Genomic DNA, 56,481 nt, shown 5'->3' on the forward strand with positions numbered 1-56,481 from the left:
TGACGGCCAGGCCGATCTCGTTGGTGCCGTCGAACGACGCCTGGCGGTGGTCCTTGCCCATGGCCACATGGCGCACGATGTTCTCGCGCACGACGATGGCGTCGTCGATCAGCAGGCCGATGCACAGGCTCAAGGCCATCATCGTCATGAAGTTCAGCGTGAAGCCGAAGGCCTGCACGGCGATGAAGCTGGAGATGACGGCGATGGGCAGCGTCAGGCCGGTGATGATGGTCGAGCGCCAGCTGTGCAGGAACAGGAAGACGATGGCCACCGTCAGCAGAGCGCCTTCAATCAGCGTGTGCTGCAGGCCGGTCAGCGAGCCCTTGACGAAGTCGCTGGCGGCGTAGATGAGGCGCAGCTCGACGTCCTTGGGCAGCGTCTTGCGCAGCTCGGCCATTGCTTCCTTCACGGACTCGCCGGTCTTGACGATGTTGGCGTCCTGCTGCTTGAAGATGTTGAAGCTGACGGCCGGCTGGCCGTTGATGCGGGCGATGCTGTCCTGCTCGCGCTCGCGCTCGACCAGGGTGCCGAGGTCGTTCAGCGTCAGCGCCAGGTTGCCGCGGCGGGCGACGATCATGTTGCCGAAAGCCTTGGGGTCCTTCACGCGACCTTCCACGCGCAGGATGGCGTCGGAGGTGGAGTCGGACAGCAGGCCCACCGGCTGATCGGCGTTGGCCTCAGCCAGCGCCTTGGCAATCTCGGCCGGCGTCACGCTGTAGGCGCGCAGCCGCATCGGGTCGAGGTCGATACGCACCTCGCGGGTGGTCAGGCCGCCCACGTCCACCTTGGCCACGCCTTCCACACGACCCAGGCGCTTGGAGACGATCAGGTCGGCCATCATGGACAGCTCGCGCGAGCCGCGTGTGGGGCTCAGCAGCGCCATGACGACGACGGGCTGCGAGTTGTCGTTCTCGAAGCGCTGCACCGTCGGCGGCTTGGCGTCACGCGGGAATCGGGCCTGCGCGGCGGCGACGCGGTCGCGCAGGTCCTGCATCGCGCGGCCCATGTCGGCGTTCAGCGAGAACTCGACGCTGGCCTGCACACGGCCCTCGAAGCTGCGCGACTGGATGCGTTCCACGCCGGCAATCGTGTTCAGCGCCTCTTCCAGGGGTTTGGCGATCTCGCGCTCGACGGCCTCGGGCGAGGCGCCGGGGTAGCGCACGTCCACCTGCGCGCCGGGGAAGGAAATGTCGGGCATCTGCTCGACGCCCAGCTTGGAGTAGGAAAACAGGCCCAGCACGCACAGGGCCACCATCACCATGGTCGCAAAGACCGGGTTCTGGATGGAAACGCGGGTCATCCACATGGCACGCCCCTTACTGAACCGTGGCGGCCGACGCGGCCGAGCTGGCCACCTTGGCCTTGGCGGCGACGATGTTCGCCTTGTCACCTTCGCGCAGGTTGTCGAAGCGCGCCGCCAGCACCTGGGCTTCGGGCTTGAGGCCGTTCAACACCTCCACGCGGCCTTCGCGGGCGTCGCTGCGGCCGGTCGTCACGATCCGGCGCACCAGGGCGCCGCTCTCGATCATCCAGATCTGTTCCTGGCCGGCATTGCGGCTGATGGCGGCGATGGGCACGGTCAGGCGCTGGGTGTCGTCCTGCAGCACCACCTTGGCGACGGCGTACTGGCCGGCGCGGTAGGCCTCCTTGGGGTTGGCCAGCACCAGGGTCACGCCGATGGAACGCGTGCCCGGCTCGGCGCTCGGCGCGATGCGGTCGATCTTGGCCTCGACCGGCTCTTCCACGCCCTCGACCTTCACCTGCACCGTCATGCCCGGCTTCAGGCGGCTGACTTCATGCGTGCCGACCAGGCCGGCCAGTTCGAGCTTGGACAGGTCGACGATGGTCAGGATCTGCTGTTCGGCCGCCACTTTCTCGCCGGGCACCACATGGCGCTTGGAGACGACGCCGTTGATGGGGGCGACCAGCGCGGCCTGGCGCATCGTCACCTGGCTGGTGTCGAGCTGGGCCTTGGCGGCGTTCCAGTTGGCGCGGGCCGACTCGTAGGCGGCGCGCGAGTTGTCGAGTGCCGTCTGGGCAATGAAATTCTTGGCAGCCAGGCCTTCGTTGGCCTTGAAGCTGCGCTCGGCCTGCTCCATCTGGGCCCGCATGGCTTCGACGCTGGCGCCGCGCTCGGCGATGCGATAGCGAAGCTCTTCCAGGTCGACCTGGCCGAGAGCCTGGCCCGCCTTCACGCGGCTGCCTTCGCCGACAGCGAGGTTGAGCAGCGTGCCGTTGGACTTGGCGCGAACCATGGCCGTGCCCGGCGCCACCAGCGGGCCGCTGAATTCGATCTGGGCCGGCATGGCGGTCAGCGTCGGCTTGACGACTTCGCTGGGCACGAACTCCAGCACGGCCTTGGCCTTCTCGTCACCCGGCTTGTTGGGGCCATCCCCCTTGCTCGCCATGACGGCCACCCCGGCACCGCCCACCAACAACACGGCTGCGACGACGCTACCGATCTTCCAAGACTTGCGCATGGCTCCCCCAATCACTCTCTGATTTCACGACCTTTACAGTCTAGAAACCGGCGGCAAGCCGCGCAGCGGGCTTGTGACGAAACGCGGTTTGCGAGGGCTGAGCTGCACCGGCCGGCGATCAGGCTGGAATCCCGGCGGACGAGTTGCGGATCACGAGAGGCGGCCTGCATCAAATCCGCTGCGCAGCGTCATGACGAGGTCATAGCGACACCAATTGCCGGCGAGCGGCCATCGCCGCTGCTGCTGCCAGCGCCGACCAGTCCAATGCGCTGCCACCTCTCGACATCAATTCGAATGAAAACGTTCCCCGCGTTCTGGGGATCAGCGCAGCAGGCCCCGACATCACGAAGCCTACAGTGCAGTTCGCTCGCATCTTGGCTCGGTCGATTTCACTTTGAGCTTCACCTCGGTGAGTGCCCCGAGTTTGAACAGCCGACACAGTGGGTGTTGGATGTATTCGGGTTCAAATCAATAGGGGTGAGAACGATGTCCCAACTTCAGATGTTCCGCACAAGGTCTACGTTAAGCCCGGGCGCCACGTGGATTTTCAATGCCGTGATTTGCCTGGCTGCGATGGGGCCGGCGATTTCCGCAAGTGCTTCGGAAGTCAAGGTCACTGTTTTTGCAAACTACACGGCCGAAGATGGCAGCAATGGCGGCGTCGGCCCCGTCACTCATTCTTCAGTGAATGGCTCGGTGTCTGAAAAGATCAGCAGCGTATGGTCAGGCTCGGGCGGCTCGAGCGGCGCTACCGCAGACTACGGTGTACTCAAATCTTCAGCCATTGCCAGCGCGAGCCGTGGCAACATTTTCAATGGATTCGCGTCGGTGGGAAAGGCATATGCCGCCGCACACTGGAGTGACTCCGTCACAGTGGCTGGCGCAGGCTTGTCCGGCACCGGCTGGGCCAATATTCGTTTCTTCGTCGATCCCGCCTCAGGCAGCCTTCTCAACAGCGGCACGGCTGGTTTGGGGGGAAGCTTTGCTGGAACGGCTGCGGCTGACTTCGTTTTCAGCGCGGGTGGCGCCACTGTATTCAGCTTCAATGTTCAGGCGGCATTGACTCATCTGGGCACCGATCCAACATATACATTCACCCGCGTCAATGGCCTCGACTACACCGGGGATCTACGCGGATTCTGGGAGCTGAGCATTCCCGTTACGTTTGGTCAGGCGTTCGCCCTGGACGCCGGCATCGACACGACGGCTTATACGCTGGCGGGATCAAACTCCTCGGTCGATTCGTTCGCCAATTTCGGAAATTCAATCTATTGGGCCGGCATTACGTCCATTACTTTGGCGAATGGATCGACAACGACGGCGTTTTCGGCGCTGGGAAATACTGCTCACGACTGGAAGGTGTCAGCAGTTCCAGTCCCTGAGCCCAGCAGCGGATGGCTGCTGTGTTTCGGTCTGGGGACGCTCGCGGTGTTTCTTGCTTTCCGCAAGAAGGTTGTCCAGCCGCACAGCCCAAACCCGAACGCTGTCGGGCTTGAATCGCTGACCTGATTTAGCAACTCAGTTCAGCTGTAGTCCACGGCATTGCTCGCCCGTTGCGGGCTTTGCCCGTCGTCAGCCCGACGCGCTCGCCTCAACCTATCGTTGTGCCGGGATGGCATCGACCGGCAGCACGACATCTCCACACTGCGCCCTGTGACGAAGGGCATGGTCCATCAGCACCAGGGCCAGCATGGCTTCGGCGATGGGCGTGGCCCGGATGCCCACGCAAGGGTCGTGGCGGCCAAAGGTTTCCACCACGGAAGGATTGCCCGCGCGGTCGATGCTCGCTTTGGGGCTGCGAATCGAACTGGTCGGCTTGATCGCGATACTGGCGACGATGTCCTGGCCGGTGGAGATGCCGCCCAGCATGCCGCCCGAGTTGTTGCTGGCGAAGCCCAGCGGTGTCAGCTCGTCGCCATGCTCAGTGCCCTTCTGCGCGACAACGCCGAAGCCAGCGCCGATCTCGACGCCCTTGACGGCGTTGATGCCCATCAGCGCGTAGGCGATGTCGGCGTCGAGCTTGTCGAACAGCGGCTCGCCCAGGCCGACCGGCACGCCGGTGGCCTCGACGCGGATGCGTGCGCCGACCGAGTCACCAGCCTTGCGCAAGGCGTCCATATAGTCCTCCAGCGCGGCGATCTTGCTGGCGTTGGCGGCAAAGAAGGGGTTCTGGCCGACGTGCTGCCAGCCTTCGAAAGGAATCTCGATCTCGCCGAGCTGGGTCATGCAGCCGCGGAATTCGGTGCCATAAGCCTCCCGCAGCCATTTGCGGGCCACCGCGCCGGCGCCGACCATGGGCGCCGTCAACCGCGCCGACGCGCGGCCGCCGCCGCGCGGGTCGCGCACACCGTATTTGCGCCAATAGGTGTAGTCAGCGTGGCCGGGGCGGAAGGTGTCGAGGATGTTGCCGTAATCCTTGCTGCGCTGGTCGGTGTTCTCGATCAGCAGGCAGATTGGCGTGCCGGTCGTCACGCCCTCATAGACGCCGGACAGGATCTTGACCGCGTCGGGCTCGTTGCGCTGGGTCACGTGGCGGCTGGTGCCGGGGCGGCGGCGGTCCAGCTCGGGCTGGATGTCGGCCTCGCTGAGCGTCATGCCCGGCGGGCAGCCGTCGATGACGCAGCCGATGGCCGGACCGTGGCTTTCGCCGAAATTGGTGACGCGAAAGAGTTCGCCGAGGGTGCTACCGGACATGCCGCCATTCTAGGAGCCGTCCAAATGAAAAGCGGCCTGCAAAGGCCGCCTTCATGGACAACGAACCAAGTCGGCTCAGCCGGCCTTGGCAGGGTCCTCGATGGGCTCCTCGACCGGCCAGTCGCGGATATAGGCCTTGAGCATGCGGTTCTCGAAGTCCTGGCTGTCCACCACCGCCTTGGCCACGTCGTAGAACGAGATGACGCCCATCAGCGTCTTGCCGTTCATCACCGGCATGTAGCGCGCGTGGCGGCCCAGCATCATGCGGCGCACCTCGTCGATCTCTGTCTCGGGCGTGCAGGTCAGCGGCGCGTCGTCCATCACCGTGCGGACGATGGTCGTGCCCACCGTGCCCTGGTTCTTCACGATGGCCTGGATGACCTCGCGGAAGGTCAGCATGCCGACCAGGTCGCCATGCTCCATGACGACCAGCGAACCGATGTCGCGCTCTGCCATGACGGCCAGCGAATCCTTCAGCGGCTCGTCGGGCGTGACAGTGAACAAGGTGCCACCTTTGACACGCAGGATATCGACGACTTTCATAGGGGCCTCCATGCGAAAACTGCCAGTCAACATAGCACACAATGCCCGCGACTCCACCCCATAGAAAACACCATGCCGGGCTTCGACACCCTAGCTTTGCATGCCGGCGCCACGCCCGATCCGGGCACCGGCGCGCGGGCGACGCCGCTGCACCTGAGCACCTCCTTCGTCTTCGAGAACAGCGAGCACGCGGCGTCGCTGTTCAACATGGAGCGTTCGGGGCACGTCTACAGCCGGCTCTCCAACCCGACCACGGCGGTTTTCGAGGAGCGCATGGCGGCGCTGGACGGCGGCATCGGCGCGATCGCCACGGCCAGCGGCCAGGCGGCCCTTCACCTGGCCATCTGCACGCTGATGGGCGCAGGCAGCCACATCGTCGCCAGCACGGCGCTGTATGGCGGCAGCCACAACCTGCTGCACTACACGCTGCGCCGTTTCGGCATCGAGACGACCTTCGTCAACCCGCGCGACCTGGACGCCTGGCGCGCCGCCATCCGGCCCGAGACGCGACTGTTGTTTGGCGAGAGCCTGGGCAACCCGGGGCTGGACGTGCTGAACATCCCGGCCGTGTCGGCACTGGCGCACGAGGCCGGCCTGCCTCTGCTGGTGGACGCCACCTTCACGACGCCCTATCTGCAACGCCCGGCCGAGCTGGGCGCCGATCTCGTCTACCACTCGGCCACCAAATTCCTCTGCGGCCACGGCACGGTGGTTGGCGGCGTGCTGGTGGACGCTGGCTCCTTCGACTGGCAGGCCGCGCACGACCGCCATGGCCGATTCGAGACCTTGTGTGAACCGTATGACGGCTTCCACGGCATGGTGTTCGCTGAGGAAAGCACGGTCGGCGCCTTCCTGCTGCGCGCCCGCCGGGAGGGGCTGCGCGACTTCGGCGCCTGCATGAGCCCGCACACGGCCTGGCTGATGCTGCAAGGACTGGAGACGTTGCCGCTGCGCATGGCCCGGCATGTGGCCAATGCGCAGGCGGTGGCCGAGTTCCTGCAGGCACACGACCTCGTCGAGAAGGTGGCCTACCCCGGCCTGGCCTCCCACCCCGACCATGCGCTGGCGCGAAAGCTCATGCCACGCGGCGCTGGCGCGGTGTTCTCCTTCGACTTGAAGGGAACGCGGGAACAGGGCCGCGCCTTCATCGAGGCGCTCAAGCTCTTCTCCCACCTGGCCAACGTTGGCGACGCCAAGTCCCTGGTCATCCACCCGGCCAGCACGACCCACTTCCGCATGGATGACGCGGCGCTCAGGAGTGCCGGCATAGGCCCGGGCACCATCCGCCTGTCCGTCGGGCTGGAAGACCCGGCCGACCTCATCGACGACCTGAAGCGCGCGCTCAAGATGGCAGGCAAGGCATGAAGTTCATCGTCGACAACCAAGAGGCCTATGCGTACACGGGCGGCAAGGCGTTAGACCCCGCCCTGCCCTGCGTCGTCTTCATCCATGGCGCACAGAACGACCACAGCGTCTGGACCCTGCTGGCGCGCTGGTGTGCCCACCACGGCTACGGCGTGCTCGCCGTCGACCTGCCGGGCCATGGCCGCAGCGCTGGCACGCCTTTGAAGAGCGTCGAGGACATCGCCTCCTGGCTGCACCGTCTGCTCGACGCGGCCGGCGTGCAAAAGGCCACCCTCGTCGGCCACAGCATGGGCTCGCTGATCGCACTCGAAGCGGCCGAACGAGCGTCCACTCTCGTCATGGTCGGCACGGCCTACCCGATGAAGGTCTCGGAGGCTCTTTTGACGACGGCGCGCGACAAGCCCGAGGCCGCGATGGCCATGGTCACGGCCTTTTCGCATTCGCTGGCCAGCGCCAAGCCGGGCTACCCGGGCCCGGGCGCCTGGCTGCGCGGCGGCTCGATGGCGCTGATGCGCCGGCTGCAGGGGCGCCAGACGGAAGTCAATCTGTTCGAGAACGACTTCCAGGTCTGCGACCGCTATGCCGGCGGCGAGGCCGCGGCCGCTCGCGTGGCCTGCCCGGTGCATTTCATCCTCGGCACGCTGGACCAGATGACGTTGCCCAAGCAGAACGCCGTGCTCGGCGGCCTGCTCAAGCCGCGCATCCATACCGTGCCCGCCGGCCACGCGCTGATGGCCGAAGCACCGGACGCCGTGCTGGCCGCGCTGAGGGCGGCGCTTCAGCCCAGCTCGTAGGCTGCTTCGTCGGGCCGCCGCACGGCCCGGGCGTATTCGCCGGTGAAGCCCGGCCAGATCGCGATGATGCGGCCGCTGTCGTTGCGGTACCAGGAACTGCACCGGCTCCAGACCGAGTCGGCGAGCCTTTGCTGGACGTTGGCGTCCTGGGCTGCAAACGCTTCAGGGCGCACGTCTATCCATCGCTTGCCTGACTGCTTGACTCTGCGCATGCAGGCCAGCGCGTGCTGGACCTGCGGCTCGATGAAAAGCAGCGTCGAGGTATGGCCTGTGCCGGTGTTGGGGCCGAGTGTCAGGAAGAGGTTGGGAAAGCCCGGGACCGTCAGGCCGAAGTAGGCGCTGGGATTGACGCGCCAGGTCTCTTCCAGCGTGCGCCCGTCGAGACCTGTGATGGGCAGCTCCGCCAGGAGTTGCGTCGTGTCGAAGCCGGTGGCGCAGACCAGTGCGTCCAACTGGTGCTCCCGGCCGTCCAGGGTCAGCACGCCTCTTTCCGTCACGCCGGTGATGGCCTCCGTGACCAGCTCCGACTGCGGCAGCGCCAGCGCATGGAAGTAATCGTTGGAGTAGATGATGCGCTTGCATCCCAACGGATAGCGGGGTGTCAGTCGTTCGCGCAACCCAGCGTCGGGCACCTGGCGCCGCAGATGGCCGCGGGCCGTGGCCACCATGGCGCGCCGGGCCAGCGTGCCCTCGTCGAAGCCGCGCCGCCCCAGCTCCAGGAACTGCACCCAGGCATGGCGGGCCAGCGCGGCATAGGGCGGGAAGCGGGCCAGCCAGCGGTCGAGTGCGCCATAGCGCCGGTCCAGCCGCGGCATCACCCAGTTGGGCGTGCGCTGGAACAGCGTGAGCCGTGCCGCCGTGGGTGCCAGCGCCGGCACGAGCTGAGACGCCGTGGAGCCCGTGCCGATGACGCCGATGCGCTTGCCGCCCAAGTCCGCGTCGGCCGGCCAACGCGCCGAGTGCAGCAACTGCCCCTTGAAGGACGCCAGATCGGGGATGTCGGGCCAGCGCGGCCGGCTCAGCGGGCCGGTGCTGCAGACGAAGAAGCGCGCGCTCAAGGCGCTGCCATCGTCCAGGCTCAGCTGCCAGCGGCCGGCCTGTGCGTCGAAGCGCGCCTCGGTGATGGCCACGCCCAGACGCATGCGTGCCGCCAGGCCGTGCTGCTCGGCCAGGCGCTGCTGGTAGCGGTGAATCTCGGGCGCGTCGGCGAAGCGGTGCGTCCAATGAGGGTTGGGCGCAAAGCTGAAGCTGTAGGCCGGTGCCGGCACATCGACCTGGGCGCCGGGGTAGCGGTTGCTCCACCAGGTGCCGCCCAGCCCATGAGACTTCTCGACGATGAGGTAGTCATCGACGCCCGCGCGCTGCAGCTGGATGGCCATGCACAGCCCGGACATGCCCGCACCGAGGATGACAACCTCCAACTCGGTGGGCATGGCGCGCATCGGCGCATTATTGCGAGGGCATCCCCGCTTGCCGCTCGGGCGCAACCCGCGCTTGAATCAGCGCATGAGCACCGAACGCTTTTCTCGCTTCGCCGACTTCTACCCCTTCTACCTCAGCGAGCACGGCAACACCATCTGCCGCCGGCTGCACTTCGTCGGTTCGACCCTGGTGCTGGTCTGTCTGTGGCAGCTGTTCAGGACGGGCGCGCTGGTGTGGCTGCTTTACGGCCTGCTGTGCGGCTATGGCTTCGCCTGGGTCGGGCATTTCTTCTTCGAGAAGAACCGGCCGGCGACCTTCAAATATCCGCTTTACAGCTTCATCGGCGACTGGGTCATGTACGCCGACATCTGGCGCGGTCGCGTGAAGCTTTAGTTGCGCCAGGCCAGGCCGATGCCCACCGACGAGCCGGTGCGTTTCTCGACCAGCGGGCTGTCGGCGACGGGACCGAGGAGGCGGCTCGCGCCGGCATTGCCGTAGACGAGCCAATGCTTGGTCAGCGGCCGGATGAAGCCGACACCCACGTGCACATCGCGCAGGCCGGCACCGGGTTCGTAGGCGGGTTTGCCACTGGCCGCGACGGCCGACTCGGGCACGCCGAAATAGCTGCGCAGGTTTCGAGCGCTGGCGGCCGAGATGCCGAAGCCGCTGGTCCACTCCAGCGTCGGGCTGCGGTAGAACCGCCAGCCCAGGTCCGCGCCCAGCGTCGTGCCGCCTTGCCGGCCGAGCAGGTCCTGCGACAGCGTCGCGCCAATGGTCAGATCCTTGGTCAGGCTGTAGTTGGTATAGAAGCGCGCCCTCAGCGTGCGCCGGACGTCGGGCAGGCCCCGCGTGGTGCTGGCGTCGCCGCTGCTGCGGCCGCTGTCCATGCGCAGTGACACACCCACGCGCAGCTTGTCTGTGTCAATGAACTGGGTACTGGCACCGCCGGCCGCCTCCTCACGCCCGAAGCCCATCAGGCTGCCCGCGCCGGAAGTGCTGATGCGCACTCGGCCGAGCTTGAATGCCCACAAGGGCTTGATCTTGATGTCACGGCTGCTCGCGCCGTCGTACTCCGGCTGCGAGGCCACCGCGGCCCCCAGCAGATAGCGAGCTGACGGACTTTCCACCTCGGGCTGCTCGGCCTGCGCCAACGTCGCCACGGACAGAGCCAGGAGGGTAGTCAACGCGACTCTCATAGAGGCTAGCGTACCAGCCAGACCTGGCACCGCCTGTCAGCCAACGTGTAGTTCGCGTGTCAGCTCAGTCAGCATGTCGTCAACCATGGCATCCAGGTCGTACTGCAGCTTCCAGCCCCAATCGGCCTGGGCGGCTGCGTCGTCAATGCGTTGTGGCCAACTGGCTGCAATGGCCTGGCGGAAGTCGGGCACGCAGTCCATCGTGAACTCGGGCAGGCGGCGGCGGATGGAGGCGGCGATGCCTGCCGGCGTGAAGCTGACGCCGGCGAGGTTGTAGCTGCCGCGCTGCCTGACCTGGTCGGCCGGCGCGTTCATCAGCTCGATGGTGGCGCGCAGCGCATCGGGCATGTACATCATCGGCAGGGCCTGGTCTTCCTTCAGGAAGCAGGTGTAGCGGCCTTCCTTGATCGCCGAATGGAAGATCTCCACCGCGTAGTCCGTCGTGCCGCCGCCCGGGGGCGTCTTCCAGCTGATGAGGCCGGGGTAGCGCAGGCTGCGCACGTCCACGCCGTGCTTGGCGTGGTACCAGTCGCACCAGCGTTCGCCGGCGAGCTTGCTGATGCCATAGACCGTCGTCGGGTCCATCACCGTCGTCTGGGGCGTGTCCACCGCCGGCGTGTTGGGGCCGAAGGCCGCGATCGAACTGGGCCAGAAGATCTTGTCCAGCTTCTCGTGCCGGGCCAGCTCCAGCACATTGAGCAGGCCCTTCATGTTCAGGTCCCAGGCCCACATCGGGTGCTTCTCGCCGTTGGCCGACAGCGCCGCGGCCAGGTGGTAGATCTGCGTGATGTGGTGGCGCTTGACGACGGTGGCCAGGCCCCCCGCGTCGGTCACATCCAGCGCCTCGTGCTGGAGGCTGGGCACGCGGCCTTTGGGGCTGAGGTCGCTGGTGACGACGGCCTCATTGCCATGCAGCCTGGCCAGCTCCGTCGCCAGCTCGGTGCCGATCTGGCCATTCGCGCCAATGATGAGGATCTTCATTTGACGATCCCCAGCTCACGGCCAGCCTGCGTGAACGCAGCGACGGCCTTTTCCAGATGCTCGCGCTCATGCACGGCCGAGACCTGCACGCGGATGCGCGCCTGGCCCTTGGGCACGACGGGGAAGAAGAAGCCGACGGCATAGATGCCCAGCTCCAGGATGCGCTTGGAGAGCTCCTGGGCCTTCACCGCTTCGTAGACCATGATGGGCACGATGGGGTGGGTACCCGGCTTGATCTCGAAGCCCGCGGCCTGGATGGCCTCGCGGAAATAGGCGGTGTTGGCTTCCAGCTTGTCGCGCAGGGCCGTCGAGCCTTCCAGCAGGTCCAGCACGGCGAGAGACGCGCCGGCGATGCTCGGCGCCAGGGTGTTGCTGAACAGATAGGGGCGCGAGCGCTGGCGCAGCAGCTCGACGACTTCCTTGCGCGCGGCCGTGAAGCCGCCGGAAGCGCCACCCAGGGCCTTGCCGAAGGTGCCGGTGATGATGTCGATCTTGCCGAACACGCCGCGGTGTTCGGCCGTGCCGCGGCCGGTCTTGCCCATGAAGCCGCTGGCATGGCATTCATCGATGCCGAGCAGCGCGTCGTACTGGTCGCAAAGCGCGCGGATCTTGTCGAGCTGGGCGATGGTGCCGTCCATGGAGAAGACGCCGTCGGTGAAGACCAGCGTGAAGCGGGCGCCCTTCTCCTTGGCTTCCTTCAGGCAGCGCTCGAGGTCGTCGAGGTTGTTGTGCTCATAGCGGTAGCGCTGGGCCTTGCACAGGCGGATGCCGTCGATGATGGAGGCGTGGTTCAGCGCGTCGCTGATGATGGCGTCCTGCTCGCCCAGCAGGGGCTCGAAGAGGCCGCCGTTGGCGTCGAAGGCCGCGGCGTAGAGGATGGCGTCCTCACAGCCGACGAAGCGGGCGATGCGGCCCTCCAATTCCTTGTGCAGGTCCTGCGTGCCGCAGATGAAGCGCACCGAAGACAGCCCGAAGCCATGCGTGCGCAGGGCTTCATGCGCGGCCTCGATGACCTTGGGATGCGACGACAAGCCCAGGTAGTTGTTGGCGCAAAGGTTGATGACTTCGCGGCCGTCGGCCGTCTTCACGACGGCGCCCTGGGGCGTCGTGATGATGCGCTCGGACTTGAACAGCCCGGCGGCGCGGATGCTGTCCAACTCGGTCTGCAGGTGTTGATAGAAGGCCTGGCTCATGGCGCTGCTCCTGATGCACAATCCGGTTTAGTGAACTTGTTCGATATATCGAACTTTTGTGCAGTATCTGAAAATCATCTATCCAGGTCAAGCATGAACATGGACAACACCGAACCGCCCCGCGTCGGCGCCGCCCTGCAGGCGCTGCGCAGCAGCCGTGGCCTGTCGTTGGATGATCTCTCCAAGCGGGCCGGCGTGAGTAAGTCGATGTTGTCGCAGATCGAGCGCAACCAGGCCAATCCCACGGTGGCCGTGGTGTGGCGGCTGGCCAATGCGCTGGGCGTGGACATGGGTGAGTTGCTGGGCGGCGAGCGCGCAGCGACGCCTGCCATCGAGACCGTGCCGGCCCACGCGACGCCGGGCCTGACCAGCCCGGACGGGCTTTGCAAGCTGCGCATCCTCGGCCCCATCGAGCTGGCGGGCCAGTTCGAGTGGTACGAGCTGAATATCCAACCCGGCGGCGTGCTGGACAGCCAGGCCCACGAGCCGGGTTCGCGCGAGCACCTGAGCGTGCTGACGGGCAGCCTGGAGGTCAGCGCCCAGGGCATGACCAACAGGCTCAAGGCCGGCGAGACGGCGCGTTATGCGGTGGACGGCCCGCATGCCATCCGCAACGTGGGCAAGTCGGCGGCGACCGCACTTTTGGTGGTGCTCCACCCGTAGACTCCGGCGGGTTCAACCAAGGAGCCCGCCGATGCTGCAACGTCGTTCCGCCCTGGCCGCGCTGGCCGCCCTGCCCTTTGCCGCCCGCGCCGATGACAAGCCCATTCGCCTCCTCGTCGGCTTTCCGGCCGGCGGCGGCACCGACGCGATTGCGCGATTGCTGGGTGAGGCCTTGCAGGCGTCATTGGGCACGCCGGTCATCGTCGAGAACAAGCCCGGCGCCGGCGGCCAGATCGCGGCCCAGGCGCTGAAGGCCGCGGCACCCGACGGTACGACCTTCTTCGTCAGYCACGACCACACCATCTCCATCCTGCCGCTGGTGCTGAAGAACCCGGGTTTCGACCCGGCCAAGGACTTCGTGCCGGTGGCGGGCTTTGCGACCTTTGCCAACGCGCTGGCGCTGTCAGGCGGCACGCCGGCTTCAAGCCTGCCTGAATACCTGGCCTGGGTGAAGAAGCAAGGTGGCCAGGGCAGCGTGGGCGTGCCGGCCCCGGCCTCGGTGCCGGAATTCCTCGTCAAGCTGCTCGGCGAGAAGAATGGCCTGAACCTGCTGGCCGTGCCCTACCGCGGCAGCGCGCCGATGATTGCCGACATGCTGGGCAACCAGATCAGCGCCGGCGTCGGCTCGGTACCCGACCTCATCACCAACCACCAGCAGAAGAAGCTGCGCATCGTCGCCGTCATGGGCCAGCAGCGCCAGGGCGTGTTGCCGGAGGTGCCGACCTTTGCGGAACTGGGCGTCGCGGGCTTCGAGGATCTGCCCTATTACGGCCTGTTCGCACCGGCGGGCACCGCGCCGGCCGTCGTCGAGCGCTTCTCGAATGCGCTGGCCGGCGTCATCAATCAGCCGGTCGTGAAGGCGCGATTGACCGAGCTCGGCCTGTCGGTGGCCATGATGAGCTCGGCCCAGCTCGCCACCCGCGAGCGCGCCTACTCGGCGGCCTGGGCCAAGATCATCAAGGTCGGGGGCTTCCAGCCTCAGTGAGCAGCAGGCGGTCGAGGGTCAATTTCGACCATTCACCCTGCGCCCACAGATTGGCCAGCAGCCCCTGGCGCTCGGCCAGGAAGGCGCTCAGCAGAGGTTCGGCCAGCGCCTTCTCGGGCGTGCACAGCAGCACCAGGCGCTGGGCGCCCTCTTCTTCCAGCCGGCCGATCCAGTCCAGGGCCAGCAGCTTGTCGATGACGGGGCTGAGCTGCAACGGGTCGACGCGCAGCGCGCTGGCCAGGGCCAGATAGGACAGGCCCTGCTGGCCGGCCTCGCGCACGCGCCAGAGTTCGCGCAGCACCTCCAGCGCCAGCGCCATGGGCTGGCCGGGCGAGTCGGGGCGCAGATGCAGCCGACCCGTCAGGCTGGGCGTGTTGGCCGCCAGGATGGCGCCCAGCAGCACGATGACCCAGCCCAGGTAGATCCAGATCAGGAAGATGGGCACGGTCGCGAAAGCACCATACAGCGTCGAATAGGTCGGCACCTGCTTCACATACCAGGCCAGCAGACCCTTGGCCAGCGAGAAGCCCAGCGACACGAAGGCGCCGCCGATCAGGGCATGGCGCCAGCGCACATGGGTGTTGGGCACGTAATGGAAGAGCCCGGCCATCGCCAGGCCGAACAGCACCACGTCGGCGCTGCCCAGGACCGTGGACATGCTCGCCGGCATGGCCGTGAGATAACCCTGGCCGACGCTGATGGCATAGCTGGTCAGCGTCAGGCTGCCGCCGAGCAGCAGCGGGCCCAGCGTCAACGCGGCCCAGTAGACCAGCACGCGCTGGGCCATGGGCCGCGGGCGCTTCACGCGCCAGATCGCATTCAGCGTGCGGTCGATGGTCAGCATCAGGGCCAGCGCCGTGATGCCCAGAAAGATCAGGCCCACGACACCCAGCTTGTTGGCCTTGGCGGCGAACTGCGTCAGCGAGGCCAGCACCGGCTTGGCGATGTTGGGCGGGATCAAGCTCTTCAGGAAGTACTGCTCCAGCGCGGACTGGAAGCTGGAGAACATCGGGAAGGCCGTGAAGATGGCCAGCATCACGGTCAGCAGCGGCACCAGCGAGATCAGCGTCGTGAAGGTCAGGCTGCCTGCGGTGAGACCAAGCTTTTCCTCGCGGAAGCGCTGGCGGAAGGTGTGCAGGGTCTGCAGCCAGGGCCAGGCCAGCAGCTCGGTGATGAAGTCGCTGGCGAAGGCGATGGGGTTGTGGGCCAGCGGTGCGTCCGGGTTGTCGGCATTGGCGGGCGCGGCGGGCGGAACGGGCGGAATCGGCGGAATCGGCGTCATGGACATGGCTTCTATGATGCCGCAGCTATGTCCCCTGCCCTTGAAAGAACCGAACCCACAGCCGTCGAACGGCTGACGCGCAATCTGGCGCTGGCTGCCACCGTCGCGCTGATCCTGCTGTGCCTGGCCTGGGAACTGTGGCTCGCGCCGACCGGCCGCGGCACGCTGGCCGTGAAGGCGCTGCCGCTGCTGGCGGCACCCGTCGGCCTGTGGCGCTACCGCATGTACACCTACCGCTGGCTGGCCCTGGCCATCTGGCTCTATGTGATGGAGGGCCTGGTGCGCTCGACCAGCGAAGGCGGCCTCGGGCAATGGCTGGCGCTGGGTGAAGTGCTGCTGGGCGTCGTCATCTTCACGGCCTGCACGGCCCAGATCCGCCAGCGACTGGCGGCGGCCAAAACCACATGAACGCCTTTCTCGCTGCGCTGCGTGAACAGCTTGGCGAGGCGGGCCTGCTGGTGGGTGGCGACCTGGCGGCCTATGAGAACGACTGGCGCAAGCGCTATGCCGGCAAGGCCCTGGCCGTCGCGCGGCCGGCATCGACCGAGGAAGTCGCGGCAGTGATGCGCCTATGCCACGAGCACCGCGTGCCGGTCGTGCCGCAGGGCGGCAATACCGGTCTGGTGGGCGGCTCGACGCCGGACGACAGCGGCCAACAACTCCTGCTGAGCCTGACGCGCATGAAGCGCGTTCGCGGCATCGACCTCGCCAACGCCAGCCTGACGGTGGAGGCCGGCTGCGTGCTGGCCGAGATCCAAACCGCCGCGGCTGGAGCCGGAATGCTCTTTCCGCTCAGCCTCGCGGCCGAGGGTTCGTGCACGCTCGGCGGCAACCTGGCGACGAATGCCGGAGGCACGCAGGTGCTGCGTTATGGCAATGCGCGCGAACTCTGCCTCGGCCTCGAGGTTGTCACCGTGGCCGGCGAGATCTGGCATGGGCTGTCGGGGCTGCGCAAGGACAACACCGGCTACGACCTGCGCGACCTTTTCATCGGCAGCGAGGGCACGCTGGGCGTCATCACCGCGGCGACGATGAAGCTGTATCCGCAGCCGAAGGAGCGCCTGACCGCGCTGGCGGCCTGTGCCTCGCTGGACGATGCCGTCGCCTTGCTCGGCCTGGCGCGCGAGCGCGCCGGCGATGCGCTGACCGGCTTCGAAGTGATGAACCGCGCCTCGCTCGCCCTTGTTGCGCGCGAGCTGCCGCAATTGCCCCAGCCCTTGCCGGCCGCGGCATGGACCGTGCTGCTGGAGTTGTCCGACGCCGAAAGCGCCGAGCATGCACGCAGCGTCTTCGAAGGTCTGCTTGAAACCGCGCTCGAAGGCGGCTGCGCGCAGGACGCGGCCATTGCCCAGAACATCCAGCAGGCCAAGGCCTTCTGGCATCTACGCGAATCCATTCCGCTGGCCCAGGCCCAGGCGGGGCTGAACATCAAGCATGACATCTCGTTGCCGGTGTCCGCCATTCCCGGCTTCGTCGCCGAGATGGATGCGGTGCTGGCGGCTTATCTGCCCGGCATCGAGGTCATCGACTTCGGCCATCTGGGCGATGGCAATCTGCACTACAACGTGCAGGCGCCGGCCGGCGTGTCGCCGGTGGAGTTCCTGGCCGCGCATGAGGCGGCCATCAACGAGTTGGTCTATGACGCCGTTCAGCAGCGCGGCGGCTCGATCTCGGCCGAGCATGGCATTGGCCGGCTCAAGCGCGACGAGCTGGCTCAGCGCAAGGATCCGACAGCCCTGGCGCTGATGCGGGCGATCAAGCGGGCTCTCGACCCGCTTGACCTCCTCAACCCTGGGCGGCTGGTGTAACGGCCACGCGGCGGCCGGTCACGAAACGGCCGGCCTTGACGATCAGGCGGAACACGAACCGCACCATCACCAGCGCCAGCACCGCTTCGATCAGCGTCAGCACGAAGGCGCCGACCAGCGTGAACCGCGGCACGCGGCGATGGAACTTGGCCAGCGCATGGTCACGGGCCAGCTCGATGCTGTCGTAGAAGGTCGGCACGATGAGCAGCGTCAGCAGCGTCGACGTGATGGTGCCACCGATGATGGCCACGGCCATCGGGCGGTAGAACTCGCCGCCTTCGCCGATGCCGATGGCGACCGGCATCATGCCGGCGATCAGCGCCAGCGTCGTCATCAGGATGGGACGGAAGCGCTTGCGGCCTGCGTGCATCAGCGCTTCTTCGCGATCGATGCCAGCCTTCTCCTCCTGGCGCGTCGCGTCCAGCAGCAGGATGGCGTTCTTGGCCACCAGGCCCATCAGCATGATGACGCCGATCAGGCTCATCAGGTTCAGCGTGCCGCGCGTCAGGATCAGCGCCAGCACGACGCCGATCAGGCTCAGCGGCAGCGACAGCATCACGGCGAACGGCGCCGTGAAGCTGTTGAACTGGATGACGAGCACGAAATACATCAGCGCGATACCGGACAGCAGCGCCGTGATCATGGCCGTGAAAACAACCTGCTGGTCACGTGCCGCACCGGCCAGCTCGATGCCGAAGCCGGGCGGGAAGTCGATCTTCTCGGCCAGCTTCTTGGCTTCGGCGGTGATCTCGCCGGACGAGCGGCCCTGGGCATTGGCGCTGACCGTGATGGTGCGCTTGCCGTCGCCGTRCTGGATCTGGCCCGGGCCCTTGCCCATGGTGACGGTGGCGATCTGGTCCAGCGGCACCATGCGGTTGGTGCCGGTCACCGCGATCGGCAGGCGCTCGATGTTGGCGGCGTCGACGCGGTCGCTCGGGTGCAGGCGGATGGACACGTCGCGGGCCTCGCCGGTCGGGTCGATCCAGTCACCGGCCTCGACACCGGCGAAGGCGACGCGCAGCGCCTGGGCGGCGTCGTTGACCGAGATGCCCATCTGGTTGGCCAGGCTGCGGTCGAGCTCGATCTGCAGCTCGTTCTGCGGGTCCTGCTCGGAGTAGCCGATGTCGACCGCACCCTTGATGCCCGCCATGGTCTTCTGGAAGTCCTGCGTGATCTGCTGCAGTCGGCGCGTGTCGGTGCCGTAGAAGCGGATCTGCACGGGCTTCTGGGCGCCGTTGTTCAGGTCGTCGAGCACGACGTACTCGGCGCCAACCAGGCGGGCGACCTTCTCGCGCAGCTCCTTGGCGACGTCGGCGGCCGAGCGCTGGCGCTCGGTGCTCTTGCCAATGTCGACGTAGATGCGCCCGCCGCTGGCGTTGGGATAGGAGGTCGTCGCCTTGGTTTCCTTCATCGTCGAGGCCAGGGCAGCGGCCGCGTCGAGCTTGAGCTTGGAATAGTCGAGGCTGCTGGAGGCGGGGCTGCGCACCTCGATGGCCAGGAAGCCGGCATCGGCCTGCGGCAGGAAGCTGGAGCCGCCGAACGTCATCTGCAGGAAGATGGCGCCGACGAGGCTGAGGACCGCGAAGGCCGTCATCCAGCGGCGGTGGTGCAACGCCCAGGCGATGACATGGCCATAGCCGTTGGCCACGCCGTCGAACCAGTGATTGAAGCGCTCCAGCAGCCGGCCGAACCCCTTCTTGGGCTGCTCGTGGTAGCCCACGGGGTCGCCCCAATAGGCCGACAGCATCGGGTCGAGCGTGAAGCTGATGATGAGCGATACGACGACCGAGGCCACGACGGTCAGCGCGAAGGGCTTGAACCACTGGCCGGGGCCGTTGCCCATGAAGGCGACCGGCACGAAGACCGCGACGATGGCGAAGGTGGTGGCGGCGACGGCCAGGCCGATCTCGGCGGTGCCCTCGCGCGCCGCGGTGACGCGGTCGCTGCCGCGCTCCATATGGCGGACGATGTTCTCCCGCACGACGATGGCGTCGTCGATGAGCACGCCGATGGCCAGTGACAGGCCCAGCAGGCTCATGAAGTTCAGCGAGAAGCCCATCAGCCAGACGGCGATGAAGGCGGCCAGCACGGACGTGGGCAGCGACAGCGCGGTGATCAGCGTCGAGCGCCAGCTGTTCAGGAAGGCGTAGACGACGAAGATGGTCAGTGCGGCGCCAAACACCAGCGCATCGGTGACGTTGTGCAGGCTGTTCTCGGCATCCTTGCCGCCGTCCTGGGTGATCTCGAGCGTCGTGCCCTTGGGCAGTTCCTTCTCGATTTCCTTCAGCAGCGTGCGCGCGCCGTTGGCCACGCTGACGGTGGAGGCATCGCGTGAGCGCGTGATGGAGATGCCGACGTTGGGTCGGCCGTTGCGCAGCGAGTAGCCGGTCATCTCGGCGAAGCCGTCCTGCACCTCGGCCACCTGGCCCAGGCGCACGACGGTGCCACCGCCGGTGCCACCTGTGCGCTTGATGATCATCTGCTCGAACTCGGCCGGCGACTCGAGGCGACCGAGCAGGCGGATGCTCTGGTCTTCCAGCGCGCCACGCACCTTGCCGACTGGGGCGGTGGTGTTCTGCGCGCGCACGGCATTCAGCACCTCGGTGACGGAGACGCCGAACTCGCGCAGCTTCTCGGCGTGCAGCAGGATGGACAACTCGCGCTTGAGCGAGCCGTTGACACCCACCGTCGACACGCCCGAGATGCCGCGAAAGCGCTCGGCGAGCTTGTCCTCGGCCAGGCGGCTGAGCTGGGCGTGCGTCAGCGTCGTGCTGGACAGCGACAGCTGCAGGATGGGCTGAGCGCCGGGGTCGGCCCGCGTGATGATGGGTTCGCGGATTTCAGTGGGCAGCTTGTAGCGCACCGAGGCGATGGCGTTGCGAACCTCATCGGCGGCCTCGATCATGTTCTTCGAGAAGTCGAAGACCAGCACGAGGGTGGCGCTGCCCTCGCGCGACGTGGAGTTGGAGCGGTCCACGCCGGAGATGCTCTGCAGCGCTTTCTCGATACGGTTGACGACTTCGCGCTCCACCGTCTCGGGCGACGCGCCCGGATAGGGAATGTTGATGACGAGCACCGGCGGCTCGACCTCGGGGAACTGGTTGACCTTGAGCTTGGACAGCGCCAGCAGGCCCACCAGCATCAGCCCGATGACCATGACGACGGTCGCGACGGGCTTGCTGATGCTGAAGTTGGAGAGAAACATCGAGGTCTCCTGCTTACTTGCTGGCGGCAGGCACGGGTGACGCCGTGCCCGCGACGGCTGAAGCCGCGCCGGCCCCGGCCGTGACGCGCTGCAGCGGCGCACCATCGGTCAGGTTGCCGGTGGGTGCGCGCAGCACCTGGTCTCCCAAAGCCAGGCCTGAAGCGATGACGACCTCGCCGCGGCGGTCGTCACGCTCGCCCAAGATCACGTTGACCTTCTTGAGCTGATTGCCATCGACCTTCCAGACATAGGCGCTATCGCCCTGGCGCTGCACCGAGCCCTCGGCCAGCACCAGCGCCTTGCGCTCGGCGCTCTCGACGCGGCCTTCGGCATAGAGGCCGGAGACCTGAGGGGCCTTGCTGCGATCGTTGAATTCAGCGATGAGCTCGACCTGACGCGTCGTCGCGTTGGCAGCGGCATCGATGCGGGCCAGCTTGCCGCGGAACTCCGCGTCGCCAAAGCCGTTGATGCGGAAGGACACCGGCTGGCCCAGCTTGAGCTCGCCCAGGCGATCGGCCGAGACCTGGCCTTCGAAGCGCATCGACGCCGGGTCGATGACCTTGATGAGTTCGCGGCCGATCTGCACGGTGTCGCCGACGGAGATCTTTCGCTCGCTGACGACGCCATCGAACGGCGCGCGGATCTCGGTGCGCGAAACCTGCTGGCGGGCCGTGACGGCGCGCGCCTTGGCTGCGGCCAACTCGCTCTGGGCGGCGTTGCGGCGCACCTCGGCGTCTTCCAGGCCTTGCATGGAAATCATGCCCTGCTGGTTCAGCGTGCGCTGGCGGGCCAGAACGCGCTCGGTCTGCTCGAAGCTCTGTTGGGCGGCGCGCAGCGCCTCATCGGCCGAGGTCAGGCCGTCGCGGATGGAGGTGGGGTCCAGTCGGATGATGAGATCACCCGCGCGCACACGCTCGCCGTTGTCCTTGGCCACCTGCAGCACGACGGCGGCCACTTCGGCACGCAGGTCGGCACGGCGGGCCGGCTGGATGGCGCCCGTGATGACGGGCGCGCCGATCAGGCCGCTCTGGCCAACCTGACGCAGATCCTCGGGCGCGAGCAGCAGCGGCGCAGACGTCTTGGCCGCGGCGCCCTTGGCCTCATCGGGCTTGCCACCCTTGCCGCAAGCGGTAAGGGCCAGGGCCAATGTCAATGCGGTCAGGGTCAGCGATGCACGCGTCATGGAGACAAGCTTTCTTCGAAAGGGCAAAGGTCGGACGGCTCAAACGCCGGAGCTTAACGGTCTGGCAACACGGCGCCAGAGGTCATGTACGAAACGGAAGAACTTTCGGGCCGAGCGCCGGGCCTGCCATGGGCCAGAGGCCCATGGCCTTCCGTAGGCACAAGCAGTCCGCAGGGACTTCTTGTGTCCGACTCCAGTTCACCTGGCCGGCCCGCCTGGCGATGTGCATGCGGCTCGACGCTGCATGCGTCGCCGTCTCCCTGGAACCGGCCAAGGTATGCCTTGGACGAGGGGCGCTACTTTAGCCAGTCCAGCGCCCAGGCACCCTGCTGCCAGCGCTGCAGCCACAGCAGGCCGATCAGGGTCTTGGCATCGGTCAGCTCGCCTTGGGCGGCGAGGCGGTCGAGATCGTCGACCGTGTGTGTGACAAGCTCGAGAAACTCGCCCTCGTCCAACTTCTGCTCGCCCTTGTTCAGGCCGCGCGCGAAGTAGATGTGGATGCCTTCATCCGAGTAGGCGATGGCGTTGTGTAGTACACCGGCATAGGCCCATTCGGTGGCGCTGTAGCCGGTCTCCTCCAGCAGCTCGCGGCGACCGCAGACCAGCGGGTCTTCGCCGGCGTCGAGCTTGCCGGCCGGGAACTCCAGCATCACGCGGCCCATGGGGTAGCGGTATTGGCGCTCCATCAACAACCGGCCATCGTCCAGCAGCGGTACGACCATGACGGCGCCGGGGTGGCGGATGTATTCGCGGTGCGCGGCGGTGCCGTCCGGCAGCGCGACACGATCGCGGCGCACGTCGAGGAAGTGGCCCGCGAAGACCTGTGTGCTTTCGAGCAGGCGCTCGACGAGATGGGGGTCTTCGCTGTCAGAGGTGGCCACGGCGCAGATATCTCCAGACAAAGCCGGGAAAGCCCAGCGTGATGAAGAGACAGGTCGCCGCGGCATAGAACTCCCAGCCTTGCGCATGGCGCTGGCCGATGCGGGCCTCCAGCACCGAGCCGAGGGCAAAGGTCAGCGCGGCCATCAATACCAGCTCGAGCAGTCGCCACCAGGCCGCTTTCGGCGCTTGGCGCGGGCCAACGAGGAGTAGCCTCTCGCTGAAGTAAGGCAGGTTGGCCGCGATGACGGCCGCGGCGAGGACCAGCCAGACGGCGGCGGACTGGTCCATGGAGCGTTCAGGTCGCCAGCGCCTGGCGGATGGCGACCTTGCACAGCTCCAGCAGGCCACCCGGCAGCAGGCCGAAGACCAGCACGGCGGCGCCGTTGAGGGTCATGACGAAGCGCACGTCGGCCGGCGCAGCCAGCGGGGCCGTATCGGTCGGGGCGTCGAAGAACATGACCTTGACGATGCGCAGGTAATAGAAGGCGCCAACCAGCGACACGACGACGGCGAAGCCGGCCAGCCACAGGTAGAACGGCATCTGCGTGGCCACCAGAGCCTGCAGCACGGCCAGCTTGGCGTAGAAACCCACGGTGGGCGGCACGCCGGCCAGCGAGAACATGAACAGCGTCATGACCAGGGCGAACCAAGGGCTGCGCTTGCCCAGGCCCGCCAGGTCCTTGATCTCCTCAGCCTCATGGCCCTGGCGCGACAGCAAGATGACCATGCCGAAGGTACCCAGTGTCGTCAGCACATAGGTGACGACGTAGAACATGGCCGAGCTGTAGGCGTTGGTGCCCCAGGTCGTGCTGTCGTTGACGACGCCGGCAGTCATGCCCAAGAGCATGAAGCCCATGTTGGCGATGGTCGAGTAGGCCAGCATGCGCTTCAGATTGCTCTGGGCGATGGCGGCGAGGTTGCCGATCAGCAGCGACATGACGGACAGCACGACCAGCATCTGCTGCCAGTCCACGGCCAGGCCGCTCATGCCTTCGACCAGCAGGCGCACGGTGATAGCGAACGCGGCGAGCTTGGGCGCGCCGCCGATCAGCAGCGTGACGGCCGTCGGTGCGCCCTGGTAAACATCAGGCACCCACATGTGGAAGGGCGCGGCGCCGAGCTTGAAGGCCAGGCCGGCGACGACGAAGACGGTGCCGAAGATCAGCACGCTCTTGTTCGGGATGCCCTGGGAGATGACGCCAAAGACTTCGGGGATGGTCAGCGAACCGGTGGCGCCGTACATCATCGACAGGCCGTACAGCAGGAAGCCGCTGGCGAGGGCGCCGAGGACGAAGTACTTCATCGCTGCCTCGGTGGACACCGCATGGTCGCGGCGCAGGGCCACCAGCGCGTACAGCGACAGGCTCATCAGCTCCAGGCCGAGGTAGACGACCAGGAAGTTGTTTGCCGACAGCATCACGTTGATGCCCAGCAGCGCGAACAGGCTGAGGATGAAGAGCTCGCCCTTGAGCATCTCGCGGAAAGCGGCATAGGGGCGCGCATAGACCAGCGTGATCAACGTCGCGACGCAGGCGAAGCCGGCCAGCAGGTGGCCCATGGGGTCGGCGACGACCATGTCCTGCATGGCATAGGTGGTCAGGCCGGCGTTGAAGTAGCTGAAGTGCAGGCCACCCACGACGATGAGGGTCAGCTGGGTCAGCCAGTAGGTCGGGCGGCGCTGCTCGTCGGTGACCCACAGGTCCACCAGGGCAACCACGCAGCCCATCGCCAGCAGCAGGATTTCGGGGTAGATCGCGAGCCAGTTCATGTCGTTCATTGTTCTTGCCTCTGCTCGAAATCAGGCCGGGATCTTGCTGAGCGCGACATGCCTGAGCAGCTCGGTGACCGAGTTGTGCATCACGTCGGTGAAGGGCTTGGGATAGAGGCCCATGTACAGCGTCGCCACGGCCAGCAGAGCGAGCATGAGGAATTCGCGGGCATTGATGTCGGTCAGCGTGCGCACGTCGTCGTTGGCAATATCGCCAAAGTAGACGCGCTTGATCATCCACAGCGTGTAGGCCGCGCCAAAGACCAGGGCCGTCGCGGCGATGCCGCCCAGCCAGAAGTTGGCCTTGACGGTGCCAAGGATGACCATCCACTCGCCGACGAAGCCGGCCGTGGCGGGCAGGCCGCAGTTGGCCATGCCGAAGAAGACGGCAAAGGCAGCGAACTTGGGCATGGTGTTGACGACACCACCATAGGAAGCGATCTCACGCGAGTGCACGCGGTCGTAGAGCACGCCGATGCACAGGAACATCGCACCCGACACGAAGCCGTGCGAGATCATCTGTACCAGGCCGCCAGAGACGCCCAGTTCGTTGAAGATGAAGAAGCCCAGCGTCACGAAGCCCATGTGGGCGATGGACGAGTAGGCCACCAGCTTCTTCATGTCCTTCTGCACCAGGGCCACCAGGCCGATGTAGACGACGGCGATCAGCGACAGCGCAATGATCAGCCAGGACCAGTGGCGGGCGGCGTCCGGCGCGATCGGCAGCGAGAAACGCAGGAAGCCATAGCAACCCAGCTTCAGCATGATGGCCGCCAGCACGACGGAGCCGCCGGTGGGGGCCTCGACGTGGGCATCGGGCAGCCAGGTGTGCACCGGCCACATCGGCACCTTGACCGAGAAGGCGGCCAGGAAGGCGAAGAACAGCCAGGTCTGGGCGCCACCGGTCAGCGGCAACTTGTGCCAGGTCWGGATGTCGAAGCTGCCGCCGGGAACCTGGGAGTACAGGTAGAGCAGCGCGATCAGCATCAGCAGCGAGCCGGCCAGCGTGTAGAGGAAGAACTTGAAAGCCGCATAGACGCGGTTCGGGCCGCCCCAGACGCCGATGATGATGTACATCGGGATCAGTGTGGCCTCGAAGAAGACGTAGAACAGCATGCCGTCCAGCGCGCTGAACACGCCCACCATCAGGCCCGACAGGATCAGGAAGGCGCCCATGTACTGGTTGACGCGGGTCTCGATGACCTCCCAGGCCGAGATCACCACGATGATGGTGATGAAGGCCGTCAGCGGCACGAACCACATCGAGATGCCGTCCACGCCCAGGTGGTAGCTGATGTTGAAGCGGTCGATCCAGGGTTGGTTCTCGACGAACTGCATGGCAGCCGTCGATGTGTCAAAGCCGGTGATCAGCGGGATGGTGGCGAGGAAGCTCGCCACGGCAGCGACCAGGGCCAGCCAGCGCACGGCGTGCGCCTGCTCGTCGCGCCCGAGCGCCAGCAGCAAGGCGCCGCAGACGATGGGCAGAAAAATCGCAAGACTCAGCAACATTCTTGTTCTCCGCCTCTCGCTCAGAACCCGAACAGGGCGCTGAACTGGGGCTTGATATAGGGCCAGAGCTGCCAGGTCATCAGGCCGGTGACGCCAAGGATCATGACGAGGGCGTACCAGTACAGATAGCCGCTCTGCAGGCGGCGCACCAGGCCCGCGATGCCACCGACGCCACGCGCCGAGCCATTGATGATGAGTCCGTCGATCAGCCCGGCATCGCCACCCTTCCACAGGCCCATGCCGATGAGGCGTGCGGCGCGGGCGAGGATGTTCTCGTTGATCCAGTCCATGAAGTACTTGTTCTCCAGGACGATGATCAGCGGGCGCAGCACCTTGGCCAGCGTGGCCGGAATGCTCGGGGCGACCATGTAGAACACGTAGGCCGTCACGACACCGGCCAGCGCGAGCCAGAACGGCAGCGAGGTCAAGCCGTGCAGGGCCATTGCGGCGGCGCCATGGAACTCCTCGGCCAGTTCCTCCATCGCCGGGTGGGCGTGCAGGTTGACGAAGATGGCGTCCTTGAAGAAGTCGCCGAACAGCATCGGCTGGATGGTCATGAAGCCGATGACGACCGAGGGGATGGCCAGCAGCACCAGCGGTGCGGTGACGACCCAGGGCGACTCGTGCGGCACGTGCGCGTGGCCGTGGTCACCATGGTCATCGTCGTGATGATCATGCTCGCCCGGGAAGGGCTTGTGGTGGAAGTTCTCCTTGCCATGGAAGACGAGGAAGTACATCCGGAACGAATAGAAGGCCGTCACGAACACGCCGACGATGACGGCGAAGTAGGCGAAGTGCGCACCCGGCAGATGGCTGGCGTGCACGGCCTCAATGATCGAGTCCTTGGAGTAGAAGCCCGAGAACAGCGGCGTGCCGATCAGCGCGAGCGAACCCAGCAGCGACGTGATCCAGGTGATGGGCATGTACTTGCGCAGGCCGCCCATGTTGCGGATGTCCTGGTCGTGGTGCATGCCGATGATGACGGAGCCGGCACCGAGGAACAGCARGGCCTTGAAGAAGGCATGCGTCATCAGGTGGAAGACGGCCACCGAGTAGGCCGAGGCGCCGAGGGCGACGGTCATGTAACCSAGCTGGSWSAGCGTCGAGTACGCSACGACGCGCTTGATGTCGTTCTGGATGATGCCGAGGAACCCCATGAACAGCGCCGTGATCGCGCCGATCACCATGACGAAGTTCAGCGCCGTGTCGCTCAGCTCGAACAGCGGCGACATGCGCGCCACCATGAAGATGCCGGCCGTCACCATCGTGGCGGCATGGATCAGCGCSGAGATSGGSGTCGGGCCTTCCATCGAGTCSGGCAGCCASACGTGCAGCGGGAACTGCGCSSWCTTGCCCATCGCRCCGATGAASAGGCAGATGCAGGTGACCGTCATCAGCGACCAATCGGTGCCGGGGAAGATCATCTGCGACAGGATCTCTGACTTGGCGAAGGTCTCGGCGTAGTTCAGCGAACCCCCGAAGGCCACCAGCAGGCCGATGCCCAGGATGAAGCCGAAGTCGCCGACCCGGTTCACCAGGAAAGCCTTCATGTTGGCGAAGATGGCCGTTGGTTTCTTGTACCAGAAGCCGATCAGCAGATACGACACCAGGCCCACCGCTTCCCAGCCGAAGAACAGCTGCAGCATGTTGTTGCTCATGACGAGCATCAGCATGCTGAAGGTGAACAGCGAGATGTAGGAGAAGAAGCGSTGGTAGCCGTCGTCCTCTTCCATGTAGCCGATGGTGTAGATGTGCACCATCAGCGACACGAAGGTCACGACCACCATCATCATGGCCGTCAGGCCGTCGATGAGGAAGCCGACTTCCATCTTCAGCGCGCCGAGGTTCATCCATTCGTAGATGGTGGCGTTGAAGCGCGCGCCGTCGACGGCCACGCTGTACAGCGTCATCGCCGACAGGATGAAGGCGATCAGCACGCCGAGGATGGTGACCATGTGCGAGCCGCGGCGGCCCACCGTCTTGCCGAAGAAGCCGGCGACGATGGCGCCCGCGAGCGGTGCCAGCGGCACCGTCAGCAGCAGGTTCTGGGAGAGTTGTGCAGACATCTTTTTCTCAACCCTTCAGCGCGTCGAGTTCTTCGACGTTGATGCTGGCTCGGTTGCGGAACAGCACGACCAGGATGGCCAGGCCGATGGCCGACTCGGCCGCCGCGACGGTCAGGATGAAGAACACGAAGACCTGGCCGCCCATGTCGCCCAGGTAGTGCGAGAAGGCGACGAAGTTCATGTTGACCGCCAGCAGCATCAGCTCGATGGCCATCAGCAGCACGATCAGGTTCTTGCGGTTCAGGAAGATGCCGATCACCGACAGCGCGAACAGCATCGCGCCCAGCGTCAGGAAGTGGCCCAAGGTCAAGCCGCTCAGTCCAGTAATGGCGGTCATGCCTGGCCTCCTTCGGTGGGTGCGGCGGGCGGGGCCRGCGGCGTGGCGACGGTGGGCGCCATCTTGACGATCTTCAGGCGCTGGGCCTTGGTGACCTTGACCTGTTCGGATGCGTCCATGGCACGCGAGTCCTTGCGGCGGCGCAGCGTCAGCGCGATAGCCGCAACGATGGCCACGAGCAGCAGCACGGCAGCGATCTGCAGCGGGTACAGGTAAGCGGTGTAGATCTCGATGCCGAGCAGCTTGGTATTACCCATCTTCAGCTGCTCGGCGGTGGCCACCGGCACGTCAGACAGTTGGAAGCCGCCCATCAGCACGATGCCCATCTCGAAGGCGATCAGAGCGCCGACAACGGCCGCCAGCGGCAGATGCTTCCAGAAGCCCTCACGCAGGCTGTCGGTGTTCAGGTCCAGCATCATGACGACGAACAAGAACAGCACCATGACGGCACCGATGTAGACGAGCACCAGCGCAATCGCCAGGAACTCGGCCTTCAGCAGCATCCAGATGCAGGACGCCGTGAAGAAGGACAGGATCAGGAACAGCGCCGCATGCACGGTGCTGCGCGCCGTGATGACGCGGAACGAACTCACCAGCAGGATGCCGGAGAAGACGTAGAAGAGGATGGTCGTGATGTCCATACGTATCCAGGCCAGCTGAGCTGGACCGCTGCGGCCGCAAGGCCGGTCAGCGATCAGCGGTACTTGGCATCAGCCTCCTTTTGGGCCGCGATTTCGGCTTCGTACTTGTCACCGACGGCCAGCAGCATGTCCTTGGTGAAGTACAGGTCGCCGCGCTTTTCGCCGTGGTATTCGAAGATGCTGGTCTCGACGATGGAGTCCACCGGGCAGCTTTCCTCGCAGAAGCCGCAGAAGATGCACTTGGTCAGGTCGATGTCGTAGCGCGTCGTGCGGCGGCTGCCGTCGGCGCGCACGTCGCTCTCGATGGTGATAGCCATCGCGGGGCAGACAGCCTCGCAGAGCTTGCAGGCGATGCARCGCTCTTCRCCGTTYTCRTARCGGCGCAGCGCGTGCAGGCCGCGAAAACGCGGCGACAGCGGCGTCTTCTCTTCGGGGAACTGGATGGTGATGTTGCGCGAGAGGAAATGCCTCCCGGTGAGCTTCATCCCCTTGAGCAGTTCCCAGAGGAAGAAGGTCTTCGCGAAATTCGTGATTGCAGTCATGGGCGCCGCCTCACTTCCAGATGTTGAACGGTGTCTGCATCCAGGCACCGACAACGACCAGCCAGATCAGCGTGATGGGAATGAAGATCTTCCARCCCARACGCATGATCTGGTCRTARCGRAAGCGCGGGAASGTGGCGCGCACCCACAGGAACRTSGTGACGACGAAGAAGGTCTTGCCGAACAGCCAGGCCCAATTCCAGAACGCCATCGTGTGCTGGATGAAGGACGGCGTCTCCATGCCGAACAGGCTCCAGGAGATCGGTGCGCTCCAGCCGCCCAGGAACATGAGGACGGCCAGCGCCGACACCAGGATCATGTTGGCGTACTCGGCCAGGAAGAACATCGCGAACGACATGCCCGAGTACTCGATCATGTGGCCGGCGACGATTTCCGATTCGCCTTCGACGACGTCGAACGGATGGCGGTTGGTTTCGGCCAGGCCCGAGATGAAGTAGACGATGAAGATCGGGAACAGCGGCAGCCAGTTCCACGACAGCAGCGGCACGCCGTGGGATGCAAACCAGCCGCGTTCCTGCACCTGCACGACCTCGGTCATGTTCAGGCTGCCGGTCACCATCAGCACGACGACCAGCGCAAAGCCCATCGCGATCTCGTAGGAGACCATCTGGGCCGAGGCGCGCAGCGCGCCGAGGAAGGCGTACTTCGAGTTGGAAGCCCAGCCGGCAATGATGACGCCGTAGACCTCGAGCGAGGTGATGGCCATCAGGTACAGCAGGCCGGCATTGACGTTGGCGGCGGCGGCATCCGGGCCGAAGGGCACGACGGCCCAGGCGGCCAGCGCCGGCATGATGGTCATGACGGGACCGAGGAAGAACAGGCCCTTGCTCGCGGCTGCGGGCTTGATGATCTCCTTGAAGATCAGCTTGACCGCATCGGCGATGGGCGTCAGCAGGCCGTAGGGGCCGACGCGGTTCGGGCCCGGGCGGATCTGCGACCAGCCGATGGCCTTGCGCTCCCACAGCGTCAGGTAGGCGACGCAGATCATCAACGGCGCGACGACCGCGATGATCTTCATCAGGCTCCACACCAGGGGCCACAAGGCCCCCAGCAGCGAGGCGCCGTTCTGGTAGAGGGTGTCGATCATTCTTGTCAGCTCCCTCAGACCTTGCTGATGTTGAGCGTGCCGAAGGCAGCACCCAACGCGGCGGTTTGTGCCAGGCCAGCGGGCACGCGGGCCACGCCTTGTGGCAGGCCGGCTTCAAGGCGGGCGGGCAACTGGGCGGCGCCGCCGTCCTGCACGACGCGAACCTGGTCGCCTTCTACCAAGCCGAGTTGCTGCCACAGGCTGCTGGGCAGGCCGACCGTGGCGGCTTCGCGGCCATCGGTGGTCAGCTGCAGCGACGTGGAGTTGCGCACCAGCACGTCGGTGGCGTAGATGGGCAGGTTGCCGAAGCGTTCGACGCCCTCAGCCTTGGCCGCGGCTTGCGGGGCAGCCGAGGTGGCGTTGGACAGGCGGGCGGCGATGTCGCCACCCAGGGCCTGCTCGCGCACCTGCTCGGAGCTGTCCTGGTCGAAGCCAGGCAGGCCTAGCAGATTGCCCAGCACGCGCAGCACCTTCCAGGCCGGACGGGTCTCGGCCAGCGGGCGCACGACGCCGACGAAGCTCTGCAGGCGGCCCTCGGCGTTGACGAAGCTGCCGGAGGTCTCGGTGAACGGGGCGACGGGCAGCAGCACGTCGGCGTATTCCAGACCGCTCTTGAACGGGCTCAGCACGACGACCATCTCGGCCGCATCCAGCGCCTTGGCGGCAGCGGCGGCATTGGCGGAGTCCAGCACCGGGTCGGTGTTCAGCAGCAGCGCCGCCTTCAGCGACGTGCCGTTCAGCATCTGGCCGGCGTTCAGGCCGTCGATCTGCGGCTGCGCCTTCACCAGCTGAGCGCCGACGGTGTTGGCAGCTGCGGTCAGATAGCCGACGGTCGCGCCGGTCTGCTGGCCAATCCACTGCGCCAGCGCCAGCAGGCTGGCGGCTTGCGGGTGTTCGGCGGCGGCGTTGCCCAGCAGGATGGCCTTGGCTTTACCGGACTGAAGGCTGGCGGCGATGGCCTTGGCTTCGTCGGTGGCGGTGCCGGCGAGTGGTGCACCAGCACCAATGGCGGCAGCCACATCGGCCAGGGCTTGCACCCAGCCCGAGGGCGCAACGGAGGTCGAGCCGGCGAGCGGCATCAGCCAGTCATCGCTGCTCAGGCCGACGCGATGCACAGCGGCACCACGGCGCGCGGCGTGGCGCAGGCGGGCGGCGAACAGCGGATGGTCCTTGCGCAGGTTGGAGCCGACGACGAGGGCGCGGTCGAGCTCGGACAGGCTGGCGATGCTGGTGCCCAGCCAGTGCGCCTGGCCGGCTGACGCGACATTGCCGAAGTCGCTGTGGCGCAGGCGGTGGTCGATGTTGTCGCTGCCCAGGCCGCGCACAAGCTGTGCGAGCAGGTGTAGCTCTTCCACCGTGCTGTGGGCCGAGCCCAACGCGCCGATGGCGGCCGCGCCATGGTCGGCCTTGATGGTCTTGAGGCCGTTGGCGATGTATTCCAGCGCCGTGGTCCAGTCGACCTGCTTCCAGGCACCGCCCTGCTTGATCATGGGCGCCGTCAGGCGCTGGTCACTGTTCAGCGCTTCATAGCTGAAGCGGTCGCGGTCGGCGATCCAGCATTCGTTGACGTCTTCATTCTCCAGCGGAACGACGCGCAGGACCTGGTGGTTCTTGACCTGGACGATCAGGTTGGCACCGGTCGAATCGTGTGGGCTGACGCTCTTGCGGCGCGACAGTTCCCAGGTGCGGGCGCTGTAGCGGAACGGCTTGCTCGTGAGCGCACCGACCGGGCAGATGTCGATCATGTTGCCCGACAGCTCGGAGTCCACCGTGCGGCCGACGAAGGTCTGGATCTCGCTGTGCTCGCCGCGGTGGGCCATGCCCAGCTCCATCTGGCCGGCGATCTCCTGGCCGAAGCGCACGCAGCGGGTGCAGTGGATGCAGCGGCTCATCTCTTCCATCGAGATCAGCGGGCCGACGTTCTTGTGGAAGACGACGCGCTTCTCTTCGGTGTAGCGGCTCTTGCCAGCACCGTAGCCGACGGCCAGATCCTGCAGCTGGCACTCGCCGCCCTGGTCGCAGATGGGGCAATCCAGCGGATGGTTGATCAGCAGGAATTCCATGACGCCCTGCTGGGCCTTGATCGCCTTGTCGCTCTTGGTGCGAACGATCATGCCCTGCGTGACGGGCGTCGCGCAGGCCGGCATGGGCTTGGGCGCCTTCTCCACGTCCACCAGGCACATGCGGCAGTTGGCCGCGATGCTGAGCTTCTTGTGATAGCAGAAGTGCGGGATGTAGGTGCCGGCCTTCTCGGCGGCATGCATGACCATGCTGCCTTCCAGGACCGAGACCTTCTGACCGTCGAGTTCGATTTCAACCATGGTGGTGTTTCTCTAGGCGCTCAGGTCGGAGCCACCAGGGGCTTCTTGTGTTCAATCAGGTGCACGAACTCGTGCTTGAAGTGCTTGATCATGGCGCGCACAGGCATCGCGGCAGCGTCGCCCAGCGCGCAGATCGTGCGGCCCTGGATGTTGTCGGCCACCGAGTTCAGCAGGTCGATGTCCTCTGCCCTGCCCTCGCCGTGGTAGATGCGCTCCAGCACGCGGTGCATCCAGCCGGTGCCTTCGCGGCAGGGCGTGCACTGGCCGCAGGACTCGTGGGCGTAGAAGTAGGACAGGCGCAGCAGGCTCTGCACCATGCAGCGCGAGTCGTCGAGGACGATGACGGCGCCCGAACCCAGCATGGAGCCGGCCTTGGCGATGGAGTCATAGTCCATCGTGCACTGCATCATCACGTCGGCCGGCAGCACCGGCGCGGACGAGCCGCCGGGAATGACGGCCTTGAGCTTGCGGCCTTTGCGCACGCCACCGGCGAGCTCGAGCAGCTTCTCGAAGGACGTGCCCAGCGGCACCTCGAAGTTGCCGGGCTTCTCGACGTCACCCGACACCGAGAACAGCTTGGTGCCGCCGTTGTTGGGCTTGCCGATCTCCAGGTAGGCCTGGCCGCCGTTGCGGATGATCCAGGGCACCGCCGCGAAGGTCTCGGTGTTGTTGATGGTGGTGGGCTTGCCGTACAGGCCGAAGCTGGCCGGGAACGGCGGCTTGAAGCGCGGCTGGCCCTTCTTGCCTTCCAGCGATTCCAGCAGCGCTGTCTCTTCGCCGCAGATATAGGCGCCGAAGCCATGGTGGCCGTGCAGCTGGAAGCTGTAGTCCGAGCCCATGATCTTGTCGCCGAGGTAACCAGCGGCGCGGGCTTCTTCCAGGGCCGCTTCGAAGCGCTCGTAGACCTCGAAGATCTCGCCGTGGATGTAGTTGTAGCCGACCTTGATGCCCATCGCGTAGGCGGCGATGGCCATGCCCTCGATGACCTGATGCGGGTTGAACATCAGCAGGTCGCGGTCCTTGCAGGTGCCCGGCTCGCCTTCGTCGGAATTGCAGACGAGGTATTTCTGGCCCGGGAACTGTCGGGGCATGAAGCTCCACTTCAGGCCGGTCGGGAAGCCTGCGCCGCCACGGCCGCGCAGGGCCGAGGTCTTCACTTCGGCAATGACTTGATCGGCTGTCAGGCCTTCGCCACCGTCCTTGCCGAGGATCTTGCGCAGGGCCGCATAGCCGCCGCGGGCTTCATAGTCCTTGATCGACCAGTTCTTGCCGTCCAGGTCCGCGTAGATCTGCGGAGCGATGTGGCGGCCGTGGAAACAGGTCTCGGTGCCGGTGGCTTGGAATTTGGAGAGATCCAGCATCGTCGTCCTCAGGCCTTCGCTGCTTCAGACCGCAGCACGTCGACGAGCTCATCCAGGCGCTCGGTCGTCATGAAGCTCAACATCTGGCGGTCGTTGACCAGCATCACCGGCGAGTCGGCGCAGGCGCCCAGGCACTCGCTCTTCTGCACGGTGAACAGGCCGTCGGCCGTCGTGCCGCCTTGCTCGATGTCGAGCTTGCTGCACAGGTGGTCCAGCGCCTTCTGGCCGTCTCGCAGCTGGCAGGGCAGGTTGGCGCAGACGTTCAGCTTGAACTTGCCCGCCGGACGCTGGTTGAACATGTTGTAGAAGGTCGTCACCTCGTAGACCGCGATGGTCGGCATGCCGAGGTGGGCGGCGATCACGTCTTCCGCGGCGCGGGACACGTAGCCCTCCTCCTGCTGCACGATGGCCAGGCAGGCCATGACGGCAGACTGGCGCAGCTCGTAGGGGTACTTGGCGACCTCGCGGTCGAAGCGCGCGCGGGTGGCGTCAGAGAGTTGGTAGCTCATCGATCAATCTCGCCGAACACGATGTCCATGGTGCCGATGATGGCGACGGCGTCGGCAATCATGTGGCCGCGTCCCATCTCGTCCAGCGCTGCCAAGTGGGCAAAACCAGGCGGGCGGATCTTCAGGCGGTAGGGTTTGTTGGCGCCGTCGCTGACCATGTAGATGCCGAACTCGCCCTTGGGGTGCTCGACGGCCGCATAGGCCTCGCCCTCGGGCACGTGGAAGCCCTCGGTGAAGAGCTTGAAGTGGTGAATCAGCTCTTCCATGTTGGACTTCATGTCCACGCGCGAAGGCGGCGCCACCTTGTGGTTGTCGGTGATCACCGGGCCGGGGTTGGCACGCAGCCAGGCCGAGCACTGCTGGATGATGCGGTTGGACTGGCGCATCTCTTCCACGCGCACGACATAGCGGTCGTAGGTGTCGCCGTTGGTGCCGATGGGGATGTCGAAGTCCAGGCGGTCGTAGACGTCGTAGGGCTGCTTCTTGCGCAAGTCCCAGGCGATGCCGGAGCCGCGCAGCATGGGGCCGGTGAAGCCCAGATTCAGCGCGCGCTCGGGCGACACGACGCCGATGCCGACCGTACGCTGTTTCCAGATTCGGTTGTCGGTCAGCAGCGTTTCGTAGTCGTCGACGTTCTTGGGGAAGCGCGCGGTGAAGTCATCGATGAAGTCCAGCAGAGAGCCTTGGCGGTTCTCGTTGAGCCTGTCGATGGCCTTGGCATTGCGGATCTTGCTGGCCTGGTGCTTCGGCATCGTGTCCGGCAGGTCGCGGTAGACGCCGCCCGGCCGAAAGTAGGCCGCGTGCATGCGTGCACCCGAGACCGCCTCGTACATGTCGAACAGGTCTTCTCGCTCGCGGAAGCAGTAGATGAGCACATTCATCGCACCGCAGTCCAGGCCGTGCGCGCCCAGCCACATCAGGTGATTCAGCAGCCGCGTGATCTCCGCGAACATCACGCGGATGTATTGSGCGCGGATCGGCACCTCGATGCCCATCATCTTTTCAATGGCCAGGCAGTAGGCCTGCTCATTCGCCATCATCGACACATAGTCGAGACGGTCCATATAGGGCAGCGACTGGATGTAGGTCTTGCTCTCGGCAAGTTTCTCGGTCGCGCGGTGCAGCAGGCCGATGTGGGGGTCGGCACGCTGGATGACTTCGCCGTCCAGCTCCAGCACCAGACGCAGCACGCCGTGGGCGGCCGGATGCTGCGGACCGAAGTTGAGGGTGTAGTTCTTGATTTCGGCCATGGTTCAGAGCCCGCCGTACTTGTCTTCGCGAATGATCCGAGGCGTGATCTCACGCGGCTCGATGGTCACCGGCTGGTAGATGACTCGCTTCTGCTCGGCGTCGTAGCGCATCTCGACATGACCCGACACCGGGAAGTCCTTGCGCATCGGGTGGCCGATGAAGCCGTAGTCCGTCAGGATGCGGCGCAGATCGTCGTGGCCGTCGAAGATGACGCCGTACATGTCGAAGGCTTCGCGCTCAAACCAGTTGGCCGAGCTCCACACGCCGGTGACCGAGGCCACGCAGGGGAAGTCGTCGTCGGTGGCGAAGACCTTCAGGCGCAGGCGCCAGTTCTTGCTGATCGACAGCAGGTGGCTGACTGCGGCGTAGCGGGCGCCTTCGTAGGCACCATCGCCGAAGCTGCTGTAGTCGACGCCGCAGAGGTCGATCAACTGCTCAAACTTCAGCTCGGGGTGGTCACGCAGCGTCGTCGCGACCTCGAGGTAGTCGGCCGCGCGCACGGTCAGCGTCAGTTCGCCCAGGGCGTTCTTCAGCGCAACGACGCGCTCACCGAGGACGGCGCCAACTTGCTGGGCCAGGGTTTCGAGATTCAGGCTCATACCGTGTGCTCAGCGGCTGTCATCGGGCGATGGTGTTTTCGCGGCGGATCTTGGCCTGCAGTTGCAGGATGCCGTAGAGCAGCGCCTCGGCCGTCGGCGGGCAGCCGGGCACGTAGACGTCCACCGGCACGATGCGGTCGCAGCCGCGCACSACGGARTARCTGTAGTGGTARTAGCCGCCGCCATTGGCGCARGAGCCCATCGAGAGCACCCAGCGCGGCTCTGCCATCTGGTCGTAGACCTTGCGCAGGGCCGGCGCCATCTTGTTGCACAGCGTGCCGGCCACGATCATCAGGTCGGACTGGCGCGGGCTCGGGCGAAACAGCATGCCGAAGCGGTCGATGTCGTAGCGCGCGGCACCCGCGTGCATCATCTCGACGGCACAGCAGGCCAAACCGAACGTCATCGGCCAGAGTGAGCCGGTCTTGGACCAGTTGATGAGCTTGTCGACCGAGGTGGTGACAAAGCCCTCTTTCAGGACGCCTTCAATACCCATTTGGAATTCCCAGCTTGTGTCGGCGGACGTTTATTCCCAATCGAGGGCGCCTTTTTTCCATTCGTAGGCGAAGCCGACGACCAGAATGCCGAGGAAGATCATCATGGCCCAGAAGCCCGTCGCACCGATYTCCTTGAGCGCCACGGCCCAAGGRAACAGGAASGCRATTTCSAGGTCGAAAAGAATGAACAGAATGGCGACGAGGTAGTAGCGCACATCGAATTTCATGCGCGCGTCTTCAAAGGCCTCAAAGCCGCATTCGTAGGGGGAGTTCTTGGCCGCGTCGGGCCGATTGGGGCCGAGCAGCGCGCCGAGCACCTGGGGTGCAATCCCGACCACTGCGCCGACCAAAATGAAGAGGATGACGGGCAGGTATTGATCGAGATTCATCTGGGCTTTCTCGGGTCGACTAAACGTCTTCGTCAACGTGGCCCGCATACGCGAGCCACAAAAGCAAACGGGCGCGTCACCAGCAAAACCAAAGTCTCGCTCGCGGATCGCGCCCGCCTTGAACCTAGCCTCAATCAACCCAGCCTGAGGCTGAGCGACTTTGGCGACAGGCCGCTATGGCTGACTCCCGCATCAGTGCCGCGGGAATCCTAGCCGATGTTCTGGTGCCGTCGGCGAGACTCGAACTCGCACAGCTTTCGCCACTACCCCCTCAAGATAGCGTGTCTACCAATTTCACCACGACGGCAGGTACTCAAACATGCCTGGCAGCTAGTGAGGGTTTGCGTGCCAGACAGCCTCGAATTCTATACCGGGAATTAGGGGTCTCCCGGTGAGGAAGCGAGGTTTTTAGTCGGACTTCAGTTGGTTGCGGCAGACGCAGCAGCCGAGGCCGTTGCAGCAGGCGCAACGACGGCACCAGGGATGGCGGCAGCGCCCGACGCGGCGGGGGCGATGACGGCGGCGCGGTCCAGCACGCTGTCGGCAGTCGGTGCGGCTGTGCGGCCGTTGGACAGGAAGGCCAGGCCCAGCGTGCAACCAAAGAACAGCGTGGCGGCGACGGCCGTGCTGCGCGACAGGAAGTTGGCACTGCCGGTGGCACCGAACAGGCTGCCCGAGGCACCGCTGCCGAAGGACGCGCCCATGTCGGCGCCCTTGCCGTGCTGCACAAGCACCAGACCGATGATCACCAGGGCCGAGAGCAACTGAACGATCAACACCAGATTCGCAAAGAACTGCATTCCAAACACTCCATCAAAACTTGATGACGCCGCCGCTCCATGCGACAGGCGCCGGGATACTTCACCTATTTCCGGGCCGAGCGCTGGGYCGCTCCCGAGCCGGCCCGCCTGAGGCCGCTTGCGGCTCAATGCCGCAGGCGGCCTCGTCCCCGCGGGGGACCGACCAGGTTGGCGCGCGTTCAGCGCCGCAAGACTGGGCGAGGGGCAGCTTCATTTCAGTGCGTCGCCGCCAGGCAGATGGCGGCGAAATCCGCCACCTTCAACGACGCGCCGCCAATCAGGCCGCCGTCGATATCGGGCTGCGAGAACAACTCGGCCGCGTTGTCAGCCTTGACGCTGCCGCCGTAAAGGATGCGCATGACACCGGACTTGTCCGTCGCGGCGTGCAACTGCGCGCGCAGCACCGCATGCACGGCTTGCGCCTCGGCGGGCGAGGCGGTCAGGCCGGTGCCGATGGCCCAGACGGGCTCATAGGCAACGACCATTTCGCCGCAGCAATGGCCCAGCGTGTGGATGACGGCGGCGAGTTGCCGCTTGACGACGGCTTCGGTCTGGCCGGCTTCGCGCTCAGCACGCGTTTCGCCGACGCAGACGATGGGTGTCACGCCATGGGCCAGCGCGGCCTTGGCCTTGTCGGCGACCAGTTGGTCGCTTTCCGCGTGATAAGCGCGGCGCTCCGAATGGCCGACGATGGCGTAGCGGCAGCCGACGTCCGCCAGCATGGCCGACGAGACCTCACCGGTGTAGGCGCCCTGCTCGTGCGAGGAGCAGTCCTGCGCGCCGTAGGTGATGGCCGTGCCGGTCAACGCGAGCGCCGTCTCGGCGATATAGAGGGTGGGCACGCAGACGGCGACGTCAGCGTTCCAGGGGCCTGCCTCCTTGAGGCCGGCCAGCAGTTGGGCGTTGGCAGCGCGGCTGCCGTGCATCTTCCAATTGCCAACGACGAGTTTTCTTCTCACGGCTCACTCCTTGACCAGGTCAGCACGATCTTGCCGATGTGCTGGTTGGATTCCATGCGCGTGTGCGCCTCGGCCGCCTGGGCCGCGGGCAACTCGCGGTCAATGACGGGCTTGATGCGACCGGCCTCGATCAGCGGCCAGACCTTGTCGCGCAGTGATCGCGCAAGGCCCGCCTTGAACGCTGCCGAGCGCGGGCGCAGTGTCGAACCGGTGATCGTCAAGCGCTTGCGCAGCACGAGGCCGGCATCGATCTCCGACTTCACGCCGCCCTGCACAGCGATCAACGCCAGGCGACCATCCTCGGCCAGCGCCTGAACGCCACGGCCGATGTAGTCGCCGGCCACCATGTCCAGGATCACGTCGACACCGCGGCCACCGGTGGCGGCCTTGGCTTCAACGACGAAATCCTGCTCGCGGTAGTTGATCACGACGTCAGCACCCAGCGCCTTGCAAGCCTCGGCCTTCTCGGCGCTGCCGACCGTCACCAGCACCCGGGCACCCAGCGCCTTGGCGATCTGGATGGCGGTCACGCCGATGCCGCTGCTGCCGCCGTGGATCAACAGCGTCTCGCCCGGCTGCAATGCAGCGCGGTCGAACACATTGGCCCAGACGGTAAAGCAGGTCTCGGGCAGCGTCGCGGCCTGAGCCAGCGTCCAACCCTTGGGCACCGGCAGGCATTGCCCGATCGGCGCCGTGCACAGCTCGGCATAGCCGCCGCCATTGACCAGCGCGCAGACCTTGTCGCCCAACTTGAAGCCATGCGCCGCCAGAGCCTCGGAGTCACCAGCGACGATCTCGCCCGCAACTTCCAACCCCGGCAGATCGCTCGCACCCGGCGGCGGCGGGTAGGCGCCCTTGCGTTGCAGCACATCCGGGCGGTTGATGCCCGAAGCTGCGACGCGGATCAGGCACTCGCCCGAGCCCGCGACTGGATCCGGCCGTTCGGCCAGCTCCAGCACCTCGGGCCCGCCGGGGCGGGTGATCGCGATGGCTTTCATCGCTCTCGCAATTATTCTGCGGCGGGCGGCGTGTGGTCAGCGGCCGGCATCGGAGCAGCTTCACGCTCGGGACGGTCCAGCAGTGCCTTCATCGACAGCTTGATGCGGCCCTTCTCGTCCGTCTCCAGGACCTTGACCTTGACGATCTGGCCTTCGCTCAGGAAGTCGGTGACCTTCTCGACGCGCTGGTGGGCGATCTGGCTGATGTGCAGCAGGCCGTCCTTGCCAGGCAGCAGGTTCACGAGAGCACCGAAGTCCAGGATCTTGGTGATCGGGCCTTCGTAGACCTTGCCGACTTCGACTTCCGCCGTGATTTCCTGGATGCGCTTCTTGGCCAGTTCAGCCTTGTCGGCGTCCGTGGAAGCGATCGTGATGGTGCCGTCTTCGCCGATGTCGATGGTCGTGCCGGTCTCTTCGGTCAGCGCGCGGATCGTGGAGCCGCCCTTGCCGATGACGTCACGGATCTTCTCCGGGTTGATCTTCATCGTGTACAGGCGGGGCGCGAATTGCGACACCTCGGTGTTGGCCGTGCCCATGGCCTCGACCATCTTGCCCAGGATGTGCAGGCGGGCTTCCTTGGCTTGCGCCAGGGCGACCTGCATGATTTCCTTGGTGATGCCCTGGATCTTGATGTCCATCTGCAGGGCGGTGATGCCGGTCGTCGTGCCGGCCACCTTGAAGTCCATGTCGCCSAGGTGATCTTCATCACCCAGGATGTCGGTCAGCACGGCGAACCGGTTGGCGTCCTTGATCAGGCCCATGGCGATGCCAGCCACGTGGGCCTTCATCGGCACGCCGGCGTCCATCAGTGCAAGGCAGCCGCCGCAGACGGAAGCCATCGACGAGGAGCCGTTGGACTCGGTGATTTCCGAGACGACGCGCAGCGAGTAGGGGAAGTCTTCCTTGCTCGGCAGTGCGGCGATCAGCGCGCGCTTGGCCAGACGGCCGTGGCCGATTTCGCGGCGCTTCGGCGAACCCACACGACCCGTCTCGCCGGTGGCGAAGGGGGGCATGTTGTAGTGCATCATGAAGCGGTCTTCGAACTCGCCGTCCAGCGCGTCGATGCGCTGGGCGTCACGGTCCGTGCCCAGGGTCGCGATGACCAGGGCCTGCGTCTCGCCGCGCGTGAACAGCGCCGAGCCGTGGGTGCGCGGCAGGATGCCGTTGCGGATTTCGATGGGACGCACGGTGCGGGTGTCGCGACCGTCGATGCGCGGCTCGCCGGCCAGGATCTGGCTGCGCACGATGCGGGCTTCGATCTCGAACAGCAGACCTTCGACCTCGACCTTGTCGAAAGCGACGCCTTCGTCCTTCAGCGCGGCGAAGACGCTGGACGTCACGCTGCGGCAGGCTTGCGTGCGGGCTTGCTTGGAGCGGATCTGGTAGGCCTCGCGCAGGGAGCCTTCGGCCAGGCCGTTGACCTTGGCAATGAAGGCCTCGTCCTTGGCGGGGGCAGTCCAGGTCCAGGTCGGCTTGCCGGCGTCACGCACCATGTCATTGATGGCGGCGATGGCGACATTGCCTTGCTCGTGGCCGTAGACCACGGCGCCGAGCATGATTTCTTCAGACAGGCCCGAGGCTTCAGACTCGACCATCAGCACGGCGGCTTGCGTGCCGGCGACGACCAGGTCCATCTGGCTGTTGGCCAGTTCGGACTTGCTGGGGTTCAGCACGTATTCGCCGTTGACGTAGCCCACGCGGGCGGCACCGATCGGGCCATTGAAGGGGATGCCGGAGATGGCCAGCGCAGCGGACGTGCCGATCAGCGCGGCGATGTCGGCCTGGACTTCGGGGTTCAGGCTCACCACGTGGATGACGACCTGGACTTCATTGAAGAAGCCTTCCGGGAACAGCGGGCGGATCGGGCGGTCGATCAGGCGACTGGTCAGCGTCTCGTGCTCGGAGGGGCGGCCCTCGCGCTTGAAGAAGCTGCCGGGGATCTTGCCGGCGGCATAGGTTTTCTCGAGGTAGTCGACGGTCAGTGGGAAGAAGTCCTGGCCGGCCTTGGCTTCGGTCTTGGCGACCACGGTGGCCAGCACGACGGTGCCTTCGATGTTGACAAGGACGGCGCCGGTGGACTGGCGGGCGACTTCACCCGTTTCCAGCACGACGTTGTGGCGGCCCCATTGGAAGGACTTCGTGACCTTGTTGAAAATGGACATGCTCATCTCCTGGTTGTGGTGGGTGCGGGGGCACCCGGGGGAACCGGGAACGAGACTGGGTTTGGTCCAGATGCCATTCCAGGGCGGCTCGAAAAAACCGTCTTGGAATGATCCGACACCACGTCAGCTCGGTTCCGGTAGATAGATGGACAAAGAGCCTGTACTGGGCTTGAGGACCAGACAGGCTCCATGTCGGATGGGGCGAATTACTTGCGCAGGCCCAGCTTGGCGATCAGCGCGACATAACGGCTGGAATCAACGCGCTTAAGGTAGGCCAGCAGGCTCTTGCGGGTGTTGACCATCTTCAGCAGACCGCGGCGACCGTGGTGGTCCTTGGCGTGGGTCTTGAAATGGGGCGTCAGGTCGTTGATGCGGGCGGTCAGCAGGGCGACCTGGACTTCCGGCGAGCCGGTGTCATTGGCGCTGCGTGCGTTGGCCTTGACGATCTCGGCCTTCTTTTCGGCGATGGACATTTGTTTTCCAAAAGGTTTCGGAAGTCCGGCCGGGCGAGACGCAACTACTGGCGCTGCCGCAGACGGTTTCCGGGGTTGACTTGCGGACAAGGGGGAAACCGCCCCGAGCCGTGCTGGTGTTCTGCAGCCCAACAAGGACGTTGGACGCGCAAAACCTGCGGATTCTAGCCGAAAGCGGTGGGAGCCCCAAACCGCGGCAGGCCAAGCGAGCGGACATGTGGACGTGGATGCTGGTTTCAAGAGCCAAAACCGCCCTGCCCTGCAAATGCGTGACTTCTATTCGTCAGCGCATGAAAGGCTCTTGAAGCGCTCTCACACCGCCACATCTCTGGGTCATCGGGTGCTGCTCCCGACCCTTCGAAGCAGCGTCAAACCGCCACGGAGTTTCACCATGTTCTATCTGACCCACCCCCGCCATGTCGCCCGCGTCCTGCGCCAGTTTGATGCGGAGGCCAATGCCACTCGCACCCCGGCCCTCGACGTCAGCGAGGACGACAAGGCCTACCGCGTGACGGTCGACATGCCTGGCGTGGCCAAGGATGCCGTCAAGGTCCGCATCGAAGGCCGCCGCGTCAACATCGAGACCGCCACCGAAGAAGCGGCTGCGCCGACTGACGGTTCCCGCGTGCTGTACCGCGAGCGCCGCGCCGCCAGCTATGCCCGCAGCTTCTCGCTGCCGGCCGAGATCGACCAGGGCCAATCCGAAGCCCGCTTCGAGAACGGCGTGCTGACGCTAAATCTGGTCAAGCGCGTTGCCGAAAACGGCGGCCAGCTGACGGTCAACTAAGCCGCAGTCAGGTCCCAGCGCGGGCGGACTGCAAAGCCGCCATCGTGGCTGGGATTGGCCATGCCGCGCTGCACCCGCAGCGCGGCGGCCATCGCGATCATGGCGCCGTTGTCGGTGCACAGAGACAACTCGGGGTAGTGCACGCGCACGCCTCGTTTGGCGCAAGCGGCGTTCAATTGCTCGCGCAGCTTGGCGTTGGCGCCAACACCACCGGCGACGACGAGGCGCTTGAGCCCGGTCATCTTCAAGGCCAGCAGCGACTTCTTCACCAGCACCTCGACGATGGCCGCCTGTGTGGAGGCGGCCAAGTCGGCGCGTGTCTGGTCACATGGCGAATCGCCAATCTTCTTGACTTGCGTCAACACCGCCGTCTTCAGGCCGGCAAAGCTGAAATCCGGCTTGCCGCTGTGCAGCAGCGGACGCGGTAGCGCGAAAGCCTCCGGGTTACCGAATTCGGCCATGCGTGCCAGATGCGGGCCGCCGGGGTAAGGCAGGCCGAGCAGCTTGGCACTCTTGTCGAAGGCCTCGCCGGCCGCGTCGTCGATGGTCTCGCCGAGGATCTCGTAGCTGCCCACGCCGTCCACGCGCATCAGTTGCGTGTGGCCGCCGCTGACCAGCAGCGCGACAAAGGGAAACTCCGGCGGGTCTGTCGACAGGAAGGGCGACAGCAGATGCCCTTCCAGGTGATGGATGGGCAGCGCCGGCACATCGAGCGCAGCGGCCAGCGACACCGCCACGCCGGCGCCCACCAGCAACGCCCCCGCGAGGCCGGGGCCCTGCGTGTAGGCGATCAGATCGACGTCCTGCAGCGCCAAGCCGGCCTGGGACAGAACCTCGCGCGTCAGCGGCAGCACGCGGCGCACATGATCTCGCGAGGCCAACTCGGGCACGACGCCGCCGTAGGCCTGGTGCATCGTGATCTGGCTGTGCAGCGCCTGCGCCACCAGCCGCGGCGGCGCATTGCCATCGATCTCGACAAGCGCAACCCCGGTCTCGTCGCAGGACGACTCGAACCCAAGGATGCGCTGAACCGAATTCACTTACCTTCCTTGGCGTGGTTGATCGAGTATTTGGGAATCTCAACCGTGACGTCCTGCTGGCGCAACAGCGCCTGGCAGGACAGGCGCGAGTCGGGCTCCAGCCCCCAGGCGCGGTCCAGCATGTCCTCTTCGTCTTCTTCCATCTCGCTCAGCGAACGGCCGCCCTCACGCACGATCACGTGACAGGTCGTGCAGGCGCAGACCTGGTCACAGGCGTGCTCGATGTGGATGTCGTTGGCCAGCAGCGCTTCGCAGATCGACGTGCCGGGCGTAGCGGTGATGCTGGCGCCGTCGGGGCAATACTCGGCGTGGGGAAGGATCTTGATGACGGGCATGTCAGTTCTCAAATCTGGTTGACGGCACGGCCGGTCAGCGCGCGGGCGATGGAGCGGTTCATGCGCTCGGCGGCAAAACCTTCGGTCGCCTCGGCCAGCGCCTTGACGGCCGCATCGATGGCATCGGCATCGCCATCCATCTTGGCCAGGGCCAACAGGCGCGCCTCTAGCGCCTCACGCTCGGCTTCGGGCAGCAGGTCGCCATCGGCGGCCAGCGCGCTGCGCGTCGCGAGGACCATGCGCTCGGCCTCCACCTTGGCCTCGCGCAGCTTGCGCGCCGCCATGTCGCCCTCGGCGCTGGCAAAACCATCCTTCAGCATGTTGGCAATCTCGTCGTCGCCGAGGCCGTAGCTGGGCTTCACGGTGATGGCCGCCTGCACGCCCGAGGTCAGCTCCTCAGCCGATACGTTCAGCAATCCGTCGGCATCGACCTGGAAGCTGACGCGGATGCGCGCCGCGCCGGCCACCATGGGCGGGATGCCGCGCAGCTCGAAGCGCGCCAGCGACCGGCATTCGCTGACCAACTCGCGCTCGCCCTGCACAACGTGAATGGCGAGCGCCGTCTGGCCGTCCTTGAAGGTCGTGAAGTCCTGGGCCTTGGCGACGGGGATGGTCGAGTTGCGCTCGATGACTCGCTCAGTCAGGCCGCCCATGGTTTCAAGACCCAGCGACAGCGGGATCACGTCCAGCAGCAGGATCTCGCCATCGGCCGCGTTCCCGGCGAGCTGGTTGGCCTGGATGGCGGCACCCAGCGCGACGACCTCGTCGGGATTCAGGTTGGTCAGCACTTCGCGGCCGAACAGCGCGCCCACCGCATGGCGCACGATGGGCATGCGCGTGGAGCCGCCGACCATGACGGTGCCCGCCACATCGGCCGCCTTGACCTTGGCGTCGCGCAGCACGCGTTTCACGGACGAAAGCGTCTTGGCGATCAGCGGTTGGGCCAGTTGCTCGAACTGCTCGCGCGAAACGATCACGCGCAGTTCACCCGCGTCCAGCGCGGCGACCAATTCGGTCGAGTCAGCGTCAGACAGCGCCTCCTTGGCCGCACGTGCGGCGACGAGGACGGCGCGCTTGTCATGCGCAGATTCGACGACGCGATCGGCGAGCGCCCAGTCGGCCAGCACGCGGTCGAAGTCATCGCCGCCCAGAGCCGCATCTCCGCCGGTCGCGACGACCTCGAACACGCCGCGCGTCAGGCGCAGCAACGATATGTCGAAGGTGCCGCCACCCAGGTCGTAGACCGCGTACAAGCCTTCGCTGGCGTTGTCCAGGCCGTAGGCGATGGCAGCAGCGGTCGGCTCGTTGATGAGGCGCAATACCTTGAGGCCGGCCAGCTCGGCGGCGTCCTTGGTAGCCTGGCGCTGGGCGTCATCGAAGTAGGCCGGCACCGTGATGACGGCACCGAACAGGTCGTCGACAAAGCTGTCCTCGGCGCGAAAACGCAGCGTAGCCAGAATCTCGGCGGACACCTCGACCGGGCTCTTCACGCCGTCGCGCGTGGCAATGGCCAACATGCCGGGACGGTCCTCGAACTGATAGGGCAGCTGCTCGCGGTTGGCCACGTCGGCCAGGCCGCGGCCCATGAAGCGCTTGACCGAGACGATGGTGTTCTCGGGGTCTTCGGCCTGGGCCGCGAGCGCGTCAGCGCCGATCTGGCGGCGGCCTTCTGGCAGGTAGCGCACGGCGGACGGCAGGATGACCCTGCCCTGTTCGTCGGGCAGGCATTCGGCCACGCCGTGGCGAACGGCGGCGACGAGGGAATGCGTCGTGCCGAGGTCGATGCCCACGGCGATGCGGCGCTGGTGCGGGTCGGGCGAGGCGCCGGGTTCGGAGATTTGGAGAAGAGCCATGGTGTTCAGGCATCCAGCGCGGCGAGGCGCTGGTCGATATCGGCACGGAAGCGCTGGATGAACATCAGCGCGCGGACCTGGGATGCGGCAGCCGGCGCGTCGCCGGCTTCGTCGAGCAGACGCTGCACGGTGGCAAGCGCAGAGGTTTCGGCTTGCGCCGCGTCGTCATCCAGTGCCTGGAGGGCGGCTTCGCCGTCGGCGTCGTCAAGCGATTCGCGCCATTCCATCTGCTGCATCAGGAAGGCCGCGGGCATCTGCGTGTTGTTCTCGGCTTGAACCGGCGCACCACGCAGCTCGCACAGATAGGCGGCGCGCCTGAGCGGGTCGCGCAGACGTTGGTGGGCCTCGTTGACACGCATGGCCCACTGCATGGCCAGGCGCTGGGCGGCAGCACCTTCCGACGCAAAGCGATCCGGGTGGACCTCGGCCTGCAGCGACTTCCAGCGCGCATCGATGTCGGCGCGCACCTGGGCCTGCTGTTCAGGCAGGCCGAAGAGCTGGAAATCGTTGTCGGTCAGGCGCATGGCAGAGTGGAAAAGCAAAAGGCGCGGTTCACACCGCGCCTGTCGTCGAGTCAGCGAGTTTCAGACACGGAAGGACTCGCCGCAGCCGCACTTGTCTTTCTCGCGCGGATTGCGGAACTTGAAGCCTTCGTTGAGGCCTTCGCGGACGAAGTCCAGCTCGGTGCCGTCGAGGTAAGGCAGGCTCTTGGGGTCGATGAGGATCTTGACCTCATGGCCCTCGAAGATCACGTCCTCTGGCGCCACCTCATCGGCGTATTCCAGCTTGTAGGCCAGGCCCGAGCAGCCGGTCGTTTTCACGCCCAGCCGCACGCCCACGCCCTTGCCGCGCTTGGCGATGTAGCGCTTGACGTGGCGGGCTGCGGCTTCGGTCAGCGTGACGGACATGTCAGTTGGCGTGCTTGGCGCGGTAGTCGTCCACCGCTGCCTTGATGGCGTCTTCAGCCAGGATGGAGCAGTGAATCTTGACCGGCGGCAGCGCCAGCTCTTCGGCGATGTGCGTGTTCTTGATCGTCAGCGCCTGGTCCAGCGTCTTGCCCTTGACCCATTCGGTCACGAGCGAGCTGGAGGCGATGGCCGAGCCGCAGCCATAGGTCTTGAACTTGGCGTCCTCGATTAGGCCGGTCGCCGGGTTGACCTTGATCTGTAGCTTCATCACGTCGCCGCAGGCGGGCGCGCCGACCATGCCGGTGCCGATGTCGTCATCGCCGTTGTCGAACTTGCCGACGTTGCGGGGGTTCTCGTAGTGGTCAACGACCTTTTCGCTGTATGCCATGGTGTTCTCCTTCTAGGTTGCCAAGGGGCTTGCAAGCCCCTTGGCCTGCCCACCGCGGACGACAGTCCGCAGTGGACTGTCGTCCGTCAGTGGGCAGCCCACTGGATGGTCGAGATGTCGATGCCGTCCTTGTACATGTCCCAAAGCGGGGACAGTTCGCGCAGCTTGGCCACGCGGTCGGTCAGCACGCTGATCGCGTAGTCGATTTCTTCTTCGGTCGTGAAACGGCCGATGGTCATGCGCAGCGAACTGTGCGCCAGCTCGTCGCTGCGGCCCAGTGCGCGCAGCACATAGCTGGGCTCCAGGCTCGCCGACGTGCAAGCCGAGCCCGACGACACCGCCAGGCCCTTGACGCCCATGATCAGCGACTCGCCCTCGACGTAATTGAACGAGATGTTCAGGTTGTGCGGCACGCGGTGCTCGAGGTCACCGTTGATGAAGGTCTGCTCGATACCGGACAGGCCCTTGATCAGCTTGTTGTGCAGTGCGCGGATGCGTTCGCTCTCGGCGCCCATTTCCTCGCGGGCGATACGGAAGGCCTCGCCCATGCCGACGATCTGGTGCACGGGCAGCGTGCCGGAGCGCATGCCGCGCTCGTGGCCACCGCCGTGCATCTGCGCTTCCAGGCGGATGCGCGGCTTGCGGCGCACGTAGAGGGCGCCGATGCCCTTGGGGCCGTAGCTCTTGTGCGAGGCCAAGCTCATCAGGTCAATGGGCAGCTTGGCCATATCGATAGCGACCTTGCCGGTGGCCTGCGCCGCGTCGACGTGGAAGATGACGCCGCGCTCGCGGCACAGGTTGCCCAACGCGACCACGTCCTGGATGACGCCGATCTCGTTGTTGACGTACATGACCGAGGCCAGGATGGTGTCCGGGCGCAATGCCGCCTTGAACACTTCCAGATCCAACAGACCGCTTTCCTGCACATCGAGGTAGGTCACCTCAAAGCCCTGACGCTCCAGCTCACGCATCGTGTCGAGCACGGCCTTGTGCTCGGTCTTGACGGTGATCAGGTGCTTGCCGCGCGTCTTGTAGAACTGCGCGGCGCCCTTGAGTGCCAGGTTGTTGGACTCGGTCGCGCCGGACGTCCAGACGATCTCGCGCGGGTCGGCGCCGATCAACTCGGCCACCTGCACGCGCGCCTTCTCGACCGCCTCTTCCGCTTCCCAGCCCCAGGCGTGGCTGCGGGACGCCGGGTTGCCGAAGTGCTCGCGCAACCAGGGAATCATCGCGTCCACCACGCGGGGATCGCACGGCGTCGTCGCGCCGTAGTCGAGGTAGATCGGGAAGTGCGGGGTCATGTCCATGGAACGACTTCTTTTGAGTTCTTGGTCTTACTTGCTGAACGCGCCACCGAGATTGCCACCCAGGGCAAAGACCGAGTTCGGCGCCGTGACGCGGATGGGCTTGAGCACCGGCTGGCTGGAGATGGCGCGCTTGACCGGCGCCGCCTCGACCTCGAAGCCCTTGGCCAGTTGCTCATCGGCGAGCTTGCGCAGGGAGACGGAATCGAGGTACTCGATCATCTTGGCGTTCAGATTGGTCCAGAGTTCATGGGTGATGCAGCGGCCGCTGTCCTCGCCCATGCAGTTTTCCTTGCCGCCGCAGCCGGTGGCGTCCAGCGCCTCGTCCACGGCGACGATGATGTCGGCCACGGTGATGTTCTCGGCCTTGCGGCCCAGCGAATAACCGCCACCCGGGCCACGGGTGCTTTCCACCAGTTCATGGCGACGCAGCTTGCCGAAGAGCTGCTCCAGGTAGGAGAGCGAAATCTGCTGCCGTTGGCTGATCGCCGCCAGGGCCACGGGGCCTGTATTCTCGCGCAGCGCCAGGTCCAGCATCGCGGTGACTGCAAACCGGCCTTTGGTAGTGAGACGCATAAAAACTCCTTAGCGAATGGCACGACCAGGATTTGTCCTGGACAAATGATTTCGGGTTAACCCGGCACGCCCAGACAATACCCGAGCGAATCATTTCCGATGATTTTACTCGACTACTCGGCCACTTCCTATGGCCGCCAGGTATCCCTAGGTTTCGGCAGGTTTTTTGCTGCGGCGCAGCAGCTTCAGCGAACTGAACCTGCCTTTCGAGCGCTGTCCAGGGGCACGATGTTGTCGTGCACGCGGGCGCCGAAGGCCTGCTCGCGCAGTTGAGCCAGTTGATCGCGCATCCGCGCAGCCTGTTCGAACTCCAGGTTGCGGGCGTGTTCGAGCATCTGCTTTTCGAGCTGGCTGATACGTTTGGCCAGATCCTTCTCGGACAAGTCCTCGACCTTGGCCGCTGCCAGCAATTTGGCATCGTCTCGGCCGGATTCGGCCGAATAGACGCCGTCGATCAAATCCTTGATGCGCTTTTGCACGCTGCGGGGCGTGATGCCGTTTTCCTCGTTGAAGGCGATCTGCCTGGCGCGCCGGCGTTCGGTCTCGCCAATGGCCTTGCGCATCGACTCGGTGATGCGGTCGCCGTACAGGATGGCCTTGCCGTTCAGATTGCGCGCGGCCCGGCCGATGGTCTGGATCAGGCTGCGCTCGGCGCGCAGGAAGCCTTCCTTGTCGGCATCCAGGATGGCGACAAGCGACACCTCGGGGATGTCCAGCCCTTCGCGCAGCAGGTTGATGCCCACCAGCACGTCGAAAGCACCCAGTCGCAGGTCGCGCAGGATCTCGACACGCTCCACCGTGTCCACGTCGGAGTGCAGATAGCGCACCTTGACGCCGTTGTCGCTGAGGTAGTCGGTCAGTTGCTCAGCCATGCGCTTGGTCAGGGTCGTGATCAACACGCGCTCATGCACCTCGACACGCAAGCGGATCTCCTGCAGCACGTCGTCGACCTGATGAGTGGCCGGCCGGACCTCGACGAGGGGGTCAACCAGGCCCGTCGGCCGCACGACCTGCTCGACGACCTGACCCGCGTTGTCCTGCTCGTACTGCGCCGGCGTGGCCGACACAAAGATGGCCTGGCGCATCTTGCGTTCGAACTCGGCAAACTTCAGCGGCCGGTTGTCCAAGGCGGACGGCAGGCGAAAGCCGTATTCCACCAGCGTCGTCTTGCGCGCCCGGTCACCGTTGTACATGCCGCCGAACTGGCCGATCAGCACGTGGCTCTCGTCCAGGAACATGAGGGCGTCCTTGGGCAGGTAGTCCACCAGCGTCGGCGGCGGGTCGCCCGGCTGGGCGCCGGACAGGTGCCGCGTGTAGTTCTCAATGCCTTTGCAGTGGCCCACCTCCTGCAGCATCTCCAGGTCGAAGCGCGTGCGCTGCTCGACGCGCTGCGCCTCCACCAGCTTGCCCTCCTTGACGAAGAAGTCAACGCGCTCGCGCAGCTCCGCCTTGATCGCGTCGGTGGCCGCCAGCACGCGGTCGCGCGGCGTCACGTAATGGCTGCTCGGGTAAACGGTGAAGCGCGGGATCTTCTGGCGGATCTGCCCCGTGAGAGGGTCAAACAGCGACAGCGCCTCGATCTCGTCGTCGAAGAGTTCGATGCGGATGGCCAGCTCCGAGTGTTCGGCCGGGAATACATCGATGGTGTCGCCGCGCACGCGGAAATGCCCGCGCACGAACTCCATTTCGTTGCGGGTGTACTGCATGCGGATCAGGTGGGCGATGACGTCGCGCTGGCCCATCTTGTCGCCCACGCGCAGCGTCATCACCATCTGGTGGTAGTCGCTCGGGTTGCCGATGCCATAAATGGCCGATACGGATGCCACGATGATCACGTCGCGCCGCTCCAGCAGGCTCTTGGTGCACGAAAGCCGCAGTTGCTCGATGTGCTCGTTGATCGCGCTGTCCTTCTCGATGAAGAGATCGCGCTGCGGCACATAAGCCTCGGGCTGGTAATAGTCGTAATAGCTGACGAAGTACTCGACGGCGTTGTTCGGAAAGAAGTCCCGGAACTCGCTGTAGAGCTGGGCCGCCAGCGTCTTGTTCGGCGCAAAGACGATGGCCGGGCGCCCCAGGCGGGCGATGACATTGGCCATCGTGAAGGTCTTGCCCGAACCGGTGACGCCCAGCAGGGTCTGGTAGCTGAGGCCGTCGTTGATGCCTTCGATGAGCTTGGCGATGGCGGTCGGCTGGTCCCCCGCCGGCGGGAAAGGCTGGAACAGCTGGAACGGCGAGCCTTCGAAGCTGACGAATTCGCCCTTGCGTTCCTCCGAGTCACTTTCTGGACTGGGCATGACGTTCAAGGCTTCTTGCATGGGGAATTCCCTGGGTTCGGCGGCAAAATTGCTGCGCTGCATTGCTGCAATGCAGAAGCGGTCAGGTTAGCGCAGACCCTGATTCTTCAAGCCTCCCCTCCTGCCAACGTCCCTTCAGGAACCCGCCATGTCTTTGTTCGCCGATGTCGCCCTTGCTCCCCGAGACCCCATCCTCGGCCTGAACGAACAGTTCAACGCCGACACCCGCCCCGGCAAGGTCAATCTCGGCGTTGGCGTCTACTACGACGAAGCCGGCAAGCTGCCGCTGTTGAAATGCGTCCGCGAAGCCGAGGCCGCCATGGCCGCCGCCCCCAAGCCGCGCGGCTACCTCCCCATTGATGGCATTGCCGCTTATGACAAGGCCGTTCAGAAGCTGGTCTTCGGCTCCGAACTGAAGAACGTCGCCACCGTGCAGGCCCTAGGCGGCACCGGCGCGCTGAAGATCGGCGCCGACTTCCTGAAGCAGCTCAACCCCGCCTCCAAGGTGCTGATCTCCGACCCGAGCTGGGAGAACCACCGGGCCCTCTTCACCCAGGCCGGCTTCACGGTCGAAACCTACCCCTATTACGACGTGGCCAAGAAGGGCATCAACTTCGACGGCATGTTGGCCGCGCTGAATGCCGCACCCGCCGGCACCGTCGTCGTGCTGCACGCCTGCTGCCACAACCCGACCGGCTATGACATCACGGCCGAGCAGTGGGCCCAGGTCGTCGCCGCCGTCAAGGCCAAGGGCCTGACGCCCTTCCTCGATATGGCCTACCAGGGCTTCGGCTTCGGCCTGAAGGAAGACGGCGAAGCGGTGCGCCAGTTCATGGCCGCCGGTGTCGGTTTCTTTGTGTCGACCAGCTTCTCCAAGAGCTTCTCGCTGTACGGCGAACGCTGCGGCGCGTTGAGCGTGGTCTGCAGCAGCGACGAGGAAGCCGTGCGCGTGCTGTCGCAGCTGAAGATCATGATCCGCACCAACTACTCCAACCCGCCCACGCATGGTGCCCAGGTCGTCGCCCAGGTGCTGTCCGACGACAAGCTGCGCGCGCTTTGGGAAGAGGAGCTGGCCGGCATGCGTGTGCGCATCAAGGCCATGCGCGGCGCGCTGGTCGCCGCGCTGAAAGCTGCCGGCGTGACCCAGGATCTGTCCTTCGTCACTGAGCAACTGGGCATGTTCAGCTACTCGGGCTTGAACGCCACCCAGATGCAGCGTCTGCGCAGCGAGTTCGGCGTCTATGGCGTGGACTCTGGCCGCATCTGTGTCGCCGCACTGAATGAGGGCAATCTGCCCACCGTCGCCAGCGCGATGGCGGCGGTCATCAAGGGCTAAAAACCCTTCAATGCACCAGCCAAGTGCGCAGGATTGGCGGTTTGACCGCCCATCCGATGCTGCAGCGCACAAGGCCGAAAGCGTTTTCTGGCACCATCGGGGCGTCCCGGCCCCTAGTTCAAGGTTTGCCAATGCTGTATCAGTTCTTCGAAACCCAGCGCGCGCTGCTCAGTCCCTTCTCTGAGTTCGCAGCCGCGTCGGCCAAGCTCTACAGCCACCCGCTGTCACCGTTCACCCACACGCCGATGGCGCAGCGCCTGTCTGCCGGCCTGGACCTGATGCATCGGCTGGCCAAGGACTACGAGAAGCCTGAGTTCGACATCAAGTCCGTGGAGGTCGACGGCGTCGACGTCGCGGTGCAGGAGCTGGTGGCGCTCGAGAAGCCCTTCTGCCGCCTGCTGCGCTTCAAGCGTTACACCGACGATCTCAAGGTGCTGGCCAAGATGAAGGACCAGCCCACGGTGCTGGTCGTGGCGCCGCTGTCCGGCCACCACAGCACGCTGCTGCGCGAAACCGTCAAGCAACTGCTGAAGGACCACAAGGTCTACATCACCGACTGGACCGACGCGCGCATGGTGCCGCTCGAAGTCGGCCCCTTCCACCTGGACGACTACATCCACTACGTGCAGGAGTTCATCCGCCACGTCGGCGGCGCCGACAGCCATGTGRTCTCCGTCTGCCAGCCCACCGTGCCTGTGCTGGCTGCCATCTCGCTGATGGCCAGCGCCGGTGAAGCCACGCCGCGCAGCATGACCATGATGGGTGGCCCCATCGACGCCCGCAAGAGCCCGACGGCCGTCAACAACCTGGCCATGAACCGCAGCTACAGCTGGTTCGAGAACAACGTCATCTACCGCGTACCGACCAACTTCCCGGGCGCCGGCCGCGAGGTCTACCCGGGCTTCCTGCAGCACACCGGCTTCGTYGCGATGAAYCCGGACCGCCACCTSWSSTCGCACTACGACTACTTCCTGGACCTGGTGCGCGGCGAYGAYGACAGCGCTGAAGCCCACCGCAAGTTCTACGACGAATACAACGCCGTACTCGACATGCCGGCCGAGTACTACCTCGACACCATCAAGACCGTCTTCCAGGACTTCGCGCTGGTGAACGGCACTTGGGCAGTTGACGGCCACTTCGTGCGCCCGCAGGACATCAAGACCACCGCGCTGCTGACTGTCGAGGGCGAGTTGGACGACATCTCCGGCGCCGGTCAGACCAAGGCGGCACACGACATCTGCTCGGGTGTTGCCAAGCAGCACCAGTACCACTACGACGCCATTGGCGCCGGCCATTACGGCATCTTCTCGGGCCGCCGCTGGCGCGAGAAGGTCTATCCCGAAGTGCGCGACTTCATCGCCAAATACGAAGCTGCGCCGCTAAAGAAGACGGCCAAGGTGGCGGTGGCCAAGACCACAGCCAAGCCGGCGGCCCGCAAGCGCAAGGCTTGAATCCAGCGTGAACCTCGCGGAGCTGATCGACGCCGCACTGCCGCAGACCCAATGCACTCGCTGCGGTTACCCGGACTGCCGCCGCTACGCCGACGCCATCACCGCGAGTGAGGCCGAGATCAACCAATGCCCTCCTGGCGGTGCAGAGGGCATTGCGCGACTCGCCGCGATCACCGGGCGCCCTGCCCTGCCATTGAATCCCGTCAACGGCATTGAAGCCACGCGTGGCGTCGCCGTCATCGACGAAGCCTGGTGCATCGGCTGCACCCTCTGCATCAAGGCCTGCCCGGCCGACTGCATCGTCGGGGCACCCAAGGCCATGCACGTGATCGTCACTGCTCAGTGCACCGGCTGCGAACTGTGCGTACCGGCCTGCCCGGTCGACTGCATCTCCATGCCCGAGGTCACCACTGCCACCGGCTGGGCGGCCTGGAGCCCGCCGCAGGCCGACGAGGCGCGCGAGCGCTACGCCTTTCGCCAGTTCCGCCGCCATCGCGAAGCCGAAGAGAACGCAGCGCGCCTGGTTGTCAAGGCCGAAGCCAAGCTGGCGGACCTGCCGGCGGCATCTGCGATCACCGACCCCGCGCAGCTCGACCGCAAGCGCGCGGCCATTGAAGCCGCGCTTGCCCGCGCCAGGGCCAAACGGACATGACAATCGCGGCATGAACGCGAGCCAAGTCGAACGCTTCTTCGCCATCCTCAAGGCTGCCAACCCGGCGCCCCAGACCGAACTGGAGTTCACCAGCGTCTTCGAGTTGCTGACCGCCGTGCTGCTGTCCGCCCAGGCCACCGACGTGGGTGTCAACAAGGCCACCAGGCGACTGTTCGCGGTTGCCAACACACCCGCGCAGATCCTCGCCCTTGGCCAGGAAGGCCTCGAGTCGCACATCAAAACCATCGGCCTGTACCGCAGCAAGGCTAGGCATCTGCTGCAGACCTGCCGCATGCTGATCGACCTGCATGGCGGCGAAGTGCCACGCTCACGCCCCGATCTCGAAGCCTTGCCTGGTGTCGGCCGCAAGACGGCCAACGTCGTGCTCAACGTTGCTTTTGGCGAGCCGACGATGGCGGTTGACACGCACATCTTCCGCGTCAGCAACCGCACCGGCCTCGCACCAGGCAAGACGCCGCTGGCCGTCGAGCTGGGCTTGCTGGACCGCGTGCCAACCGACTATCTGGTTGACGCCCATCACTGGCTGATCCTGCACGGCCGCTATGTCTGCCAGGCGCGCAAGCCACTGTG

General features: G+C 65.6%; 54 protein-coding genes and 1 tRNA gene (2 of these 55 cut by a window edge). 13 read left to right on the forward strand and 42 right to left on the reverse strand.

What is annotated here, in order from left to right; genetic code table 11:
• Together ACXJKM_RS17575 and ACXJKM_RS17580 are read right to left on the reverse strand one after the other, a co-directional pair.
• Positions 1–1,306 carry the 5' end (the start) of an efflux RND transporter permease subunit gene (locus ACXJKM_RS17575; RefSeq protein WP_056196970.1) on the reverse strand. The gene continues 1,937 nt to the left of window position 1, outside the view, so only the first 1,306 of its 3,243 coding nucleotides appear in the window; the start codon lies at positions 1,304–1,306; the stop codon falls past the left edge of the window.
• Between the two features lie 10 nt (positions 1,307–1,316).
• Entirely contained in the window at positions 1,317–2,480 is a 1,164-nt protein-coding gene (locus ACXJKM_RS17580) for an efflux RND transporter periplasmic adaptor subunit (RefSeq protein ID WP_056196968.1), read from the reverse strand.
• 294 nt (positions 2,481–2,774) lie between these two features.
• Here ACXJKM_RS17580 and ACXJKM_RS17585 point away from each other — a divergent pair, with 294 nt between their 5' ends.
• Complete coding sequence (locus tag ACXJKM_RS17585) at positions 2,775–3,989, forward strand: PEP-CTERM sorting domain-containing protein (RefSeq protein ID WP_457354051.1); 1,215 nt, start codon at positions 2,775–2,777, stop codon at positions 3,987–3,989.
• Between the two features lie 87 nt (positions 3,990–4,076).
• On the opposite strand, the gene aroC is transcribed toward ACXJKM_RS17585, so the two are convergent.
• A complete protein-coding gene (gene aroC / locus ACXJKM_RS17590) occupies positions 4,077–5,174 on the reverse strand; it encodes a chorismate synthase (protein ID WP_056196966.1) in 1,098 nt (365 codons plus the stop codon).
• 75 nt (positions 5,175–5,249) lie between these two features.
• On the reverse strand, positions 5,250–5,717 hold the full coding sequence (locus tag ACXJKM_RS17595; RefSeq protein ID WP_056196964.1) for a CBS domain-containing protein: 468 nt from the start codon (positions 5,715–5,717) through the stop codon (positions 5,250–5,252).
• Positions 5,718–5,789: 72 nt separating this feature from the next.
• Between ACXJKM_RS17595 and ACXJKM_RS17600 the strand changes: the two genes are divergently transcribed.
• Both ACXJKM_RS17600 and ACXJKM_RS17605 read left to right on the forward strand, forming a co-directional pair.
• Complete coding sequence (locus ACXJKM_RS17600; protein ID WP_457354054.1) at positions 5,790–7,082, forward strand: O-acetylhomoserine aminocarboxypropyltransferase; 1,293 nt, start codon at positions 5,790–5,792, stop codon at positions 7,080–7,082.
• The gene (locus ACXJKM_RS17605) at positions 7,079–7,876 is read left to right on the forward strand and encodes an alpha/beta fold hydrolase (RefSeq protein ID WP_457354056.1); all 798 of its coding nucleotides are present in this window, start codon (positions 7,079–7,081) and stop codon (positions 7,874–7,876) included. The genes ACXJKM_RS17600 and ACXJKM_RS17605 overlap by 4 nt, the downstream gene beginning before the upstream one ends.
• On the opposite strand, the gene ACXJKM_RS17610 is transcribed toward ACXJKM_RS17605, so the two are convergent.
• Positions 7,861–9,318 (reverse strand): flavin-containing monooxygenase, encoded by a 1,458-nt coding sequence (locus tag ACXJKM_RS17610; protein ID WP_457354058.1) that lies wholly within the window; start codon positions 9,316–9,318, stop codon positions 7,861–7,863. The genes ACXJKM_RS17605 and ACXJKM_RS17610 overlap by 16 nt on opposite strands.
• 64 nt (positions 9,319–9,382) lie before the next feature.
• Here ACXJKM_RS17610 and ACXJKM_RS17615 point away from each other — a divergent pair, with 64 nt between their 5' ends.
• Entirely contained in the window at positions 9,383–9,691 is a 309-nt protein-coding gene (locus ACXJKM_RS17615; RefSeq protein WP_057299593.1) for an Mpo1-like protein, read from the forward strand.
• Here the strand turns inward: ACXJKM_RS17615 and ACXJKM_RS17620 are convergent.
• From ACXJKM_RS17620 to kbl, 3 genes are read right to left on the reverse strand one after another with little or no spacing between them, the layout of a single operon-like run.
• Positions 9,688–10,482 carry a MipA/OmpV family protein gene (locus tag ACXJKM_RS17620; RefSeq protein ID WP_162247778.1) on the reverse strand — a complete coding sequence of 265 codons (795 nt, stop codon included), beginning with the start codon at positions 10,480–10,482 and terminating at the stop codon, positions 9,688–9,690. The genes ACXJKM_RS17615 and ACXJKM_RS17620 overlap by 4 nt on opposite strands.
• 48 nt (positions 10,483–10,530) lie before the next feature.
• On the reverse strand, positions 10,531–11,475 hold the full coding sequence (locus tag ACXJKM_RS17625) for an NAD-dependent epimerase/dehydratase family protein (protein WP_457354061.1): 945 nt from the start codon (positions 11,473–11,475) through the stop codon (positions 10,531–10,533).
• A complete protein-coding gene (gene kbl / locus ACXJKM_RS17630) occupies positions 11,472–12,668 on the reverse strand; it encodes a glycine C-acetyltransferase (RefSeq protein WP_457354063.1) in 1,197 nt (398 codons plus the stop codon). The genes ACXJKM_RS17625 and kbl overlap by 4 nt, the downstream gene beginning before the upstream one ends.
• Positions 12,669–12,761: 93 nt before the next feature.
• On the opposite strand from kbl, the gene ACXJKM_RS17635 reads away from it, so the two are divergent.
• Both ACXJKM_RS17635 and ACXJKM_RS17640 read left to right on the forward strand, forming a co-directional pair.
• Positions 12,762–13,331 (forward strand): helix-turn-helix domain-containing protein, encoded by a 570-nt coding sequence (locus ACXJKM_RS17635; protein ID WP_457354065.1) that lies wholly within the window; start codon positions 12,762–12,764, stop codon positions 13,329–13,331.
• Between the two features lie 31 nt (positions 13,332–13,362).
• Positions 13,363–14,316: a Bug family tripartite tricarboxylate transporter substrate binding protein gene (locus tag ACXJKM_RS17640; RefSeq protein WP_457354067.1), complete on the forward strand. Its 954-nt coding sequence runs from the start codon at positions 13,363–13,365 to the stop codon at positions 14,314–14,316.
• Here ACXJKM_RS17640 and ACXJKM_RS17645 read toward each other — a convergent pair.
• A complete protein-coding gene (locus tag ACXJKM_RS17645) occupies positions 14,288–15,598 on the reverse strand; it encodes a YihY family inner membrane protein (RefSeq protein WP_457354069.1) in 1,311 nt (436 codons plus the stop codon). The genes ACXJKM_RS17640 and ACXJKM_RS17645 overlap by 29 nt on opposite strands.
• Before the next feature lie 27 nt (positions 15,599–15,625).
• On the opposite strand from ACXJKM_RS17645, the gene ACXJKM_RS17650 reads away from it, so the two are divergent.
• Positions 15,626–16,006, forward strand: a complete 381-nt coding sequence (locus ACXJKM_RS17650; RefSeq protein ID WP_457354071.1) for a DUF2069 domain-containing protein — start codon at positions 15,626–15,628, stop codon at positions 16,004–16,006.
• Positions 16,003–17,406, forward strand: coding sequence for an FAD-binding oxidoreductase (locus ACXJKM_RS17655; RefSeq protein WP_457354072.1), 1,404 nt, complete (start codon positions 16,003–16,005; stop codon positions 17,404–17,406). The genes ACXJKM_RS17650 and ACXJKM_RS17655 overlap by 4 nt, the downstream gene beginning before the upstream one ends.
• Here ACXJKM_RS17655 and ACXJKM_RS17660 read toward each other — a convergent pair.
• From ACXJKM_RS17660 to rpsO, 24 genes are all read right to left on the reverse strand, one after another.
• Entirely contained in the window at positions 17,384–20,611 is a 3,228-nt protein-coding gene (locus ACXJKM_RS17660; RefSeq protein WP_457354074.1) for an efflux RND transporter permease subunit, read from the reverse strand. The genes ACXJKM_RS17655 and ACXJKM_RS17660 overlap by 23 nt on opposite strands.
• Positions 20,612–20,624: 13 nt before the next feature.
• Entirely contained in the window at positions 20,625–21,794 is a 1,170-nt protein-coding gene (locus ACXJKM_RS17665; protein WP_056196940.1) for an efflux RND transporter periplasmic adaptor subunit, read from the reverse strand.
• A gap of 296 nt (positions 21,795–22,090) precedes the next feature.
• The gene (locus tag ACXJKM_RS17670; RefSeq protein ID WP_056196939.1) at positions 22,091–22,675 is read right to left on the reverse strand and encodes an NUDIX domain-containing protein; all 585 of its coding nucleotides are present in this window, start codon (positions 22,673–22,675) and stop codon (positions 22,091–22,093) included.
• Entirely contained in the window at positions 22,662–22,964 is a 303-nt protein-coding gene (locus tag ACXJKM_RS17675) for a DUF2818 family protein (protein WP_056196937.1), read from the reverse strand. The genes ACXJKM_RS17670 and ACXJKM_RS17675 overlap by 14 nt, the downstream gene beginning before the upstream one ends.
• A 7-nt stretch (positions 22,965–22,971) precedes the next feature.
• The gene (gene nuoN / locus ACXJKM_RS17680) at positions 22,972–24,453 is read right to left on the reverse strand and encodes an NADH-quinone oxidoreductase subunit NuoN (RefSeq protein WP_056196935.1); all 1,482 of its coding nucleotides are present in this window, start codon (positions 24,451–24,453) and stop codon (positions 22,972–22,974) included.
• A gap of 21 nt (positions 24,454–24,474) precedes the next feature.
• The gene (locus ACXJKM_RS17685) at positions 24,475–25,953 is read right to left on the reverse strand and encodes an NADH-quinone oxidoreductase subunit M (protein ID WP_457354077.1); all 1,479 of its coding nucleotides are present in this window, start codon (positions 25,951–25,953) and stop codon (positions 24,475–24,477) included.
• Between the two features lie 20 nt (positions 25,954–25,973).
• Positions 25,974–28,019: an NADH-quinone oxidoreductase subunit L gene (gene nuoL, locus ACXJKM_RS17690; RefSeq protein WP_457354079.1), complete on the reverse strand. Its 2,046-nt coding sequence runs from the start codon at positions 28,017–28,019 to the stop codon at positions 25,974–25,976.
• A gap of 7 nt (positions 28,020–28,026) precedes the next feature.
• Complete coding sequence (gene nuoK, locus ACXJKM_RS17695) at positions 28,027–28,356, reverse strand: NADH-quinone oxidoreductase subunit NuoK (RefSeq protein ID WP_056196929.1); 330 nt, start codon at positions 28,354–28,356, stop codon at positions 28,027–28,029.
• A complete protein-coding gene (locus ACXJKM_RS17700) occupies positions 28,353–28,997 on the reverse strand; it encodes an NADH-quinone oxidoreductase subunit J (RefSeq protein ID WP_457354081.1) in 645 nt (214 codons plus the stop codon). Before ACXJKM_RS17700 ends, nuoK begins: the two co-directional genes overlap by 4 nt.
• A 53-nt stretch (positions 28,998–29,050) precedes the next feature.
• Positions 29,051–29,539, reverse strand: a complete 489-nt coding sequence (gene nuoI / locus ACXJKM_RS17705; protein ID WP_056196926.1) for an NADH-quinone oxidoreductase subunit NuoI — start codon at positions 29,537–29,539, stop codon at positions 29,051–29,053.
• A gap of 10 nt (positions 29,540–29,549) precedes the next feature.
• Positions 29,550–30,647 (reverse strand): NADH-quinone oxidoreductase subunit NuoH, encoded by a 1,098-nt coding sequence (gene nuoH / locus ACXJKM_RS17710; RefSeq protein ID WP_457354082.1) that lies wholly within the window; start codon positions 30,645–30,647, stop codon positions 29,550–29,552.
• Between the two features lie 14 nt (positions 30,648–30,661).
• Positions 30,662–32,968, reverse strand: a complete 2,307-nt coding sequence (gene nuoG / locus ACXJKM_RS17715; RefSeq protein ID WP_457354084.1) for an NADH-quinone oxidoreductase subunit NuoG — start codon at positions 32,966–32,968, stop codon at positions 30,662–30,664.
• A 20-nt stretch (positions 32,969–32,988) separates the two neighbouring features.
• Positions 32,989–34,329 (reverse strand): NADH-quinone oxidoreductase subunit NuoF, encoded by a 1,341-nt coding sequence (nuoF, locus tag ACXJKM_RS17720; RefSeq protein ID WP_056196922.1) that lies wholly within the window; start codon positions 34,327–34,329, stop codon positions 32,989–32,991.
• 8 nt (positions 34,330–34,337) lie between these two features.
• Positions 34,338–34,838: an NADH-quinone oxidoreductase subunit NuoE family protein gene (locus ACXJKM_RS17725; protein ID WP_056196921.1), complete on the reverse strand. Its 501-nt coding sequence runs from the start codon at positions 34,836–34,838 to the stop codon at positions 34,338–34,340.
• The gene (locus ACXJKM_RS17730) at positions 34,835–36,088 is read right to left on the reverse strand and encodes an NADH-quinone oxidoreductase subunit D (RefSeq protein ID WP_056196920.1); all 1,254 of its coding nucleotides are present in this window, start codon (positions 36,086–36,088) and stop codon (positions 34,835–34,837) included. The genes ACXJKM_RS17725 and ACXJKM_RS17730 overlap by 4 nt, the downstream gene beginning before the upstream one ends.
• Positions 36,089–36,091: 3 nt before the next feature.
• Positions 36,092–36,688: an NADH-quinone oxidoreductase subunit C gene (locus ACXJKM_RS17735; protein WP_056196918.1), complete on the reverse strand. Its 597-nt coding sequence runs from the start codon at positions 36,686–36,688 to the stop codon at positions 36,092–36,094.
• Positions 36,689–36,707: 19 nt separating this feature from the next.
• A complete protein-coding gene (locus tag ACXJKM_RS17740) occupies positions 36,708–37,184 on the reverse strand; it encodes a NuoB/complex I 20 kDa subunit family protein (protein ID WP_046113908.1) in 477 nt (158 codons plus the stop codon).
• A 30-nt stretch (positions 37,185–37,214) separates the two neighbouring features.
• The gene (locus ACXJKM_RS17745; RefSeq protein ID WP_056196915.1) at positions 37,215–37,574 is read right to left on the reverse strand and encodes an NADH-quinone oxidoreductase subunit A; all 360 of its coding nucleotides are present in this window, start codon (positions 37,572–37,574) and stop codon (positions 37,215–37,217) included.
• A 222-nt stretch (positions 37,575–37,796) separates the two neighbouring features.
• Positions 37,797–37,881, reverse strand: a tRNA-Leu gene (locus ACXJKM_RS17750).
• 112 nt (positions 37,882–37,993) lie between these two features.
• Positions 37,994–38,374 carry a preprotein translocase subunit SecG gene (gene secG, locus ACXJKM_RS17755; RefSeq protein WP_056196914.1) on the reverse strand — a complete coding sequence of 127 codons (381 nt, stop codon included), beginning with the start codon at positions 38,372–38,374 and terminating at the stop codon, positions 37,994–37,996.
• A gap of 215 nt (positions 38,375–38,589) precedes the next feature.
• The gene (gene tpiA, locus ACXJKM_RS17760) at positions 38,590–39,333 is read right to left on the reverse strand and encodes a triose-phosphate isomerase (protein ID WP_056196912.1); all 744 of its coding nucleotides are present in this window, start codon (positions 39,331–39,333) and stop codon (positions 38,590–38,592) included.
• A complete protein-coding gene (locus ACXJKM_RS17765) occupies positions 39,330–40,331 on the reverse strand; it encodes an NAD(P)H-quinone oxidoreductase (protein ID WP_457354088.1) in 1,002 nt (333 codons plus the stop codon). The genes tpiA and ACXJKM_RS17765 overlap by 4 nt, the downstream gene beginning before the upstream one ends.
• An 11-nt stretch (positions 40,332–40,342) precedes the next feature.
• The gene (gene pnp, locus ACXJKM_RS17770) at positions 40,343–42,493 is read right to left on the reverse strand and encodes a polyribonucleotide nucleotidyltransferase (RefSeq protein WP_457354090.1); all 2,151 of its coding nucleotides are present in this window, start codon (positions 42,491–42,493) and stop codon (positions 40,343–40,345) included.
• Positions 42,494–42,699: 206 nt separating this feature from the next.
• The gene (gene rpsO / locus ACXJKM_RS17775) at positions 42,700–42,966 is read right to left on the reverse strand and encodes a 30S ribosomal protein S15 (protein ID WP_057299620.1); all 267 of its coding nucleotides are present in this window, start codon (positions 42,964–42,966) and stop codon (positions 42,700–42,702) included.
• A 391-nt stretch (positions 42,967–43,357) separates the two neighbouring features.
• On the opposite strand from rpsO, the gene ACXJKM_RS17780 reads away from it, so the two are divergent.
• Entirely contained in the window at positions 43,358–43,753 is a 396-nt protein-coding gene (locus ACXJKM_RS17780; protein ID WP_056196906.1) for an Hsp20/alpha crystallin family protein, read from the forward strand.
• Here ACXJKM_RS17780 and tsaD read toward each other — a convergent pair.
• From tsaD to uvrB, 9 genes are all read right to left on the reverse strand, one after another.
• Positions 43,750–44,793 carry a tRNA (adenosine(37)-N6)-threonylcarbamoyltransferase complex transferase subunit TsaD gene (gene tsaD, locus ACXJKM_RS17785; RefSeq protein WP_457354092.1) on the reverse strand — a complete coding sequence of 348 codons (1,044 nt, stop codon included), beginning with the start codon at positions 44,791–44,793 and terminating at the stop codon, positions 43,750–43,752. The two genes, ACXJKM_RS17780 and tsaD, sit on opposite strands and share 4 nt — an antisense overlap.
• Positions 44,790–45,128, reverse strand: coding sequence for an ISC system 2Fe-2S type ferredoxin (fdx, locus tag ACXJKM_RS17790; RefSeq protein ID WP_056196904.1), 339 nt, complete (start codon positions 45,126–45,128; stop codon positions 44,790–44,792). Before fdx ends, tsaD begins: the two co-directional genes overlap by 4 nt.
• An 8-nt stretch (positions 45,129–45,136) precedes the next feature.
• Positions 45,137–46,981 (reverse strand): Fe-S protein assembly chaperone HscA, encoded by a 1,845-nt coding sequence (hscA, locus tag ACXJKM_RS17795; protein ID WP_457354094.1) that lies wholly within the window; start codon positions 46,979–46,981, stop codon positions 45,137–45,139.
• A gap of 5 nt (positions 46,982–46,986) precedes the next feature.
• On the reverse strand, positions 46,987–47,505 hold the full coding sequence (gene hscB, locus ACXJKM_RS17800; RefSeq protein ID WP_056196900.1) for a Fe-S protein assembly co-chaperone HscB: 519 nt from the start codon (positions 47,503–47,505) through the stop codon (positions 46,987–46,989).
• A 60-nt stretch (positions 47,506–47,565) separates the two neighbouring features.
• Complete coding sequence (gene iscA, locus ACXJKM_RS17805) at positions 47,566–47,889, reverse strand: iron-sulfur cluster assembly protein IscA (protein ID WP_056196898.1); 324 nt, start codon at positions 47,887–47,889, stop codon at positions 47,566–47,568.
• A gap of 1 nt (position 47,890) precedes the next feature.
• Positions 47,891–48,277 carry a Fe-S cluster assembly scaffold IscU gene (gene iscU, locus ACXJKM_RS17810; protein ID WP_056196896.1) on the reverse strand — a complete coding sequence of 129 codons (387 nt, stop codon included), beginning with the start codon at positions 48,275–48,277 and terminating at the stop codon, positions 47,891–47,893.
• 86 nt (positions 48,278–48,363) lie between these two features.
• A complete protein-coding gene (locus tag ACXJKM_RS17815) occupies positions 48,364–49,584 on the reverse strand; it encodes an IscS subfamily cysteine desulfurase (RefSeq protein WP_457354096.1) in 1,221 nt (406 codons plus the stop codon).
• Positions 49,585–49,611: 27 nt separating this feature from the next.
• Positions 49,612–50,157 (reverse strand): Fe-S cluster assembly transcriptional regulator IscR, encoded by a 546-nt coding sequence (gene iscR / locus ACXJKM_RS17820; protein WP_056196893.1) that lies wholly within the window; start codon positions 50,155–50,157, stop codon positions 49,612–49,614.
• A 185-nt stretch (positions 50,158–50,342) separates the two neighbouring features.
• Positions 50,343–52,472 carry an excinuclease ABC subunit UvrB gene (gene uvrB, locus ACXJKM_RS17825; RefSeq protein ID WP_457354098.1) on the reverse strand — a complete coding sequence of 710 codons (2,130 nt, stop codon included), beginning with the start codon at positions 52,470–52,472 and terminating at the stop codon, positions 50,343–50,345.
• A 127-nt stretch (positions 52,473–52,599) separates the two neighbouring features.
• On the opposite strand from uvrB, the gene ACXJKM_RS17830 reads away from it, so the two are divergent.
• From ACXJKM_RS17830 to nth, 4 genes are all read left to right on the forward strand, one after another.
• Positions 52,600–53,787, forward strand: coding sequence for an amino acid aminotransferase (locus tag ACXJKM_RS17830; RefSeq protein ID WP_457354099.1), 1,188 nt, complete (start codon positions 52,600–52,602; stop codon positions 53,785–53,787).
• Positions 53,788–53,918: 131 nt separating this feature from the next.
• The gene (locus ACXJKM_RS17835) at positions 53,919–55,238 is read left to right on the forward strand and encodes a polyhydroxyalkanoate depolymerase (protein WP_457354101.1); all 1,320 of its coding nucleotides are present in this window, start codon (positions 53,919–53,921) and stop codon (positions 55,236–55,238) included.
• A gap of 7 nt (positions 55,239–55,245) precedes the next feature.
• Positions 55,246–55,890 (forward strand): electron transport complex subunit RsxB, encoded by a 645-nt coding sequence (gene rsxB / locus ACXJKM_RS17840; RefSeq protein WP_457354103.1) that lies wholly within the window; start codon positions 55,246–55,248, stop codon positions 55,888–55,890.
• 10 nt (positions 55,891–55,900) lie between these two features.
• On the forward strand, positions 55,901–56,481 hold the 5' portion of the coding sequence (gene nth / locus ACXJKM_RS17845) for an endonuclease III (RefSeq protein ID WP_457354105.1). 61 nt of this gene lie beyond the right edge of the window; only the first 581 of its 642 coding nucleotides appear in the window; its start codon is at positions 55,901–55,903; its stop codon lies off the right edge, out of view.

The organism is Roseateles sp. P5_D6 (assembly GCF_054049415.1).

Coding starts and splice junctions, on each gene's coding strand:
- ACXJKM_RS17580 (WP_056196968.1), bottom strand. CDS start 2,480: ATGCGCAAGTCTTGGAAGATCGGTAGCGTCGTCGCAGCCGTGTTGTTG.
- ACXJKM_RS17585 (WP_457354051.1), top strand. CDS start 2,775: ATGAAAACGTTCCCCGCGTTCTGGGGATCAGCGCAGCAGGCCCCGACA.
- aroC (WP_056196966.1), bottom strand. CDS start 5,174: ATGTCCGGTAGCACCCTCGGCGAACTCTTTCGCGTCACCAATTTCGGC.
- ACXJKM_RS17595 (WP_056196964.1), bottom strand. CDS start 5,717: ATGAAAGTCGTCGATATCCTGCGTGTCAAAGGTGGCACCTTGTTCACT.
- ACXJKM_RS17600 (WP_457354054.1), top strand. CDS start 5,790: ATGCCGGGCTTCGACACCCTAGCTTTGCATGCCGGCGCCACGCCCGAT.
- ACXJKM_RS17605 (WP_457354056.1), top strand. CDS start 7,079: ATGAAGTTCATCGTCGACAACCAAGAGGCCTATGCGTACACGGGCGGC.
- ACXJKM_RS17610 (WP_457354058.1), bottom strand. CDS start 9,318: ATGCGCGCCATGCCCACCGAGTTGGAGGTTGTCATCCTCGGTGCGGGC.
- ACXJKM_RS17615 (WP_057299593.1), top strand. CDS start 9,383: ATGAGCACCGAACGCTTTTCTCGCTTCGCCGACTTCTACCCCTTCTAC.
- ACXJKM_RS17625 (WP_457354061.1), bottom strand. CDS start 11,475: ATGAAGATCCTCATCATTGGCGCGAATGGCCAGATCGGCACCGAGCTG.
- kbl (WP_457354063.1), bottom strand. CDS start 12,668: ATGAGCCAGGCCTTCTATCAACACCTGCAGACCGAGTTGGACAGCATC.
- ACXJKM_RS17635 (WP_457354065.1), top strand. CDS start 12,762: ATGAACATGGACAACACCGAACCGCCCCGCGTCGGCGCCGCCCTGCAG.
- ACXJKM_RS17645 (WP_457354069.1), bottom strand. CDS start 15,598: ATGACGCCGATTCCGCCGATTCCGCCCGTTCCGCCCGCCGCGCCCGCC.
- ACXJKM_RS17650 (WP_457354071.1), top strand. CDS start 15,626: ATGTCCCCTGCCCTTGAAAGAACCGAACCCACAGCCGTCGAACGGCTG.
- ACXJKM_RS17655 (WP_457354072.1), top strand. CDS start 16,003: ATGAACGCCTTTCTCGCTGCGCTGCGTGAACAGCTTGGCGAGGCGGGC.
- ACXJKM_RS17665 (WP_056196940.1), bottom strand. CDS start 21,794: ATGACGCGTGCATCGCTGACCCTGACCGCATTGACATTGGCCCTGGCC.
- ACXJKM_RS17675 (WP_056196937.1), bottom strand. CDS start 22,964: ATGGACCAGTCCGCCGCCGTCTGGCTGGTCCTCGCCGCGGCCGTCATC.
- nuoN (WP_056196935.1), bottom strand. CDS start 24,453: ATGAACGACATGAACTGGCTCGCGATCTACCCCGAAATCCTGCTGCTG.
- nuoK (WP_056196929.1), bottom strand. CDS start 28,356: ATGACCGCCATTACTGGACTGAGCGGCTTGACCTTGGGCCACTTCCTG.
- nuoG (WP_457354084.1), bottom strand. CDS start 32,968: ATGGTTGAAATCGAACTCGACGGTCAGAAGGTCTCGGTCCTGGAAGGC.
- nuoF (WP_056196922.1), bottom strand. CDS start 34,329: ATGCTGGATCTCTCCAAATTCCAAGCCACCGGCACCGAGACCTGTTTC.
- ACXJKM_RS17725 (WP_056196921.1), bottom strand. CDS start 34,838: ATGAGCTACCAACTCTCTGACGCCACCCGCGCGCGCTTCGACCGCGAG.
- ACXJKM_RS17735 (WP_056196918.1), bottom strand. CDS start 36,688: ATGAGCCTGAATCTCGAAACCCTGGCCCAGCAAGTTGGCGCCGTCCTC.
- secG (WP_056196914.1), bottom strand. CDS start 38,374: ATGCAGTTCTTTGCGAATCTGGTGTTGATCGTTCAGTTGCTCTCGGCC.
- ACXJKM_RS17765 (WP_457354088.1), bottom strand. CDS start 40,331: ATGAAAGCCATCGCGATCACCCGCCCCGGCGGGCCCGAGGTGCTGGAG.
- rpsO (WP_057299620.1), bottom strand. CDS start 42,966: ATGTCCATCGCCGAAAAGAAGGCCGAGATCGTCAAGGCCAACGCACGC.
- ACXJKM_RS17780 (WP_056196906.1), top strand. CDS start 43,358: ATGTTCTATCTGACCCACCCCCGCCATGTCGCCCGCGTCCTGCGCCAG.
- fdx (WP_056196904.1), bottom strand. CDS start 45,128: ATGCCCGTCATCAAGATCCTTCCCCACGCCGAGTATTGCCCCGACGGC.
- hscA (WP_457354094.1), bottom strand. CDS start 46,981: ATGGCTCTTCTCCAAATCTCCGAACCCGGCGCCTCGCCCGACCCGCAC.
- hscB (WP_056196900.1), bottom strand. CDS start 47,505: ATGCGCCTGACCGACAACGATTTCCAGCTCTTCGGCCTGCCTGAACAG.
- iscA (WP_056196898.1), bottom strand. CDS start 47,889: ATGTCCGTCACGCTGACCGAAGCCGCAGCCCGCCACGTCAAGCGCTAC.
- iscU (WP_056196896.1), bottom strand. CDS start 48,277: ATGGCATACAGCGAAAAGGTCGTTGACCACTACGAGAACCCCCGCAAC.
- ACXJKM_RS17815 (WP_457354096.1), bottom strand. CDS start 49,584: ATGGACATGACCCCGCACTTCCCGATCTACCTCGACTACGGCGCGACG.
- iscR (WP_056196893.1), bottom strand. CDS start 50,157: ATGCGTCTCACTACCAAAGGCCGGTTTGCAGTCACCGCGATGCTGGAC.
- uvrB (WP_457354098.1), bottom strand. CDS start 52,472: ATGCAAGAAGCCTTGAACGTCATGCCCAGTCCAGAAAGTGACTCGGAG.
- ACXJKM_RS17830 (WP_457354099.1), top strand. CDS start 52,600: ATGTCTTTGTTCGCCGATGTCGCCCTTGCTCCCCGAGACCCCATCCTC.